Source organism: Flavobacterium geliluteum (assembly GCF_017948595.1).
GTDB classification, from domain to species: domain Bacteria; phylum Bacteroidota; class Bacteroidia; order Flavobacteriales; family Flavobacteriaceae; genus Flavobacterium; species Flavobacterium flavipigmentatum.
In genome coordinates, this window is the sequence record NZ_JAGFBV010000009.1 from 1 (window position 1) to 57671 (window position 57671).

Consider the following 57671-nt stretch of genomic DNA (forward strand, 5'->3'; position numbering starts at 1 on the left):
TATTAAAAAATTATTCCCCAGAACAATACATGCTGTTACATTGGAAGGATTTCTAATAAAGCTTACATTGTTTGTATTCGGATTACAATTAAATAAAACAATTAACTAGCAACTTGAATTAATTATTCAAATGTATGTATTTAGTCGTAATTTTTTTCTTTAAAATTGAAAAGAGATGTATAAAAAAATGCGCTAGAATCTACTAGCGCATTTTGAATATTATAATTTAAGATATGACTCTCAATTATTTTTGGATTTTGATATCCGCAACAATTCTAGGATTAGAACCTACTCTAGTTAAAGATTTAACGTAGATAACTCCTTTTTTACCAGCAGCGTTTTTAAACAAAACGACAAGCGGTAATTTGCTGTCTGGAAATGACTCTTTATCATTAGCAATAGTTAGACTATTTAAGTCTTCTCCTTTTTCTAATTTATTGAATTTTCAATACAAATTAAGTATAATATAATTCATGTATTAGTTAATTCCACTAGTAATAACCCTCTTCTGAGTCATTTAAATAAAATATTAAAAAAATAATACATTTCTGATTTTAATTAATTATTAATAAAAATCAGAATTAAACTTTAGCACAAAATTTATATATATATTTGCGAAATAACTTAACAAATTTATACAAAATTTATGAAAAAATTACTGTTAATTACATTAGTAATTAGTTTAGTTGCTTGCTCAAGCGAAAATGATCTGGATTCTACAATTTCAAATTCTACAATTAAAGTAAAATCTTTTAAATCAAATCCGACTCCTGAAGACTACCTAAATATGCAATATCCCAAATATATGGAATCTGTTGCATTTTTTAAAGCAGAAAAAAGCTCATCAACTAAAAAAATTGATGCTGTATGGGTAAATACATACGTACCAGACTTGAACTTTCGAACAAAGTTAATTAGCATTGGAGCAGGTAGAGAAGATGCAGTTATTGGTGATCAATACATTGATATTGATAGAAATCTCCAAATTTTAGATGTTAGTAATTCTGGAATAAGTGATGTAACTGGATTAACTGGTTTTAAATCTTTAGCACAATTAAAAATTAACAATAATAATTTGACAAAATTAGCAGTTTCTCGCATGCAAACATTAAGATTGCTGGAATGCCAAAATAATAAAATAGAATTTTTAAATCTTGGTAGTTTATATCTTTTAGAGCAGTTATGGTGTCAAAACAATATGATAGATTCAATTTTTTTTCCAGAAAATTCAACAAATTTATGGGGTGTTTGGTGTTATAATAATAGGTTAACTTCTTTAGAGTTACATACTAATACTGGTGTAACAGATCTTTTTATTCAAGAAAACAAATTGACTTCATTAAATACTACTCAAGTTATAAACCTTAAACAAATAAATGTTTCAAACAATAATTGGGTTACATTAAACTTTAATTCTAATAATACATTAATTTCTTTATGGTGTACAAATAATGTATTATTATCAGACTTATACATAAAAAGTCCTAACGCAAATAACATTATAAATCAAGATTTCACACAAAATAAATATGGTCTAAAAGTTCATGTTCATGAAAATTTTTTAGCAAATGCAATTAGTATTTGGCCAAATTATGGTAATTCAATTTATGTTTTATAATAAACCTAATTTATAAAAACAAACCGCTTAAATTAATTTTTAGGCGGTTTGTTTATTTTATAGCTTTCGAAAATAAAATATTATTTTCGAAAGCTAATTTTGCGCAATCGATTACACTAATGAAATTTAATTTAAAAATGAAAAAAACTTTTCTTCTACTATTTCTATTATTTAGCTTAACTAATCTTTCTGCCCAAAACTATTACATGGAATCGCCTGAAGGATTTGGTGCTAAAGCTACTGGAGGCGGCACTTCAAATCCTGTTACAGTTGCATCTTACGAAGATTTAGTCGCAAAAATAAAATCGAATTCTCCCGAGATCATTTTAGTGTCCGGAACAATTACAATTCCGAGCGGAAAGCCTATACAGGAAATCGTTACGAATAAATCGATAATAGGATTACCAGGTGCGAAACTTGTAAATGAAAACCAATCGAATCCCGGAGCGGGGATTTTGTATTTAAAATCGGGTTCGAATAATGTAATCATCAGAAATCTAGTTTTTATTGGTCCCGGATCTTATGATATTGATGGTCAAGACAATTTAACAGCCGACTGCACGAATCTTTGGGTGGATCACTGCGAATTTCAGGATGGTCAGGACGGTAACTTTGACAATAAAGGAAAAACAGATAATGTCACTATTTCATGGTGTAAATTTACCTATCTAAAAGGTGCCAAATCAGGAGGTTTTGGAGGAGCAGATGATCATAGCTTCAGCAACTTAATTGGTTCTAACAAGAACGATTTTCCTGCTGACGGACACTACAGTATCACTTTTAAAAACTGTTATTGGGCTAAAGGCTGTAAACAAAGAATGCCCCGTGCCAGAAATGCCGAAATTCATATTCTAAATTGTTATTACAATACTCTTGAATCCGGTTCTTTGGCGATTGGTTTAGGTGGTGGAGTAAAAAATTCAACTTGTTATGTTGAAAGTACAGATTTTGCAAAAGTGGATAAGGTTTTTAGAGAATATACCAGCACAGACGGCGGAACCGTTGGAATCGCTTTTTCAAATTGTCGTAAAGGCCCTATGGATTTTGGCACCACAGTAAATAAGCCTTCTTATAATTATACAACAATTCCTTTAGGAAAAGTCGAAGAATATGTGGCTAATGCCTATTGTGGCGCCGGAGCAACACTTCAGGTTAGTTCTACTGGTGTGATAAGTACAAGTTGTAAACAATAAAAACGAATCACTATTTTTATTTGCATAAAAAAAACCGATTTGTTTCTGTTACAAATCGGTTTTTTTATGAATTGAAATACTTTTAAAAAGCTGCTTTCATTTTATCTTTTATAGCGTCCAGACACAAATTATTAATGCTTCCTTCATGCGTATGTTGGGTCTCTTTTGGAGATTGATACGTTCCCGCTTCCAATTGCTCTGCAACGGCTTTGTAAGCATCTCTAAAAGGCATTCCGCTTACAACCATTTCGTTTAAAGTATCTACCGTAAAAAGATAATCGTATTTTTTGTCTTTTAGAATATTGTCTTTTACCGTGATGTCTTTTACAGAGAAAATCGCAATATCCAAACACGCTTTTAGGTTTTGAAGCGCAGGAAACAAACCTTCTTTTAAAAGTTGTAAATCTCTGTGATAGCCACTTGGTAAATTATTGGTAATTAAAGTGATTTCGTATGGGAGTGCCTGAATTTTATTGCATTTTCCTCGAATTAGTTCGAATACATCAGGGTTCTTTTTGTGTGGCATGATGCTTGAACCTGTTGTAAGATGTGCCGGCAAACTGATGAAATCAAAGTTTTGGCTCATATACAAACAAACATCCATAGCAAATTTTGATAAAGTGGCAGCAACGCTACTCATGGCAAAAGCTACTGTTTTCTCTGCTTTTCCGCGGCTCATTTGTGCGGCAACGGCATTAAATTTTAACGTTTCAAAACCTAACTCCTGCGTGGTAAAAGTTCTGTTGATAGGAAAGGAACTTCCGTAACCAGCAGCAGATCCCAACGGATTTTGATCTACAATTTTTAATGCTGCGTTTAGCATCGTTACATCATCTATTAAACTTTCGGCGTAAGCAGAAAACCACATTCCGAATGACGACGGCATCGCGATTTGCAAATGCGTATAACCTGGTAATAAAACATTTTGGTGCTTTTCTGCAGATTCCATAAGCAAATCAAACAATGTTTTTACTTGTTCTTTTAAGGCTTTTAGTTCGTCTTTTAAATACAAATGCACATCTACTAAAACCTGATCGTTACGAGAGCGTGCCGTATGGATTTTCTTTCCGGCATCACCCAATTTTACAGTTAATAAATATTCTATTTTAGAATGTACATCCTCAAAACTGTCTTCGATTTCGAAATTTCCTTTTGCAATATCAGCGATAATTTCGTTTAAAGCCTCAACTAGAGAAGTTGTTTCTTCTGAAGTCAACAACCCAATTTGGCCTAACATTTTTGCATGTGCAATCGAACCTAAAGCATCGTATTTTGCGAGAACCAAATCGAGTTCACGATCATTACCAACTGTAAAATGTTCGATTTGTTTGTCTGTTGCAATTCCTTTTTCCCAAAGTTTCATAAGCTGTATGTTTTTTTGCTACACAGAGTTTCTCAAAGAAAAACTCAAAGATTCACAAAGTTTTATTTTAATTTATTGTGTTTCTTATTCACCGAATGTCCTAGCCCCGATAGTAGTGGAAATCCTTTTGTGCCGGGGTTCGGCACAAAAGATTGCAACGGATAGCGGGATTAGCTACTAAATAATATTATAATTTAAAGAAATCTGTTAGTATTTTGATGTACAAGTCGACACCTTCTTCGATTTCGTTGATAAAAATAAATTCGTCTGCTGAATGTGAACGCAGCGTTTCACCAGGTCCTAATTTTAGAGATTGGCAACTCAAAACCGATTGATCTGAAAGGGTTGGCGAGCCATAAGTTGTTCTTCCTAAAGCGATTCCAGCTTGGACCAAACCGTGCTCAATTGGAATAGAAGAAGCGTTTAAATGCATAGATCTTGGCGTAACCTCTGCTTTTACGTTGGCTTTTACGACTTCGAGAATTTCACTGTTCGAATAGCAATCGTTTACACGAATATCAATCACCAAATCACATTCTGATGGCACGACATTGTGCTGTTTCCCAGCATTAATCTGCGTTACAGTCATTTTTACGGGGCCCAAAACCTCTGAAATTTTATCGAATTGATAGTTTTTGAACCATTCCATTACTGGAATTGCTTTGTACAATGAATTGTCGTCGTTTTGATGTGCGGCGTGACTTGCCGTACCTTTTACTTTTACGTCAAGAACTAACAAACCTTTCTCAGCCACAGCCAATTGCATTAAAGTTGGCTCGCCTACTATGGCGCAATCTAAGGTTGGTAAATGTTGCAAAACACTGTTTAAGCCGTTTTTTCCGCTGCTTTCTTCTTCGGCGGAAGCCACAATCACAACATTATGAGACAAGTTTTGATTCTCATAAAAATGTACAAAAGTTGCTAATAATGATACCAAGCAGCCTCCTGCATCGTTGCTTCCTAGCCCGAATAGTTTGCCGTCTTTTTCTATGGCTTTAAACGGATCATTTGTATAGGCTTGATTGGGTCTTACGGTATCATGATGTGAATTCAGTAAAAGTGTCGGTTTGCTTGGGTCGAAATATTTATTGAACGCCCAAACATTATTATTTTCTCTCTTGAAAGGAATTTGATTTTGATTGAACCAGTTTTCTATTAAAAGTGCTGTTTGATCCTCTTCACTTGAAAAGGAAGGAGTTTCAATCAAATTTTTTAATAGACTAATTGCTTCCTGAGTAAGCGTTGCAATATTTTTCATAGTTATGGTTTCTTTGCCGAAAAGGCACGAAGTCACAAAGTTTTAATTAAATCTGTGACATTTTTAATTTGTGTAAATTTCTTAAATTAATATTTAAAATTAATAGCGCAATTCTATTTTTTTGCCACAGATTAAAAGAATTTTCACAGATTTTTAATCCTTTTTAATCCATTAATCTGTGGCATTACCTTTTATAAAGTAATGGTTGTATGCAGAACATCGGGATTTTGAAGCATTTTATGATGCCCTATTTTGATTTTCTGAACGCCTCTTGACAAACTATTAAAACAATTATCCAATTTTGGAATCATTCCGGAATGGATTACTTTTTCGGCTTTTAGTTGTTTATATAAATCTTCGTTTATGGTCGTAATTACCGAAGAATCATCTTCTGAATCTTGTAAAACACCTTGTTTTTCGAAACAATAGGTTAGCGTAACCTCAAAAACTTCCGATAAAGCAATGGATAGTTCACTTGCAATGGTATCGGCATTTGTGTTTAATAATTGTCCGTTTTTATCATGTGTAATGGCACAAAAAACGGGCACAATATTGTTTTCAAGTAATATTTTGAGTAAATTAGTATTGACTTGCTGTACATCGCCTACAAATCCGTAATCTATCGTGGGATGATTTCGTTTTGTCGACTGAATTAAATTCCCGTCTGCGCCTGAAAAACCAATAGCATTATTATCTTTTGCCTGCAATTGCGCCACAATATGTTTGTTGATTTGACCTGCGTAAATCATTACCACGACATCTAGCATTGGGGAATCTGTAATTCGGCGTCCCTCAATCATTTGAGGCACTAAACCAATACTTTCCGCCATTTTTGTGGCCGATTTTCCGCCACCGTGTACCAGCACTTTATAGCCTTGGATCTTAGAAAAATCAGTCAGGAATTGCTCTAATTCTGTTGGGTTGTCAATTATGTTACCGCCAATTTTTATTACTTTAACTTCCATTTTTTAAGATTCTGAGTTGCTAAGTTGGTAAGTTGCTAAGTTTTTTTCTAATTTGATAGAGACTTAGCAACTCAGAACTTTAGCAACTTTATTTATAACTTCTTTAAAATTTTCTGTAAAACCAATTGTGCCGAATAGGTTCTGTTATTCGCCTGCTGAATTACGATTGAATTTTCGCTATCGATCACTTCGTCACTTACTATCACATTACGACGAACTGGGAGGCAATGCATGAACTTTCCATTATTGGTAAGAGCCATTTTCTCTGCTGTAACAGTCCAACTTGGGTCGATATTGGTTACTTTTCCGTAGTCGTTAAAATTGCTCCAGTTTTTTACATACACAAAATCGGCGTTTTCAAATGCTTTATTTTGGTCGTATTCTATTTTGCAATCTTTGATAATTTCCGGACTTAATTCGTAACCCTCAGGATGCGTGATTACAAAATCCATGTCTTTTTGCATCTGCATCATTTCTACAAAAGAATTGGCAACCGCCTGTGGCAAAGCCTTTGGATGAGGTGCCCACGAAAGCACTACTTTTGGTTTGTGTTTTGTTTTGTATTCCTCCATTGTGATGGCGTCTGCCAAAGATTGCATCGGATGACGGACAGCACTTTCCATGTTAACAATGGGCACAGTAGCATGCTTTAAAAATCCTGAAATTACCGTTTCGGCATAATCTTTTTCTTTGTCCATTAAACCTGCAAAGGCACGAATGGCAATAATATCACAATATTGCGACACTACTTCGGCGGCTTCTTTGATGTGTTCTGAAGCACCAGAATCCATGATGGCGCCGTCTTCAAATTCTAACGTCCAGCCTTCATTGGTAAAATTCATTACCATAACATTCATTCCTAAATTTAAAGCCGCTTTTTGCGTACTCAAACGCGTTCTCAGACTCGGATTAAAAAATAACATTCCCAATGTTTTATTTTTTCCTAACTTCTGATTTTTAAGTGGGTTCTTTTTGATTTTTAACGCACTTTTTACCCATTTTGATAATGAGTCGATATCTTGAATTGAAATGTAATTCATTGTTTTTTGTTTAATCGGTTAATGGTTAAATTGTTTATTTGATTAAAAAATTAACTTTATATTTTTCTGTTCTTTGTAGCGCTATCGATTAACCGAATTAACGATTAAACAAATAAACATTGCTACACAATTTTCGTAAACGGAATTTCGTCTTTTAATGCTTTTAAAATAAAATTATCATCCAATCCGTTGACGATCCAGGTTTCTATATTGGCCGCTTTTGCAATTCCGGCCGCTTCAATTTTCGATTGCATTCCGCCTGTTCCGTGTGATGATTTTGATTCTCCAATTTCTTTTTCTAAAGTTTCTAAATCCTTTACTAATTGTATAGTTTCGGGAATTTTATCATAAATGGAATTTTTCGTGTAAATGCCATTTGTATTGGTCGCAATGATAAGAATATCAACATTTAAAAGAACCGCCGTTAAAGCAGCTAGTTTGTCATTATCGCCAAACCGAATCTCATCTGTCGCAACAGTATCGTTTTCATTAATAATTGGAATATAATTATTTTCTACCAAAACATTGATGGTATTGACAATATTTACTTTTGATTGCTCTTTTTCGAAATCTGAATAAGACAATAAACATTGCGATGTCAACAATCCTAAATCACTGAAATTTTCATGAAAAATCCGCATTAAATGAGGCTGACCAATCGAAGCCAAAGCTTGTTTCAATGCAATTTCTTTGCCTTTACTTTCGAGTTTTACAAATTGCTTTGCGGCGGCTATAGCTCCAGAACTCACGATTACAAATTCGTAATCTTTGTTTAAAGCGGCGATTTGCATACCAATATCTTCGATTTTTCCCCGCGAAATATGATTGGTTTCCTTAGTTAAAGTATTGCTTCCTATTTTTAATAAAATCCGCTTTTTTCCCATTTTTATTATTTTAACTGCAGTTTTTTAACCGCAAGTGCGCAAGGTTTTTTTATAATGTTGTGTTTACAAACGCTAAAGTTCACAAAGCTATATCATTAAATAAATTCCAAATTTTTAAATTCCAATAATCAAAAATCAGAAATCGTTAATCATCAATCTAAAATCTAAAATTACCTAATCTGTCCCTCTCCGTAAACATACCATTTATTGGTAACCAAATGTTGCAAACCAATGGGGCCTCTTTGGTGCAATTTATCGGTGCTTATCGCTAATTCTCCGCCCAAACCAAACTGTCCGCCGTCTGTAAAACGAGTCGAAGCATTTTGATAAACCGCCGCCGCATCAACAGCTTCCATAAATTCTTGTGCTACTTTATTCTCTTTTGTGATAATAACAGCCGAATGTCCGCCACAATATTTATTGATTTTTTCGATTGCATGTTCTTCAGAATCAATTGCTCCAATTACAATTTTATAATCTAAAAATTCTTCATACCAAATATCTTCGTTTTGGAATGTTGTTGTATTTTCAAAGCTTTTTAAAGACTCATCCACAATCACTTCTACCTTCGTCTCAATTAAAGCTTCGATCAAAATAGCGGCAAAACCTTCAAAATTGGGTAATCTGGAATCAATTAGCACTTTATCAACCGCATTACACGCCGAAATTTTAGACGTTTTGGCATTTACAATTACTTTCAAAGCCAAATCAGTATCTGCATTTGCATGAACGTAGATAAAATTATTGCCTCGGCCGCTAACAATTACAGGGCAAGTAGCATGTTGTTTGACAAATTCGATTAATTTTTCTCCGCCTCTTGGCACAATCAAATCTACTTTTTGAGTCGGTTTTTCTAAAAAAGCCTGGGTTTCGGCACGATCAAAATTCAAATATTCTACCCAATCTTTAGCAACGCCATTCTCTTCCAAGGCTTGGTGCCACAAACTCACAATCTTTAAATTGGACTGCAACGCTTCTTTTCCTCCTTTTAATAGTATTTTATTTCCGGATTTAAAGGCTATTCCACCAGCTTCGATCGTTACATCTGGTCGAGATTCGTAAATAATCAAAATTGTACCAAAAGCAGCCGTTTTATTAATGACTTTGATGCCATTGTCATGAATAAAATGAAAACGCTCTACTCCAACCGGATCTTCCTGAGAAGCCAATTGATTGAGTGACAAAATCATTTCATCAACCTTTTTATCATCTACTTTTAAGCGTTCTTCCATAGCCAAATCTGAGCCATCGTAAGCCAGTAAATCTTCCTGATTGGTGAGAATTATTTGACTCCGCTCCTGCTCGACCAGCTTTGCCATGGTATGCAAAACTAAGTTTCGTTTTTCGATTGATAATGGATTCATTTTTTTTGTTTAAATGGTTAATCGTTAATTCGTTTAATCGATTAACCAGTTAAACGATTAAATAAATTAACATTATAGCTCTTCCAAACTTTCTTTTAAAGCTACAATAAAGGTATCAATATCTGCTTTTTTTACTGTTAATGGTGGTAAAATTCTCAAGAGATTTTTATTGCTGGCACTTCCTGTAAAAATATGTTTCTCCATAATTAGTTTTTTTCTCAAGGCGCTTACATCAAAATCAAATTCAACTCCGAGCATCAAACCTTTACCTTTTACTTGTTTGATTCCAGGCACTTGTTTGATTTGTTCTGAAAAATAAGCCGAAACTTCGTTTACATTGTCTTGTAGTTTCAATTTTTCCATGACATCCAGAACCGCAATTCCAGCTGCACAAGACAAATGGCTTCCGCCGAAGGTTGTTCCTAATAAACCGAAACTTGCCTCGAATTTTGGAGAAATCAAAATTCCTCCCACCGGAAAACCATTCCCCATTCCTTTCGCAACCGAGATAATATCAGCATTGATTCCGTGATGCTGGAAAGCGAAAAACTTTCCGCTTCTTCCGTAGCCTGATTGTACTTCATCCAAAATCAAAACAACATCGTGTTTTTTACATGCTTTTTCCAAAGCTTGAAAAAATTCTGTTGTTCCCTGATCTAAACCTCCAACGCCCTGAATTCCTTCGATAATTACAGCAGAAACATCCCCTTTTGCAAGTTCTGCTTCGACTAATTCGATTTGGTTAAGAGGTAAAAAAGTCACAACTTGCTGTGCATTAATTGGGGCTACAATTTTTTTATTGTCTGTAACCGCAACGGCGGCAGAAGTTCTTCCGTGGAAAGAATTATCAAAAGCGATAATTCTCGATTTCCCGTTATGGAAAGAGGCTAATTTCAAGGCATTTTCATTCGCTTCAGCACCAGAACTGCACAAAAACAACTCATAATCTTCTAAACCCGAAAGCTTGCCTAATTTCTGCGCCAATTCAACCTGCAAAGGATTCTGAATCGCATTCGAATAAAATCCTAAATGATCTAATTGATTTTTTAATTTTTCTACATAATCAGGTTGCGTATGGCCAATCGAAATCACACCATGTCCGCTATATAAGTCTAAATATTCCACTCCGTTAATGTCTGTAATCGTGCAATCTATTGCTTTTACAGGCGTTATATCATATAATGGGTAAACGTTGAATAAATTCATCTTGTTTTTTGTTTATTTTGTTTCAGGTTTCATGTTTCAAGTTATACACAACGTAAAACTTGGAACTTTAAACTTGAAACTATTGTTAAGCTTCCTGTTTCTTGTTTCATGTTACCTACAGAAAGTGGAACCTGAAACTTTAAACCTGAAACAAATTTTTCCTAAAATCCGCTTGGTTTCAAATGTAAACCTGTGGTTTCTTCTAGTCCGAACATTAAATTCATGTTTTGAATCGCTTGTCCCGAAGCACCTTTGGTTAAGTTATCAATGATTGAAGTGATTAAAATCCGGTTCCCTTTTTTTAATAAACTGATGATACATTTGTTGGTTTGAACGACTTGTTTCATGTTGATGTTTGTCGTTGTAACGGTTACAAAAGGCTCACTTTTATAGTAATCTTCGTATTTGGCAACCAAATCTTCTAAACTTTCATCAGAAGTCGTATACAAAGTCGCGAAAATTCCTCGAGTAAAATCTCCTCTATTCGGAACAAAAATCAGTTCGTCTGAAAAATCTGCTTGCAATTGATTCACACTTTGGTAGATTTCTCCCAAATGTTGGTGTTCAAAAGCTTTGTAATGCGACATGTTATTGTTTCTCCAGCTAAAATGCGAGGTTTCGGCAAGACTTACACCAGCACCCGTACTTCCAGTAGTCGCATTAATATGAACGTCATTTTTTAGCAAGTTATTTTTAGCCAAAGGCAATAAAGCCAACTGAATCGCCGTAGCAAAACAACCCGGATTTGCAATGCAATTTGCTTTTTTTATAGCCTTTTTATTCAATTCAGGTAAGCCGTAAACGAATTCTTTTCCTTCGAAATGAGCATCTTTGGTCAATCTGAAGTCATTTCCTAAATCGATGATTTTAGTGTGACTCGCAAATTGATTTTCTTTCAAAAAAGAAATCGATTTTCCGTGACCCAAACATAAAAAAACCACATTTACATTGGGATTAATAGTATCTGTAAAATTCATTTCGATATCCCCCATCAAATCGTGATGCGCCACAGAAAGTGGTTTCCCCGAATTGGTCGTACTGTAAACAAAATCGATGTTTACATGGGGATGATACATTAATATTCTGATGAGTTCTCCGGCTGTGTAGCCAGACCCACCAATTATTCCGATATTAATCATGGTTTAAATGATTTACAGATGAAAATATATTTTGTGCATTTCCTAAAATCTTAATAAATCCTTTGGCATCATTAGACGTCCAAGCATTGTTCATCTCACCGTATTGTCCAAAACCTGTATTCATCAAATCATTATCAGATTCAATTCCGTCAAGCGAAAAATGATATGGTTTTAGTGAAACGGTTACAACTCCATTTACAGTTGCCTGCGTGTCTTGCAAAAATGTTTCGATGTTACGCATTACAGGATCTAAAAACTGACCTTCGTGAAATAACATTCCGTACCAGTTTCCTAATTGCTCTTTCCAGTATTGCTGCCATTTACCCAATGTATGTTTCTCTAATAAATGGTGTGCTTTGATAATAATTAAAGGAGCAGCAGCCTCAAAACCAACTCTTCCTTTAATTCCGATAATGGTATCACCTACGTGAATGTCACGCCCGATTGCGTAAGCGTTTGCCAGTTTTTCAAGCGCAACAATATTGTTTGAAGGTTTGTCGATGGTACCATTTATACCTACCAATTCTCCTTTTTCAAAATGCAAAGTCACTTTTTCTTCGCCTTCTTTTTGCAATTGCGAAGGATATGCTTCACTTGGCAACGGTTTACCCGACGTCAAAGTCTCTTTTCCTCCAACACTGGTTCCCCAAAGTCCTTTATTGATAGAATATTGTGCTTTCTCCCAAGAATAATGTACTCCGTTTTGAGCCAAATAATCTACTTCTTCCTGTCTCGAGAGTTTCAAATCTCTAATTGGGGTGATAATTTCAATTTCGGGAGCAATAGTTTGGAAAATCAAGTCAAAACGAATTTGATCATTTCCTGCGCCTGTGCTTCCGTGCGCGATAGCGCTTGCACCCACTTTTTTGGCATATTTTATAGCTTCAATAGCCTGAAAAACACGCTCAGCACTAACTGATAAAGGATACGTATTGTTTTTTAATACGTTTCCGAAAATCAAATATTTTATCGCTTTGTCATAATATTTATCTACAATGGTTAAGTTAGCGTGTTGCGCGCTTCCTAATTCGTAGGCTCTTTTTTCAATTGCTGATAATTCTTCAGCATCAAATCCTCCTGTATCTACTAGTACGGTATGCACTTCGTATCCTTTTTCGTTTTTTAAATATTTCAAACAATACGAGGTATCCAATCCTCCACTATAAGCTAATACAACTTTTTTCATTTTTTATAATTTAGGCCAATACTTTCGTATTCAGCAAGTTTGAGATTTCGTTTTAATTAATATTCTTAGGATAAAAAACCGAAAGACAGCATTTTATTCAAAAATAAAGATTGCTTAATTTTTTTCAATCTTTTCAAAACAGCTTCATTAAAAGGATGTCTTGGCGGATCTTTTTGTTTTTCTTTAGGATCGTACAACATTCCAGTACATAGACACATTTTATTCTCTTTGCTTTTTAGAATTTCATAATTCGTACAGGTTTTACAGCCTGACCAAAAACTCGGATCTGTGGTAAGCTCTGAGAATGGCACAGGTTTATAACCTAAATCAGAGTTGATTTTCATGACAGCCAAACCGGTTGTAATACCAAATATCTTGGCATCTGGATATCTTTTTAGTGAATAATCAAACACTTTTGACTTGATTTTTTTGGCTAAACCTAAGCTTCGGTAATCCGGATGCACAATTAAGCCGGAATGTGCCACGAATTTTCCGTGTTGCCAACTTTCGATATAACAAAAACCTGCAAATTTTCCGTCTGCCAAAGCAATCATCGCATCACCGCTCGACATTTTTTTCTGAATGTATTCAGGAGTCCTTTTAGCAATCCCCGTACCTCTTAATAAGGCCGATGATTCTATCGTGTCGCAAATTTCTTGCGCAAATTTGAAGTGTTCTTCCTGAGTAACAACAATAGAGATTTTCATTTCAATAGTTGAAGTTAGAGTTATAAATTAAAGCATTTTGTTGAGTTTGAAATCTGAAAACCAATACAATAAAAATAGACAAGACAGAAGTAACTTTCTTAAAATCAAATAGTTGATTTAAAAAATTAAGAACACAATATGTACTTTTAGGATAGGTTTGCCCAATGGACAAATGATGTGATTTCAAAATGAAAAATGAATATAAATAAATACGCGGCGAAAAACTCTGTGAATACTATAGAGATAGCATCCGTACTTCGGGAGAAGTAGCAGGTGAGTTTGTCCGTGACAAAGAAGTTGTATGTAAACTTATTTTATTCATCGGTGCAAAAATACACTATTTTTTTATTCGTAAAACAAATTTTTAAAATTCTAACATATTTTTATCATATTGTGATTTTTGATCACAAAAAAACCCGATAGTAATCATTAACTATCGGGTTTTCAGAATTTTATTATTTTAAAAAATTACTTTTTAGTAAACGGAATCACCTGCCCATTATCTAAAATAATCATATCAAAACCTGTTTTAGCTTCATTAAATTTAAATTTTAGCCCCGCACGTTTCGATTCAAAACTATCTTTTTCGCCTGCTATTGGCTCTAAAGTAAACTTTGGATAATTGGTAATTTCGGCATTCAAAGTGCTATTTTTCTCTGTAAGCTCGATTGTTAAAGGTGCTGTTGGTGTAGAAAAAAGACCTAAATATCCGTCTAAAACAATGTCTTTTTCTACTTTCCCTGTTCCTGTTGTCCAAACATTATTACTTTCGTTATAATCCGGAAAAACGTGATCTGGATCTAATGTTATGCTCTCTATTTCTTCTGTAGAATTATGCTTGAAAGACCAGTCTTTGTTACGTTGCCATATTTCGACCGGCAATTTAACTCTTTGTACTTTTCCGCTTTTTGTTTTCACATCCAAAACAATTGGCATAGGCATTTTATCAAAATTTTCAACTGTAATGATAACGCCTTTGGCAGGATCATTTTTTACATATTTGACAGAATTGATGCCTTGGTCAAAACGCCAGTTATTTACGAACCAGCTTCTCCAGAACCAACTTAAATCTTCTCCAGCAACATTTTCGATAGTTCTAAAAAAATCATCAGGAGTTGGATGCTTGTACGCCCAACGCTCTATATAAGTACGCAATGCTTTATCAAAACGTTCCTCTCCCAAAACTTGCTCTCTCAAAATTACCAATCCTGCGCCAGGCTTTGCATAACATAAAACGCCAATATTGGCTTCTTTCATATTATCTGGCGAACTCATAATTGTTTCTAATTTTGGACTCGTAAAATATTCTGCCTCTTGATGTAAATTAGCCGCTGGCTGTTTGTACTCACCATTATTAAAGTCATAAGAGCTTACAGAATTGATAAAAGTGTTAAAACCTTCATCCATCCAAGCAAATAAACGCTCGTTTGACCCCACAATCATCGGGAACCAAATATGTCCAAACTCGTGATCGGTTACTCCCCATAAATCATCTCCTTTAGCCTTCCATCCGCAGAAAACAATTCCAGGATATTCCATACCACCTTCGTTTCCTGCCACGTTTGTAGCTGCTGGATAAGGATATTCAAACCATCTTTTAGAATAATTTTCGATAGATGCTTTGGTGTATTCTGTAGAACGACCCCAAGCCTCATTACCGGAACTTTCTACAGGATAAGCAGACAATGCCAACGCTTTTTTGCCACTTGGCAAGTTAATTTTTGCTCCGTCTAAAATGAAAGCCGGAGAAGATGCCCAAGAAAAATCACGAGCATTTTTTATCTGATAATGCCACGTTTTTTCAGCGGTTGCATTTGTATTTGCTGTTGCGGCCACTTCATCAGCAGAGCGAATAACAATCGTTTTGTCACTTTGCTTTGCATCATTGTATTTTTTTAGCTGTTCTGCCGAAAAAACCTGAGAACCGTTGATCAACTCACCAGAACCTACCACATAATGATTGGCCGGCGCTGTAATTTTTACATCAAAATCACCGTATTCTAAGTAAAACTCAGAAGCTCCCAAATACGGATTTGTGTTCCAGCCTCGTACATCATCGTACACACACATACGCGGGTACCATTGTGCGATTGTAAAAATCTTTCCGTTTTTGGTTTCTAAAACTCCCATTCTATCCGATCCTTCAAACGGAGCGATAAAAGAGAATTCTATTTTAATTTTTACAGAACCTCCTTTAGAAGCCAATTCTCCTGGAAGAAAAATTTGCATTCTGGTGTCGGTCACAATATATTTTGCCTCTACCTCTGTCTTTGTTTTTCCACCAGAAATAACTTTAACCGATTTGATTTTATTTCCGCCATCAAAAACCTGACCCTGAGCACCATTACGACTTCCTGTCAAGGGCAAAATTGCATTTCCCCTTGAATCTGATTTGAATAAATTTTGGTCCAAATTCAACCAAACAAACGATAATTTATCAGGACTATTATTAGTATAAGTAATTTCATCGGTACCAATAATTTCATTGGTAGCATTGTTCAACTTTACCGTTATCGCATAATCGGCTCTGTTTTGCCAATACTCAACACCTGGCTGACCACTTGCAGAACGAGTTGGTGTGCCATTTTTTGTGTAAAAATGAGGTGCAAACGCATCATGATAATCATAGTTATTAACCGGAGTCGCGGCTCCTGTAGATGGGGTTTGTTGCGCCCAAACAGAAGACATTCCAGCAAACAAAGCCATCGTTAAAAAGGCTTTTAAGGTTTGTTTTTTCATACTTTTTAGCTATTTATCTAGCAAATTAATGAAAAAAAAAGGTATTTATATAGAAAAATTAAAGCGTAAATTTATTTTCGAATAAAATTTATGAAATTAATAATTTGAAAGTTTTTTTTAGAAAAGATAAAATTTATCAAATATATTTACAATGTAAAAAACTAATCCTTTTCAATCGTAAAATTTTGATCACAACCCTATCCAATGCAACACTGAGTGCTTCTATAAAACATAAAGGAGCCGAATTATATTCTTTAAAAAACCATGAAAACCAACAGTACATCTGGGAAGGTGATCCCGCATTTTGGGGCAAACATTCCCCTATTCTTTTCCCAATTGTAGGCACTTTAAAAAATAATACTTTTACCATTGATGGAAAAAAATATCAATTACCAAGACACGGTTTTGCTCGTGATATGGAATTTCAATTGATTGAAAAAACCGAAAATAGTGCCACTTTTTCATTACTCGCAACTGCAGAAACACTTTTGAATTATCCTTTTGAATTTGAATTGCAAATTATTTACACCCTGGAAGAAAATGACTTGGTTATTGCTTATAAAGTAGTTAATAAAAATAATTCGAAATTGCCTTTTTCTATTGGTGCACATCCTGCCATTGCTCTGCCGGGTGATTTTGAAAGTTATGCTTTTGAATTTGAAAAAGAGGAGAAACTAACATTTTTTCTGCTTGAAAATGATTTAATTTCGAATACCACCAAAACTTTAGAGACCACAAAAAATGTAGTACCCTTGACGTTTGAGCTGTTTAAAAATGACGCTTTGATTTTTAAAAATCTAAAATCTAAATCCTTGAGTATTCTTAAAAATTCAAAACCGTATGTAAAAGTTGATTTTGAAGATTTTCCGAGTTTAGGGCTCTGGACAAAAGATCAAGCTCCGTTTGTCTGTATCGAACCTTGGTTAGGTTACTCGGACACGACTGATAATTCTGGTGATTTATTCGAAAAAGAAGGAATTTTTATTTTGGATGCTCATCAGACTTTCGATGCAAAATTTAGTATCACAATATTATAACGCAAAAAAATGCTAATATTCAATTTTAATCCATTTCCAGTAATTACAACTGAGCGTTTGCTTTTAAAACGCATAACAAATGAGGATGTTGCAGAAATTTTTGAACTACGTTCGAATCCTGAAACGATGAAATATATCCCGAGACCTTTGGTAAAAACAACCGAAGATGCTCTGGAACATATCACTATGATCGAAGATAAAATTGAAACAAATACCGGTATAAATTGGGGAATAACACTCAAAGGAAACCCGAAGTTACTCGGAATTATAGGGTATTACAGATTGCAGCCCGAAAATTATCGTGCCGAAATTGGTTATATGTTATTACCTAATTATCACGGAAAAGGAATCATTCCGGAAGCGATAAATAAATTGATTGATTATGGTTTTGATGAGTTACATCTGCACTCAATAGAAGCTGTTATTGATCCGGAGAATCTTGCCTCAGAAAAGGTCTTGCAAAAATGTGGTTTTGTAAAAGAGGCACATTTTAAAGAATCTGACTTTTATGAAGGTCGTTTTTTAGATAAAGTAATTTACTCATTATTAAAGAGTAAGTAATTTTAACACTTTAAGAAAAAAACAATTCTCGTTAAATTATACTATTTTGACAATAGTAAATAGGCAGTTTACGTTATATTTGCACGCGAAATAATAAATTCTGCATTATACCTGCACTTATAAAATCTCTTCCATGAAAAAATTATTGATTTTAATTTTTGTTTTTGTTACTGTAACATCCCAAAGCCAGACTTATTTAAAATTTAATGCCGTTTCTGCATTAATTTTAGTTCCTAATGTTGGAATTGAAACCAGTATTGGCAAAAAAACTACTTTTAGCGTTGATGTTATGGCTTCTTTTTGGGAATCTTTTAATGGACATAGTCCGATGAAACTTTACACGCTGACTCCTGAAGTTCGTTACCATTTTAAAGAAAAATACAACGGATTTTATGTAGGAGGCCATGCAGGTCCAGACGTTTACGAATTACAGAAATGGAATTATTTTGACACTAATAAATACGAGCATGGTTTTGGTTATCGATTAGGAGTTACCGTGGGTTATAATGTAAAAGTAAGTGATAAATTGTTACTGGATATTTTTGCAGGAGGCGGATGGCATCAAGGTTTTTACCACGGATATTACAACGACGGAACGCCTGGAAGGTACGAAAAAGCAAAAAACTGGAATAAAAGCGGCGAATGGCTTCCGTACCGCGGAGGTGTAATGCTTTCGTACAAACTTAACTAGTTTTCAGGAAACTTCGGAATTGATTTTATATACAATTCTTCTACCTTCTTGCGCGCCCAATCTGTTTTTCTTAAAAAAGTTAAACTCGATTTTACACTTGGATTTGATGTAAAACACTTTATCGGAATCAATTCTGCTAAAGTATCAAAACCATAAAAAGTAACTAGGGTTTCGACTATTTTTTGAAGTGTAAGGCCGTGTAAAGGATCTTTTGACTGGTTTTGCATCTTAGAAATTTAGAATAACAATAAAAAGACCGTTCTCTAAAAAAGTACGGTCTTCTTTTTTTTACAAAATTAGTAAATTGTAATCTAAATCAATCTACAACTTCTTAGAATATAAATTTAAATCCAACTGAAAGTGGAGAAGTCAAATTGGGGTTGCTTCCGCCCAAAGCACTATTGTAAAATGAGTCTACATTTGCTACATGCGCAAGTCCGAAATTAGTAACTGTCGTTTTTTCACCTGTTTTAGGATCTAATGTTGTAGAAGTAAAATTGGCCAAATCATAAGAAAACTCTACAGAGAAATTTTTGGTTACAAAATAATCAAAACCGCCAGATACGGCCAGACCAAACTGAGTTACTTTTAACTCACTTTCTTTCTCTTTTCCTGTTATAACCGGCAGTGCCAATTGTCCGAAAAAGTATAAAGAACCGGCAACATTCCAATATTTTCTTGCCAAAGGCTCAATAACAATTAAATCGGTTTTTGCAGCAGTTCCTGCATCCGAATCAGATTTTATATTGATATAACCAACACCAGCACCCACAGCAACAGATGGTGTAATAAATGTACCTACAATTGGCAATACAGACATACTCGTATTCTTAGCATCGGCCGTTTTAGTTTGCTGATAACCAAATTGCGATGTAGCAAACCATGTACCTTTTAAACCCTGATTAGTATCTTGCGCTTTTGCTATTAAACCAATTAAAACAATACTTACGAATGTTAAAAAATTTTTCATTTTAAATTTATTTTTGAAATTATTTAACAAAATTACCAGGAAGGTTGTCGGGTAGAAATGATTAAAATCATAGATTAAAAAAAATCTTTCATTATATTTGATGACGTAAAAGTTTTCAATTTTGCATACCTTTGCTACTATGTTAAAAACAGTCAATATACTTAATAAAAGAGCCCGTTTTGATTTTGAAATAATCGATACCTACACTGCTGGGATCGTTTTATCCGGTACCGAAATCAAATCGATACGACTAGGAAAAGCCAATATCACCGAAAGTTTTTGTGAGTTTAGCAATCTCGAATTGTTTGCGATCAATACTTATATCGAAGAATATACCTTTGGAAACCAATTCAATCATAAATCAAGAAGCGAAAGAAAATTGCTTTTGAATAAAAAAGAGCTAAAAACTCTTCAAAAAAGTGTTCAGGCAAAAGGATTAACAATTGTTCCGCTTAAATTGTTTACCAACGAAAAAGGTTTGGCCAAGCTTCAAATTGGTCTTTGTAAAGGAAAGAAAAACTACGATAAACGCGAATCGCTGAAAGAACAGGATACGAAACGTGATTTGGACCGTATAAAAAAAGCATACAATTAAAAAAAGTCCAAATTTGAAAAGTCTTAAAATCAAAAGACTAGAGCACTTTTATTCCTTAATTCAATAAGAAAACAATATTTACAGTATTGTTTTTTTTATCAAAAGAAAATGACTCAATTTGTCAAGACTTTTTTAAACACGTTTTTTAAATGAAAACACTTCTTAAAAATGCTCGTGAGCAAAAAGGATTTAAAACTCGTGAAGTAGCGCAAATTCTGGGTATTGATCAGGCTTTGATTAGTAAATTTGAAACGGGAACTCGAAAACCAACCAAAGAACAAGTAACAAAATTGGCGCAGCTTTTAGAAATAGATTATGAGACGATCATGATCGCATGGCTAAAGGAAAAAATTCTTTACGAAATTGGCAACGAAGAATTTGCCTTGAAAGCTTTACTGCTCGCAGAAAAAGAACTTCAGAAAAATAAAAAAACAATCCATTCTACATTTTTAACCACGATACAAAGCGTTCTGGACGAAATTGAAACTTTAAAACAACAAATTCAGTCCTTTCACCATTTTGATTTACACCGTATTTCTAAAATCCTCGAATTAGAATTTATCTCTGAAAGTAATCGTTTGAATGGAAACTCGCTAACATTAGAAGAAACTAAATCTGTTATAAATGAAGGACAAACCATTGCCGGAAAAAGCATGAATGAACATCTTGAAGCCATTAATCTTCACGAATCAGTTGCTTACATTAAAGATTTAAATCAGAAAAAAATACCCATCACCGAAAAAGATTTTCTAAACATTCATAATCTTGCTTTGAGAGGTATAAAACCAGAAAAATCAGGGAAATATAAAAACGATCCAGAAATCATTCGTGAAATGAATTTGTTTTTTAATTGGTACGAAACCAACAAAAATAACCTGCATCCAATACTTTTGTCATCAGAAGCACATCTAAAAATCCTGACAGTCCTTCCTTTTGAAAAAGGCAATCTACAAATAGCAAATTTATTGATGAACTGGATTTTACTTCAAAATGGGTATGTTTTTGCTACCATACAAGGAGATGAAAAACATAAAAATGAATATTTACAGGTTGTGGAACAATTTCAGAACACGAATGATAAATCTTTTTTTGTAAATTATATTCTTCAAATCGAAAAAGAAAATCTAATTCGCGCCATTGACTTAGTCTCCAAATAAAAATTAAAAAAAACTTTCTTTGCTTAATTTTTATCTTCTAATAAGGGAACAAATCGAAATTCTCCAAACTCATGTTTTTCAAATTGTGTCTCGTTTTTACGGATCAATAATGTCATAATCTGCACTTGTTCTCCCAACGGAATAACCAACCTGCCTCCTATTTTAAGCTGCGCCATCAAAGGCTGCGGAATAAAGGGCGCACCCGCTGTCACTATAATTCCATCAAATGGCGCATGATGTGGCAAACCTTTATAGCCATCACCAAAAGAAAGATGTTTTGGTCGAATATTGAGCTTAGGAAACAAAATAGAGGTTTGTTTGAACAACTCGTTTTGTCTTTCTACACTATATACTTTTGCTCCCAACATGCATAAAACTGCTGTCTGATAACCAGAACCAGTGCCAATTTCGAGAATTTTGTGCTCTTTTTTCACTTCCAGAAGTTGAGATTGAAAGGCTACTGTGTAAGGTTGCGAAATAGTCTGCCCTGCTCCTATCGGAAAAGCCTTGTCCTGATAAGCATAATCTTCAAAACTTGAATTCAGAAAAAGGTGTCTTGGGATCTTTTTTATCACATCCAAAATAGCTTTATCGGTAATTCCTTTTTGTTCTAAAGTGCTTACTAATTGATTGCGAAGTCCTTGATGTTTGGCTGTATCTTTCAAAATTGATGTAATTATTTTTGGTAAAAATAAGAAAGTAAATCAATTTTAAATGCTTTCGTAAAGAATGTTTTCAACTCAGAAACTTCTTTCAAATTGCCAAAATTGCAAATCATTTACCACTCAAATGCTTGTATTAACCGTTCGTCATTTTTTTTAAATTTTCATTACATGTGTTCCTACTTTTGAATCATCAAACAAGAAATAATAACTTAAAAAAAAACAATCAAATCATCAATCAAATAAATCAAATCAATTAATTAATCACTAAAATCAAAAACCATGGAAACTAAAAAAGAAGTAAACGTTTACAAAATTGCAAAATCATTTGTAGTAGGATTTGCAGTAGGATTTTCACTTTATAAATTCTTTACACTCATCGTATTCAAATAATCATTAATTAAATCATCAATCAAAAAACATCATTTATGAAAACAAATACATTAAAAAAAAAAATAGCTTTTATATCTGTTGGGCTAATTTTTTCGAGCAACTCTTTTGCACAGAGCAAACAAGAAAAAGCACCTTCTGTTCCAGTTACAGATACTTATTTCGGAATTAAAGTTGAAGATAAATATCGAAATCTGGAAGACTTAAAAAATGAACAAACTCTTACCTGGCTGAAAAGTCAAGCTGATTATACTAACAACATTTTAAATTCAATTCCGGGAAAACAAACCCTTATTGATGAGTTGACTTCTATAAACGACAGAGTTACTGAAGCGATTAGCGGGGTGCAAATTATGGAAGATGGAACTTATTTTTATCAAAAAACAACACCAAAAGATCAAGTAGCAAAATTGTATAAACGAAATGGTTTAAAAGGAAAAGAAATTTTAATTTTTGATCCTGAAAGCCTAAAAGGTGAAGAAAAAGACACTTTTAAGATTAGTTCTTTTTCTCCAAATAAAAGTGGAAAACTTATTGGAGTAAACATTTCAAAAAACGGTGGTGAGATGAGTGAAATGCTACTAATAAATGTAGCTGATAATAAAATTCTATCTGATAAAATTGATAAATTGAGATTTGGCTATGCCAATTGGCTGAAAGATGATAAGTCTTTTATATACATTCAATCTCCGACAACAGAGATTCATGATGTAAAAGCGCAAATGAATATTGTGACCAAATTGCATGTCGTTGGTACCGATATTGCTCAGGATAAAGTGATTTTTTCTAAAGCAATGTATCCCGAATTGAATGTTACAGACGAAGAAATTCCTGTTCTAAGTTATGATCCAGATAGTGATATGCTTTTCTTTTCTCCATCTTCGGTAAACTTTAATATAAAATTATTTATAGCAAAAGGTTCTGATTTATATAAAAATAAAATAACATGGAAATTATTGACGGACAGAAAAGATGAAATTAAAGCTTTTGCATTTAGCCATAAGGACATTTATTTTTATACAACTCTAAATTCTCCTAAATTTAAAGTTACGAAAACAAGTATTAATAATCCAAATTTAGCAACGGCAACACTTGTAATTCCAGAAGATAAAGAAGCGAATTTAAATCCGATTACGATTACCAAAGATGGAATTTTTTATACCAAAACAAAAAACGGAATTGAAAGCAAATTATACTTTACTGATTTTGATGGTAAAAAACATAAGGAAATTAAAACACCAAAAAAATCTGCTACAATAGTTCTAACTTCCAGAGGAAGTAAATTTTCAGATTTATGGGTTAGAACAACTGGCTGGACAACAAAAGGAGAACGTTACAAATATGATATAAAAACAAATACGTTTATCAGAGAAGAACTTTCTACCATTACTGAATATCCAGAATTTGAAAATTTTGAAATTGAAGAACTAATGGTAAAATCGTATGATGGTATTGAAGTTCCGCTTTCGATTATTTATAAAAAAGGAATTAAAAAAGACAAAAATAATCCTGTTTTATTCTACGGTTACGGCGCTTATGGAATGTCAATGTCTCCAAGTTTCAATCCAAGTTTGCTTTTATGGGTAGAAAGAGGCGGAATACTTGCTATTGCCCACGTAAGAGGTGGCGGAGAATTGGGCGAAAAGTGGCATTTGGATGGGCAGAAAAGTACCAAACAAAACACATGGAAAGACGTTATTGCTTGTACTGAATATATGATTAAAGAAGGATACACAAACACAACAAAAACAGTTATTTACAGTCGAAGTGCAGGAGGAATATTTGTTGGAAGAGCCATCACAGAAAGACCTGATTTGTATGCTGTAGCAATTCCTGGAGTAGGTAGCATGAATACTGTAAGAGGAGAAAATACACCAAACGGACCAGCAAATATACCAGAATTCGGAACTATGAAAGATGAAAATGATGCTAAAGCGCTAATCGAAATGGATTCTTATTTGCAATTGAAAGAAGGTGTAAAATACCCAGCAACCTTGACTACAGCAGGTTTTAATGATCCAAGAATCATTGTTTGGTCGCCAGCTAAATTTGCAGCCAGACTGCTAGAAGTAAATACTTCTAAGAAACCCACTTTGTTAAAAGTAGATTATGAAGCAGGACATTTTGGAGGAGCTTCAAAACTAAAATCTTACGAGGAAGTTGCAGATATTTTAAGCTTTGCACTATGGCAAGTTGGGCATCCTGATTTTCAACCAAAAAATAATTAGATAATAATGTAACTTTGGCAATAGCAATTATTGCCAAAGTTTTTAAACTTAAAATAATGGTTAAATTCGTAATCGCTTTTGCTATAGTACTTGTAAAATGGTTTTCACAAATTTAAATTTATATTTGAATAAAAATAATAGCAAAAACACTAGTAATCCTAGTAGTTGCAGTTTGTCTGATTTTTGTATCTGTAATTTATGCTGGATATAAAATGCCTTTTGAATGTTAAATAAACAGTAAAATGCTTAAAAAAAAGAAATATATTTTTGTCTTAGTTCAAATCATCATCTGGACTATCTATTCGGGTATAATTCTTATTCCTCAAATTATTTTTCCGAAATTAAATGTTTTAGGATATAAAAATTGGCAGCTTCTTCTTGATTTTTTTTTCAATATTTGCTTCCTTACTGCTGTTTCAATGGTTTTAAAACTTGTTTATGACCGCTATATAAAATTAGACGATTTTAAGTTTTGGGAAATCATCAAAATGATTTTTTTGATTTTTGCATCTGCAATGCTTTATTATGGTACGCTGATGGCTTACAATTACTTTATGCTCAATTATATTTATCAAAGGCCCGAAGTTTTTGACCATCCTACGCAATCCGCAAAACAACAAGTCATTTTTATTTTTGCAATGGGATTCCTTTTCTTTCTTTGGATAATTGTGTACACTATTTACAAAACAACTTCGCAGATCAAAAACAATAAAATGGATCGAATGGAAATTGAAAACAATTTGAAAGATTCGCAATTAAACGCTTTGAAAGGCCAGATCAATCCCCATTTTATGTTTAATAGCCTGAATAATATTCGGGGATTAATTTTAGAAAATCCTGAAAAATCAAGAGAGATGATAACCCGATTATCTGAAATGCTTCGCTATTCTCTAACAAAAAATGATATAACTAAAATTGCTTTGGAAGAAGAAATCGAAATGGTAGAAAATTTTATTGAAATTTCGAAAATACAGCTAGAAGAGCGTTTAAATTTTACTTCTGAAATAGAAAAAAACACTCTGAAATTAGAAATACCGCCTATGATTATTCAAATGTTAATAGAGAATGCTGTAAAACACGGAATTTCAAAACTAAAAGATGGAGGCCAGATTTCATTACAAACAAAACTAGAAAATAACAGCTTGCTCATATTCGTTTCAAATACAGGAATGCTTACTATTGAAAAAGATTCTACTCAATTAGGAATCAAAAATATTGAAAAAAGACTGCAATTAATTTATGGCGAAAATGCTAGTTTTAAATTGCAGGAAATAAAAAATGAAGTAATTGCAAAAATAATTATTCCAATACTTTAAGTATGAAAAAAATAAAAGCTGTTATAGTTGAAGATTCTCGATTGGCACGAAATGAATTGAAAGAATTACTAAAAAATCATCCTGAAATCGAAATTATCGGGGAAGCTGAAAATGTCGATTCCGGTTTTACGCTGATACAGGAAACTCAGCCCGATTTGCTATTTTTAGATATAAATATGCCCGAAAAAGATGGTTTTGAACTATTGGAAATGCTGGACAAAGTACCCATCACGATTTTTACGACTGCTTTTGACGAATATGCCATTAAATCATTCGAATACAATGCCTTAGATTATTTACTAAAACCAATAAATCCAAAAAGATTTGCTCAGGCAATCGAAAAAGTAGAACAAAATCTTATTGAAAAAGTAGAACAAAATAGCAAGAAACTCACTTTAAACAATCAGATTTTTATACGAGATGGCGAAAAATGCTGGCTAGTAAAAATTGCTGATATTTTTTTATTTGAAGTAGATGGCAATTATACCAAAATATTTTTTCAGGACGAAAAAGCAATAATAAATAAGTCCTTAAATAACATTGAAGAAAAACTCCCAGATGATTTTTTCTTCCGAGCCAATCGAAACCAAATTATAAATGTCGAATATATCCTAAAAATAGACCCTTGGTTTAGTGGTAATCTGCTTGTGCATCTTCCAAAAGAATTAAAAGTAGAGATATCCAGAAGACAAACCAATAACTTCAAAGAAAAATTAAGCCTATAAATACATTTAAAATTGTTTAAATAATTTAGACTTTGTAGTAACTAAACTTTTACTTTCAACAAATAAATTATATTTTTGTTTAAAATACATTATCATGTTAAAAGTGGGAGTTTTAGGTGCTGGTCATCTTGGTAAAATACATTTACGCTTATTACAACAGTCTGACAAATACGAATTAGTCGGATTTTATGATGAAAATCAGGAAAACGCCGAAAGAATCTCAAAAGAATTTGGCTATAAAAACTTCAGTACAATTGCAAAATTAATTCATGCTGTTGATGTCATCGATATTGTAACACCAACACTTTCACATTATAAATGTGCAAAAGTAGCGATCAAATCAGGAAAACACATCTTTATAGAAAAACCAATTGCCAATACTGTTGACGAAGCTGAAGAAATTATTGCTCTGGCAAAAGAGTACAATGTAAAAGGCCAGGTAGGTCACGTTGAGCGTTTTAATCCCGCTTTTATTGCTACCAAAAACATGATCGAAAACCCAATGTTTATCGAAACGCATCGATTGGCCGAATTTAATCCTCGTGGTACAGATGTTCCTGTTGTTTTGGATTTAATGATTCATGATATCGATGCTATTTTGAGTGTTGTAAAATCAAAAGTAAAAAATATCAGCGCAAGTGGTGTTTCAGTAATTAGCGATACACCCGATATTGCCAACGCCCGAATTGAATTTGAAAGTGGCTGTGTGGCAAATCTTACTGCTAGCAGAATTTCTATGAAAAACATGCGTAAAACACGTTTTTTTCAGAAAGATGCGTACATTTCTGTTGATTTTCTAGAAAAAAAATGCGAAGTCGTTCGCATGAAAGACGCTCCTGAAACTCCGGGAGATTTTGATATGATTTTGCAAAATGCCGAAGGGGTAAAAAAACAAATCTATTTTACAAATCCTGACGTAGAACAAAACAATGCCATTCTGGACGAATTAGAATCATTTGCAAATGCCATTGTTACCGATACTACTCCAGTTGTTACGCTGGAACAGGCTACAGACGCTTTGCGAGTGGCGTATCAAATTATTGATTGTTTCCAAAAATAATATAAATTATACTCATTAATATTAAGGTTTAAAGCTTGCTGAAAAGTAACTTTAGACCTTAAATTTTAAAAACAAAATACAAAAAAATGAAGACTATAGCAGTAATTGGTGCAGGAACAATGGGTAACGGAATTGCACATACTTTTGCACAAAGTGGTTTTACCGTAAAATTGATTGATGTTTCAGAAAAATCATTAGACAAAGGCATGGCTACTATTGCCGCAAATTTAGACAGAATGTTGTCTAAAGGAACCATTACTCAAGAAGATGTGGCCAAAACCATTACCAATATTATTACCTATACAGACCTAAAAGATGGTGTTGTGGGTGTCGATTTGGTGGTAGAAGCAGCAACTGAAAACGTTGAATTAAAATTGAATATCTTCAAACAATTAAACGAGGCTTGTTCTCATAATACTATTTTTGCAACCAACACTTCTTCGATATCAATTACGCAAATAGGAGCTGTTGTTGCTCATCCTGAAAGAGTTATCGGAATGCATTTTATGAATCCGGTGCCGATAATGAAATTAGTCGAAATCATTCGTGGGTACAATACGAGTGACGAGGTGACCAAAACTATTATGGACTTATCTGTAAAATTAGGTAAAACTCCGGTTGAAGTAAATGATTATCCGGGTTTTGTGGCCAACAGAATTTTGATGCCTATGCTAAATGAAGCAATTGAAACGTTATATAATAAAGTTGCCGGAGTTTACGAAATTGATACGGTAATGAAATTAGGAATGGGACACCCAATGGGACCGCTTCAACTAGCTGATTTTATTGGCCTTGATGTGTGTTTGGCAATCTTAAACGTAATGTACGAAGGTTTCAAAAACCCAAAATATGCTCCTTGCCCTTTATTGGTCAATATGGTAAGAGCCGGAAAACTAGGTGTAAAATCTGGTGAAGGTTTTTATGATTATAGTGAAAGTAAAAAGGCAGAGAAAATCTCTAAGCAGTTTATCCTTTCATAAAAAAAGAAATACTATGTCGATTCAGTCGAATTTAAATACAATCAAAACCAGTTTACCCGAAAAGGTAACATTAGTTGCCGTTTCTAAAACCAAACCTGTTTCTGATTTAATGCAAGCTTATGAAGCCGGACAGCGTATTTTTGGAGAAAATAAAATCCAGGAAATGGCCGAGAAATGGGAACAAATGCCAAAGGACATTCAATGGCACATGATTGGTCATGTGCAAACGAATAAAGTCAAATTTATGGCGCCTTTTGTAAGTTTGATTCATGGCGTTGACAGCTTAAAATTAATGCAGGAAATCAATAAACAAGCTTTAAAAAATAATCGAATTATAGATTGTCTGCTTCAAATATACATTGCCGAAGAGGAATCTAAATTTGGTTTGGATGAAAATGAACTGAACGAATTATTATCTTCATCTGAATTTAAAGAAATGAAAAATATTCGTATCTTGGGGTTGATGGGAATGGCAACTTTCACAGAAGATCAAAACCAAATTAAAAAAGAATTTTTGCAATTAAAATCTATTTTTGATTCGACAAAAAACAAATTAGAATCCGTATCTACTCTATCTATGGGCATGTCCGGAGATTATCTACTTGCAATTGAATGTGGCAGCACCATGGTGAGAATTGGCAGCAGCATATTTGGAGGCCGATAATGTTTTATTGTAGCTGCTAACTGAATACTAAAAACTGAATACCGAACACTGAATTTGTACGCAATATTAGACATAGAAACAACTGGAGGCCAGTTTAATGAAGAAGGAATTACCGAAATCGCCATTTATAAATTTGACGGTCATGAAGTAGTCGATCAGTTTATTAGCCTTGTGAATCCTGAAATTCCGATTCAGCCTTTTGTAGTAAAATTAACGGGGATAAATAATGCTATGTTACGTTCTGCTCCAAAATTTTTTGAAGTTGCAAAACGCATTATCGAAATTACCTCAGATTGCATTATCGTAGCACATAATGCCTCATTTGACTACCGAATTTTACGTACCGAATTCAGACGCTTAGGGTATGATTTTGAAGCCAAAACACTTTGTACGGTTGAACTTGCCAAAAAACTAATTCCAGAACAACCTTCTTATAGCTTAGGAAAACTGGTTCGTGCCCTCGGAATTCCAATGGCAGACAGACATCGCGCCAGCGGAGACGCTATGGCAACGACCAAATTGTTTAAAATGCTTTTAGAAAAAGATCTTGAAAAAACAATCGTAAAAGATTTTATAAAACTGGAAGTCGAAAAAGGCATTGCGCCAAAACTTTTAGACATAATGAGGCAACTGCCTTCAAAAACAGGTGTTTATTATATTCATAACGAAAGCGGTGATTTAATCTACATTGGAAAAAGTCTCAACATAAAAAAGAGAGTCAACCAGCACTTTACGGGAATCACTACAAAGAGCAAAAAAATTCAAGCAGAAGTTTTTACTATTACTTATGATGAAACCGGAAGCGAACTGATTGCACTTTTGAAAGAAAGTGAAGAAATAAAAATAAACCGTCCGAGGTACAATCGTTCGCAAAGAAAAACAATCTTTTTATACGCACTTTACGCCGAAAAAGACGCTAACGGTTATCTGAATTTGAAATTGGAAAAAGCAGATGGCCGTAAAAAAGAAATTACCTCGTTTGCAACTTTACAAGAAGGAAAAAATGCACTTTTCAAATTTACTGCCTCCTACCAATTGTGCCAAAAATTAACCGGATTGTATAGTACCAAAAAAGATTGTTTTCAATACAAAATTAAAGAATGTGATGGTGCCTGTGTGGGTAAAATAAGTCCTGAAATTTACAATGCGAGGGTACAACAATTTATTTCGCAAAGCAGTTTTGAGAATAAAAGCATGATTTTATTAGACAAAGGCCGAAATATTAATGAAAGAAGTGCCGTACTTGTTGAAAACGGAATTTACAAAGGTTATGCTTATTATGACCTTAATTATCAGGTTACGAATATCGATATTTTGAAAAATATTTTAATTCCGATGCAAAACAATCGAGATGTAAAGAACATTATTCAGAGTTACATCAGAAAAAGCAAATCTCTCAAAATACTTAATTTTTAAGGCAAAAAAACTCTTTTGAAATACTTAATCACCATAGTAGGACCAACAGCTATAGGCAAAACGGCCCTAAGCATTGCTTTGGCAAATCATTTTCAATGCGAAATTGTTTCCTGCGACAGCCGTCAGTTTTTTAAAGAAATGACCATTGGTACAGCGGTTCCAAATAAGGAAGAATTGCAATCCGCTCCACATCATTTTATTCAAAATAAATCGATTTTTGAGAATTATACAGTTGGTGATTACGAAAAAGAGGCTTTAAATGTGTTAGAAGAATTATTTAAAAACAATGATTTTGCTGTTCTAATTGGAGGATCTGGACTTTACGTAGATGCTATTCTTAAAGGTTTTGACGAATTTCCAGAAATTGATGCTTCGGTAAGAACGACGGTAAATTCTAATTATGAAAAACTCGGAATAGGTTATTTACAAGAACAATTACAACTTTTGGATGCAAACTATTTTCAACAAATAACAAAAGAAAATCCGCAAACATTGCAAAATCCTCAACGAATGATGCGCTTTGTAGAAGTCTGTCTGGGAACAGGAAAACCGTACTCTTCTTTCTTAAATCAAAAGAAAAACAATCGCAATTTTACGCCTATTTTAATTGGCTTAGAAGCCGACAGAGCGATTATTTACGAAAGAATCAATCAACGCGTAGACACAATGCTTCAGGCTGGTTTGCTTGAAGAAGCAAAAGAATTATATCCTAATAAAGCTCTTAATGCATTGCAAACTGTGGGCTACAGAGAATTATTTAGTTATTTTGATGGTGAATTTTCATTGCCTTTTGCTATCGAAGAAATCAAGAAAAATACCAGACGTTTTTCTAAAAGACAATTAACATGGTTCAAACGAAATGAAGCTACCAAATGGTTTGATTATGCGACAGATAGAAAAGAAATTATAGATCATATCAAAACTTTATTAAGATGAAATTTTTAAAACTAATAGGGAATATTTTATTTCTTTTTTTTACAATCGTTTTGACTATTGCATTTTTTATAGCATTAAAAGAAAAAACCCAACATCCTCATTTTAAAAATTTAAATTCGAAAGAATTTATAATTTTTGGAATAATATTATTTGGTCTTATTTTTATTAGTTTTAAAATATTATTCTCGCATTTCAAAAAAATCTAAAGTCTAAAATCTAGAATCTAAAATATTAAATCTACCCTACCAATGCCAATATCACCCAATTTTACTTCAGTTTTAAGCAAAGACTGGGAAATCAATTTTACACAATGCACACCAAATGGGTATTTAAAATATACAGATTTATGTAATATTTTGCAACTTACTGCCGCTGCACATTCAGAAATAGGCGGTATTAGTTTTTATGACATGCAAGAGTTTCACCAAGCGTGGGTTTTAAGCCGAATGCGGGTTGAAATTACAGCTTTACCAAAATGGCAAGATGTCGTAACGGTAAAAACATGGATTAATAGTTTAGAAAATTCACGTTCTGTTCGTGCACTCGAAATGTACATAAAGGGTAAAAAAATAGTAGGTTGCGAGACGTATTGGGCAGTTTTTAATACACAAGCTCGTCGTCCTGAAGCTTTGGCTTTGCCGTATGAACATTTTGAATTGTATCCTGAAAACAAAGCGACAGTAGAAGGATTTTCTAAAATAAATATCAATCATGAAAAAGAAGCTATCTTTGAAAAAACGGTTTATTTATCAGATTTAGACATTGTCAATCATGTTAATAATGTAAAATATTTAGAGTGGTGTTTGGATCATGTTAATGCAAATAGAATTCTAAAGCAAGAAGTAAAAAGCTTCGAAATGAACTTTATGAAAGAGTTGTCATTAAAAGACCAGGTAGTCATTCACGAAAGTGAAAATAACGATAATTCAGCGGCTACTTTTAGCATTACAAAAGATGAAAAAACTTGCTTTGCTTTACACTTGCACTGGAAATAATATAAAAACGATGCCTTTTCTTCCTTGAAAAAGCATCGTTTTTGTTTTGGTCAAAAATTATTTAGACTTCTTTTTTGAAGTCTTTTTTGACTTTTTAGACTTCTTTTTATTTTCGGATAAATCAATTTTAGACTTGATTCTTTTCTCCATTTCGACACAATCTGCTTCTATAAAATAATGAATTGAATGCAATTTGGCATTTTTAATTTCTTTTAAAGCTTTTTTAAACTGCATTTGTACTTCAAAAAGAAGGGCTTTTTTAAGCAATATTTCTGCCTTATTGATGCCTTTTACAGTTAGTGCAAAATCGATAAGTTTTTCTGCTTCTTGATAATCTTCATTCAAAATTAAAGTATGAATATAATGCGGATAAACCTCAAGAGCTTGAATATTAATAACCAAAGCCTCCTGAAAATAGTTTTTAGCTTCCTCATAATTCCATAATTGTTCTGCCTGAATTCTCCCGTACAAACACAAAACCATAGTGTTTTTAGAATCATACGAAAAAGCATAGTCTAAGGATTCTATCGTCTCTTCCAGTGAATATGGGTAATTATCCATCGCCTGAAAAAGATATTTATCAATTGTTTTCATTTCGTAAATCGTTTTTTAATTTCTGACGAGCTCCTTTATAACTTTTGGTTATTTTATTCTTCTTAAAATCAGTTCCGGTAAAAGTTCTCACAGGATTGCCACGCTGAATATTCAGTTGATTTTCCCATTGTTTTACAACATGATTTTTAAGTTGCTGTAGCGCTTCGTCTTCTATTTTTTTTAATAATCTTTCTGTTGCCAGTTTTTTGTTTTGATACTGGGAACGACTATCCATAGCTACTACAGCAATCCCGGTAGGAAGATGTGTTGCCCGAATAGCAGAACTCACTTTATTAACATGTTGCCCTCCTGCTCCCGAACTACGCATTGCCTGATATTGGATATCCATGTCTAAAATTGATGCATTTTTCTGCGGTTCAATCTCAAAAATTCCTATAAACCAATTTTTACGCTTGTGCATTTTTCGAAACTGACTTTGACCAATCCACAGAATCGTTCCTATCCACGAATTAGCAAATGTTATAGCATTTTTCCCTTTGACAGAAATTGTTGCTGTATTAATCGTGCCATTTTCCTGACCCACTTCTCGCTGAAGCAGGGTAATTTCTAATTGTTGCTCTTGTGCTTCTTCCAGCACCTTTTTTAGTACTTGTGCCACCACCCAAGTACATTCTGATGGTCCGCGACCCGCCGTTATCTGAATTATTTTCTCCATTTTTAATTTTTTTATCGGTCCATTCTAACGATTTTAGGCGTGAAAGTCCCTAGTACTTCCACCAAGTCAGTTTGATTGGCCATCACTTTCTCTATGTCTTTATAAGCCATTGGCGCTTCATCAATATTGCCTCCAATTAAGGTTACATCATTTGCTTTCAGGACTTTTTTGATTTCGCTTTGTGTAAAAGTACTTTTGCACTTGGCTCTTGAAAATAATCTTCCAGCACCATGTGAAGCAGAGTTTAAACTACTCTCATTTCCTTTTCCTTTTACGATATATCCCGGAGCTGTCATAGAACCAGGAATTATCCCTAGTTGTCCTTCTGCTGCAGGCGTTGCGCCTTTTCTGTGCACGATACATTCTTTACCGTTTACCAACTCCTTCCATGCAAAATTGTGATGATTCTCTATCGTTACCACTACTCGCTTTCCAATTGCTTTGGCAATTCTTCTATGAATATCATCATGACACGCTTTTGCATACTCTCCGGCCAAATTCATTGCCAACCAGTATTCCTGACCGTCATGCGTATTCAAATCTAACCATGCTAAATGTTGTACATTTTTGGGCAAAGGACATTGTTTGGTAGCCAAATAGGTATAATGTTTAGCAATATTAGCTCCCAAACCTCGAGAACCACTATGCGACAATACAGCAAAATATTCTCCTGCACCAAGTTTCCATTCATTCTCAGGATTGTCAATTTTGGCGATACCAAACTCTACAAAATGATTTCCTCCACCAGAACTGCCAAGCTGCTTGTACGCTTTTGGCAAAAGATTTTTTAGCAAAGGAATATCCTGAAACTCACTTTTGTAAAAAACATCGTGATCGGCTTTTGTTGCATGTGTCTCATTCATTCCAAATTTGGTATTATCTTTTAAAATTGCCTGTAATTGATGTTCTTTTCCTTTAAAAAATGAAGCTGGCAAATCATAAATAGACAAGCTCATTCTGCAGCCAATGTCAACTCCTACACCATACGGAATCACAGCATTGTCTGTGGCTAAAACCCCGCCAATTGGCAAACCATAGCCCGAATGGGCGTCTGGCATTAAGGCTCCAGCAACCGAAATTGGTAGTTTCAATGAATCATACAATTGAAACTTTGCCTGCTGATCGATTTCGTTTTCGCCAAAAATGGTAAAAGGAGCTCTCGTTGTTTTCAATTGGTGCATTCTTACCTGAACAGGATTTATAAGCCCTTCGGCAACTTTTCCCCAGGTTCCGTGTCCTTCGAAATTCTCCGGATGCAACAAAACTTCTTTGGCTTCTGTTAGAATAGACTCTTTTTTTTCTCTTTTTCTGTATCTATTTATTTGCCCGAGGGCTATGTTTATTGAATTGTTTTTTGGAAAGCCTAATTTGATCAGGTCTTTTCCAGATAATTTATTTCCCATAAATTTTTTAATTATTCTTACTTTTTTGCATGCGAATTTTAGCCCGAAATGTTTCGGAATAAAATGTAAGCGTGCGGGATCTTTTATCTTTTTGAGATAAATAATGGAACTGTTATTCGGGAAAATTTGAAGTGTCTAGAATAAAAAAGCCCGAAACTAATTGTCTTCGGGCTTTTTTATATATCTAAAAATAAATTTCTAAGATTGAAATAAGCCACGAAGAAGTGCTGCACCAAATATGTTTGGTGTGAAGCCTTGAGATGATAATGTAAATTCAAACATTTTTCTTCGTTATTAAAGGATTATTACTTTTTCGTGTGCAAATATTCAGAATTGTTTTTTGAATTTCCAAATTATTTTAGAAAAAAAATTAAAGAATGATTTTTAAAGTGTTTATTTCTAATTAAAAAAAAAATGTATCTATCTGAAAAATAAACCCCTAGCCCTGATAGAAGCGGTATCCTTTTTCTTGCTTCTTTAGCAAGGAAAAGATACAAGCGAATAGCAGGAATAGCTTCTGAAAATTGAATTTGAAATTTTTAAAATATAAAATACAAAGGATTGAGGTGTTTTGAGATCATCCTCAAATAGCGAGATTATGTGGCGATTGCAGTTAAAATTGAACATAAAAAAAGCCCTGATTTCTCAGAGCTTTGTTTTTTGTAAGTAAAAGTTATTCTGATACTTTGCTTTTTACAACCAATCTGAAACCTTCACCGTGAATGTTTAAGATTTCAACATCTTCGTCAGATTTTAGGTATTTTCTAAGTTTGGCAATGTAAACATCCATACTTCTTGAAGTAAAATAGTTGTCATCTCTCCAGATTTTTGTCAATGCTAATTCTCTTGGCATCAAATCATTTTCATGAAGAATTAACATTTTAAGCAATTCGTTCTCTTTTGGAGATAATTTTATTGCTTCATCATTTTCAAAAGTTAAGAATCTTAGTTTTGAATTAAGGTGAAACTTACCAATATTAAATTCAAACTGAACTTGTTCTGCTTTTGTATCGGCTGATTTTCTTTGAATAATTGCCTTGATTTTCATCAAAAGCACTTCTGAATCAAATGGCTTATTTAAGTAATCGTCTGCACCGGCTTTGTATCCTTTTAACACATCCTCTTTCATCGATTTTGCAGTTAAGAAGATAATTGGCACTTCGCTATTTTTTTCTCTAATTTCTTTAGCCAGTGTATAACCATCTTTATATGGCATCATGACATCCAGAATACATAAGTCATAAACATCCTTCTTGAATTTCTCGAAACCTTCCATACCGTTTTTAGCTAAAGTAACTTCAAAGTCATTTAACATTAGATAGTCTTTAAGAACTGCCCCAAAATTAAGGTCATCTTCTACTAAAAGTATTCTTTTGTTATTATTTTCCATATTTTAATTTATTAATGGTATTTTTATTATAAAGGTGCTACCTTTCCCTTTTTCGCTTTCAACATATACTTGACCATTGTGGTCTTCAACTATTCTTTTTACGTAAGCAAGGCCTAAACCGTGACCTTTTACGTTATGCAAATCTCCTGTATGCTCTCTGTAGAATTTCTCAAAAACTCTTTTTTGAGCTATCTTACTCATTCCCAATCCATTATCTTTTACTTTTATCAGAATCATGTCTTTTACATTTTCTGTAAAAATTTCGATTTCAGGAATATCAGGTGAATATTTTATAGCGTTTTCTAAAATATTAACCAACACGTTTGTAAAATGTACTTCATTTATCAGACAGGTTGTTCTTGCAGCATTTAGATGTTTTACTACGGTACCATTTCTGTCTTCTAAAATTAAATTTACGTGCTCTATTGCATCTTCTATAATATCATGAATTGCCGTTGGCTCTTTGGTGATATCAAGCTCTTTCTTTTCTAGCTTAGAAATACGTAACACGTTTTCAACCTGAGCATGCATGCGCTTATTTTCATCACGAATCATTTGGAGATAGCGAAAAACCTTTTCTTTATCTTCGATAATTTTAGGGTTTTTTATCGCATCGAGTGCCAAATTTATAGTTGCGATCGGAGTCTTGAACTCATGCGTCATATTGTTGATAAAATCTGTTTTTATCTCTGATATATGCTTCTGACGTAATAACTGATTTAATGCACTAGTATATGCAACAATAATAATAAGCGTAAAAATGATTGATAATATTGTGATACTTACTAAATCTGATAACAAAAATTTCTTTTTGTTAGGAAACGTAACTAATAACTCATATTTACTATTGCCTTCATTATCGGCAAAAACTGGCGTATTGTAGGTAGCGTCTTTATCAAAATGAAATCCATCCGATTTGATTTTTGTTGCAATCCCGCTACTGTAAATTCCAAATTCAAATTTGGTTTTTACACCATGCTCTTCTAATTCTTTTTTCAGGAGATTCTTTACTTTCTCTTTTGTAATTCTTTCATTTATAGGTAATGCCGAAGCATAATCTTTATATGAAATTTGCATTTGGGCTTTGTTCAGGATGTCTAAATTTCCGTCTTTTTCGATCTTTATATCAGGTATAATGCTTTGATTTAAAGTATTATTATCGATACTATTATTATTGTTATAAATTTCGGTTAACCTTTTTGAACTAAAATTTTTAAATCGATCAGAACTGAATTTTTTATCAAATAACGAACCGCTTAAATCATAATTTTCAGAGATAATGCTGTTTTTATAAACAATCGTTTTATTTGTTTTTGTATTTCTTTGAACAAATAATATCTCTAATAAATCTTCTTTTTGAGGAATTTTACCTGTACTGTCTTTAATACGGTTAATCTTCTCATAAAAACCATATTCTTCTTGTTTTTCTAACTTATCAGAAACATCACTAATTACTTGAGTAACGTGGTATTTAAACTGTTCGTCATTGTTTTTGAACGAAGAATTGAACCAATATACTTGTACCAGAATGATCCCGATAAGAGATAAACTCATCAATAAAACAAGTATTCTAAAAAATAATTTATTCATCGAAACAAAATTAATATTTTAACAATATACTGAACAATACATTAACCAAATATTAACATTTAAGACTGTTTTTGTTTTATATTCAAAATTTTAAGAATTTCCACCACTTCTTCTCGGGCTTTTTTAAGATTAGTGTTATTAATTACAAAATCGCTTCCAGAAATTCGTTTTTCATCATCCCATTGCATTTTCATTCGGCTTAAAACCTGCTCTCTGGTGGTATTATCTCGTTTTATCACTCTGTCAATTCTTATTTCTTCCGGAGCTGTAACCGTTATTATTGTATCACAATGCTTATAACGTCCACTCTCAAACAAAATTGCGGCTTCATAAACCACAAAATTATATTCTTTTTTTTCTGCTAACCATGCATTAAAATCTTTCTTTACTGCGGGATGCACAATGGCGTTTAACTGCGCCAATTTATCAGGATCGTTAAATACAATTTCGGCCAATTTGGTTCTGTTCAGAATAGTATTTTCAAAGATACCTTCGCCAAAAGCAGTTTTTATTGCCGAAACAATTTCTTTACTTTGCATCACTTTTTTAGCTTCATCATCAGCGATATAAACCGGAACTCCAAACTCTTCAAAAAAATTTGCAATTGTAGATTTACCACTTCCAATACCACCTGTAAGACCAATAACTTTTGTCATATTATATTTTAAAAAACATTCCTAAAAAAGCTTCCTGAGGCTTCCTTTTCAGAAGAATAATTTTTATGTAGGATTCTAAAAATCCTGTTCCATATCCATAAAATTGTTTCCAAACAGCAATAACCGCTAAATATCCTATCTTAATACTTCTATTTTGAATTGTTGCTGTAAGAAAAATTATAACGAAATATACGAAATATAATTGTAACAACAGATCAAAATTAAAAATTAATAGTATAAAAGCTAATAATAATCCTAATATGAATGCTGTTGGAAAGAAAAAAGTCAATTTATTGTGCTCTGGATACCAACTATTTAATATAGGTCTTGCCTTTCCAAATTTATTCACCTGAACCGAAAATTTTTCCCAATCAATTCTTCTTTTATGATATACATACGCATTTTGAAACAATCTGGTTTCAAAACCTAAGTTCCATAATCGGATAGATAAATCAGGATCTTCCCCAGGATGAATGTTTCCAAATCCTTTTGAGGCTTCAAAGGCTTTTTTTGAAATTCCCATATTGAAACTTCTGGGTTGAAATTTTCCGATTTTCTCAGATCCACCACGAATTCCACCTGTAGTCAGGAATGAAGTCATTGCAAAATTGATTGCTTTCTGGATGTCCGAAAAACTATCCAGCGCTTTATCCGGCCCTCCAAAACAATCGACATATTCGTTGTTGAGTGCTTTTCGGACTTCTGATAAATAATTAGGCGGAATGATACAGTCTGAGTCGAAAATAATAAAATAATCTCCAACTGCTTTTTGCATTCCGAAATTTCTTGAATCACCAGGTCCTGAGTTGGCCTTAAAATAATACGAAATATTTAGTTTTCCCTGATAGGTCATCACTACATCTTTGCAAGGAATCGAAGATCCATCCTCTACAAGAACAATTTCAAAAGCTTCATTATAATCAGATTTTGATAAACTTTCCAAAAGTTCATCAACTTCATCCGGTCGATTATACACGGGTATAATTAGAGAAAAAATCATAGCAGAATATGCGTATTAAGTGGCAATTATTGTCAAATTGAAAATTGGAACAAAGATATGTTATATTAACAAAAAAACCATCAACTTTTGATTGATGGTTTTAGGATTATAATGGATGTGATTACTTGATACTTTCTATACCAACTAACTCACTTGTATCTGCTTCGTAATCTACTCCTTCAAACGCAAATCCGAACAGGTTTAAGAAATCATTTTTGTAACCTGCCAAATCGCCAATTGCAGGCAAAGTTTCTGTAGTTGCTTCCAGCCAAAGCTGTGCCACTTTTGCCTGAACATCGTCACGCATTTCCCAATCGTCAATTCTAATTCTTCCTTTCTCATCTGTAGCAACATCAGATCCACTGTACAATCTGTCTTTAAACAAACGCTGAATTTGCTCAATACAACCTTCGTGGATTCCTTCTGCTTTCATGATTTTATACAAAAGCGAAATATAAAGCGGAATAACCGGAATTGCAGAACTTGCTTGTGTTACTAACGCTTTATTTACCGAAACATACGCTTTACCTCCTAAATCTTTAAGACTGTCGGTAATTGTAAAAGCTGTAGCCTCCAAATCATCTTTGGCACGACCAATTGTACCTTTGCGATACACTGCCTCTGTCAATGATGGCCCTATGTACGAATAAGCAACTGTTGTAGCTCCTTCTGCCAATAAGTTTTCGGCTTTAAGAGCATCCATCCACATTTTCCAATCTTCTCCACCCATTACAGCAACAGTATTTGCTATATCTTCCTCATTTGCAGGAGCAATAGAAACTTCCGAAACATTTCCTGTATGAAAATCAACGGTTTTATTAGTAAATGTTTGTCCAATTGGTTTCAAGACAGAACGGTGCAAAATCCCTGTATTCGGATTGGTACGTACTGGCGAAGCCAAGCTATAAATCACTAAATCCACCTGACCTAAATCAGCTTTGATTAAATCTAATGTTTCTCTTTTTATTTCATTTGAAAATGCATCACCATTAATACTTTTTGCATACAAACCCGCTTTGTGCGCTTCTTTTTCAAAAGCCGCTGAGTTGTACCAACCTGGCGAAGCTGTTTTGCCTTCTACTGGAGGTTTTTCAAAGAAAACACCAATAGTAGCTGCATCAGAACCAAAAGCACTTGTGATTCTTGATGCCAGTCCAAAACCTGTTGAGGCACCGATTACTAATACTTTTTTTGCGCCCGAAATGGCTCCTTTTGATTGTATATATGCTATTTGATTTTTTACGTTTTGCTCACATCCTTCTGGATGAGCAGTCAAACAAATAAATCCTCTCATTCTAGGTTCTATAATCATCTTATATTGTTTATGATATTAATTTAGCTTTTAATTTTGTACTACTCTAAGTAGCTATTTTATTATTTTATCAACATTTTCACGAACAGATGTTATATCTATTTTTTTTTCGGTACAGTCAATAATATTTCCCTTATATTCTTCAATAAGAAGATTTAAATCTTTACAATCTCTTATAAAATTGAATTCTTTTTTCTTTACATCAAAAACAACACCTTTTAAACTATTTAGGTTGGCACCAATTGCTCCTCCAACCGCACCGCCAGTACCATAGGCAAATGCTTTTGACCATGCATTTGCAAATGGTCCTTCTAAATAGAAAAATTTACCATCATTTATAACTCTGTGATACGAATTAGAATTGTCTCCATCCTGATTTTTATCTGCTTTTACAGAATATTCATGGAAATATTTTTGTTGGATGTAAAGATTGCCGTTATAAGAAATAGCAAAAAAATCTGTGACCTTTATTTTATTTTTTGTCCATGAAAAAAATGCATGATCTACAAGAACATCTTTAGGTATAGATTTGTAACCGAAAATAGTTTTCCTTTCAATCGCATTAACCATATTAATGGCTTTTTTTTGAAGAAAATCTTCATAAGTGTGGTAAACACCTTCTGGAAAATCTTTTATCAAATATAAAGAGTCATTTTTAACTTCTTTAGAATCCAACACGGCGTTTTGAGGCAAATCTTGTGCTTTAATTTGAGTCACAAAAAAGCATAAAAAACATAAAACCTTAAAAATCTTCAACATACGGATTTAATTCTAAAATTGACTAAACAAATATAATTCAAAAATTTAATTTAATAATTCTTTTGCGTGGTTTAATGCCGAATCAGAGATGTTTGCACCAGAAAGCATTTGCGCGATTTCTACGACACGCTCATCTTTTGATAAAAGTTTCAATTCTGATTGCGTGTCGTCATCAATGGTAGATTTGAAGACTTTAAAATGCGACTCGCCTTTGGCAGCAATTTGTGGTAAATGTGTAATAGCAAAAATTTGCATGGTAGCACTCATTTCTTTCATAATTTCTCCCATTCTAATGGCAATTTCACCGGAAACTCCAGTATCAATTTCGTCAAAAATCAAGGTTGGCAACTTAGAATATTGTGCCAAAATTGCTTTTACAGCCAACATAATTCGCGACATTTCACCTCCCGAAGCCACTTTTTTCAGCAATCCGAAATCGGTCCCTTTATTCGCTGAAAATAAAAATTGCAATTCGTCTTTTCCGTTTTGGAAATACGTTTCAGATGGCAAGAGCTCAATATTAAAACGTACATTGGGCATGCCTAAAGTTTCTAAAATAGCGATTAACCTCGCTGATAAAACCGGAATGGCTATATTTCTATTTTGATGAATTGTTGCTGCAAAAGCATCCAATTCTTGCGTTTTTATATCGATAGAATTGGTTAATGAAGCAATTTCTTCTTCAATATTTCCTAATTCTAAAACTGAATTTTCTAAATCAGCCTGAATTTGCAATAATTCGTCAACAGTAGTAACCTGATGCTTTTTTTGCAAATTATAAATCAATTGCAATTTTTGACTGATAAATTCTAACTGAGTTGGATCATTTAATAATTTCTCTGAACAATTTTGAAGCTCTCTGGAAACATCATCAAATTCGATTGTCAGGCTGGTAATTCTTTCAAATAAAACTTGATACTCCGAAGAAAAAGGAGCGATTTTTTGCAACGAAGCCTTAATTTCGTTCAGATTATGAAAAACACCAAATTGCTCTTCGTTGGCAATTATCAAAGATTTATCAATAGATTCTTTAATAATTTCTACATTATTCAGCTTTTCAAAATCGGCTTCGAGTTCTTCCTGCTCACCCGATTTTAGCTTTGCTACAACCAATTCATTCAATAAAAAAGTATTGTATTCCTGCTCTTTTCCAGCATCACTTTGCTTTTTCAACAAAGCATTGAGTTTTGACTTCTCTGATTTGTACGTTTTTAAAAGCTTTTGATAGGATGAAATAACTTCTGTGTTATTTGCAATGGCGTCAATAATTTTAAACTGAACACCTTCATCAGAAAGTTCTTGTGTTTGCTGTTGCGAATGAATATCGATCAAAAAAACGCTCAATTCCTGCAATTCCTGAAGATTTACAGGGCTGTCATTTATAAAAGCACGCGATTTTCCCGAAGGCAAAATTTCACGTCTAATAATCGTTTCATCTTCATAATCAAGATCATTCGCTTCGAAAAAAGATTTTAAATTGTATTTAGATATTTCGAATTGTGCTTCGATAACACATTTTTCTTCTTTGTTTTTTAAAGAAGTTAAATCTGCTCTTTTTCCCAGCACCAATCCTAAAGCGCCCAATATAATAGATTTACCAGCACCTGTTTCACCCGTAATTATCGAAAACCCTTTTGAAAAATCAATAGAAAGTTTTTCAATTAGTGCATAGTTTTTAATCGAGAGCGAAGTAATCATATAGCGTAAAAGTAAAAAATTATTGAAGTAGGTAACGGCTTAAAATCAACTAATATTTGATTTGGCTCCATTTGACAGCGTTAAGAGGCGAAACTTTGCCTAATGTTTCTTTCAAATCTGTAATGGCAATACTTGGACCACCTGAAAAAACAGAAACAATCTCATCTGACTTAGCATCAAAAAAGACTCTGGTAAGAAAGGCATTCGGTTTAACCGAATTTAGCTTTGCTATCAATAAAAGCGATGATTTCATTTTTTCCTTGGCACTTTTTAAATCCTGACTCATGGTATCTAATCCTGAATGATAGCCAAAAGCAGTTTGACGCAAATCTGAATAAGTAGGTGACAATATATCATTTATTAGAAAATAACGATTTTGAAGACCATCAGACTGGTTCCAGCCTTTTGAGCCGCCTTGTTGAGCAACATTACAGATATTTTGAGCAATCTCGAAATAGCGATTTCCAGAACCCAACTGAAAAGTATCGGCATCCAGGCCTAAAATCATATAACTGTAAAAAGAAATTACAGAGACCAAATTAGACTCAAAAGTAGCCGGATTGAACAATAAAGGCTCGTATTCTGTATATCTAAAGTTTAAATCTTTATCACTAAAATTAAAAATCGGAGACGAATAAGAGGAATTGTAAATCAATCTGGACGATTGTACCTGTATCGTTCCCGCAAATTGATCTGAATTTGCAGAAGAAAGTGTGATGTACATCGAACAATTGATTCGCTCGTTTGGGTTTAGCACAGCTCCTGTCCAATCTGTTTTGTTTATAAATTCAGCCAAAGCCGTTTGCAACGTTTTGTACACTTGCTGATTGGGATTTGGTAATCTTTCAGAATTTATAGTAACCGTACAGTTTAGCTGTTGCGCCTGAGTAAAGCCAAAGATTAAAAATACTAAGAAAGTAACTAATTTATTTTTCATAGAAATGCGAAATCACTTTGTTTAAAATATCAACTGCAACTGACTCTTTTGATTTTAATTCCATTGGCTCAATCTGAAATGACTTGTCAATAAAAGTAACTTTATTAGTAGGTTTTTGAAAACCTGCTCCTTCATCCTGCAATGAATTTAAAACAATCAAATCTAAGTTTTTTTTCTGAATTTTCAACTTAGCATTCTCAATTTCATTTTCAGTTTCTAAAGCAAACCCAATTAAAAACTGATTTTTTTTAATGGCTCCTAATGAAAGCAAAATATCTTTTGTCTTTTCAAGTTCTATCGAAAAAGTCTCCGGAGCTTTTTTTATTTTTTGAGCAGCAACGACTTTTGGCTTATAATCGGCTACGGCCGCGGCTGCAATCGCTACATCTACTGCATCAAAATGCAAATGGCATGCAGCATACATTTCTTCTGCCGAAACTACGTTTATAACCTCAATCGAGCTGTTTTTTGCTTTAAAATGTGTTGGTCCGGCTACCAAAACGACACTTGCGCCCAAATTTGCAGCTTCATTTGCAATATCAAACCCCATTTTTCCTGACGAATGATTACCTATAAAACGCACAGGATCTATTGCTTCGTATGTTGGACCGGCAGTAATTAGTATTTTTTTTCCTTTTAAAGGCAATTTGCTCTCTAAATCAGCTTCCAGAAAAGCAATAATATTCTCTGGTTCTGCCATTCTGCCTTCGCCAGATAAACCACTAGCCAACTCACCGTTCTCAGCAGGAATCATTGCATTACCGTACTGATGCAAAGCGGTAAAACTAGCAATGGTGGAAGGGTGTTTGTACATGTCTAAATCCATTGCAGGCGCAAAATAAACAGGACATTTTGCCGATAAATAAGTGGCTATTAAAAGATTATCGCAGTTGCCAGTTGTCATTTTAGACAATGTGTTGGCTGTTGCAGGTGCAATAAGCATCAAATCTGCCCAAAGAGCCAATTCGACGTGATTGTTCCATTCAGCATTCTCGTCATCTTCATTAAAAAAACTGGAATGGACAGGATTTTTTGACAAAGTTGATAACGTAAGTGGTGTTACAAAATCCTTAGAAGCAGGTGTCATTATCACTTGGACATGTGCACCTGCTTTTATAAAAAGTCGTACTAAAGATGCTGTTTTATACGCTGCAATTCCACCAGAAACTCCCAGTAAAATTTTCTTCCCGTTTAAAACTGACATTGTACTATTATTTGTTTGAACCTCTGTGGTACGTTTTACCATCTAACCACTCTTGTACCGCTAAAGCGTGTGGTTTTGGTAATTTTTCGTAAAATTTAGAAACCTCAATTTGTTCTTTATTTTCAAAAACTTCTTCAAGACTGTCATTATATGTCGCAAATTCTTCTAATTTCTCTGTCAATTCTTTTTTAATTTCAGAGTTAATTTGGTTTGCTCTTTTAGCCATAATGGTAATTGCCTCATACACATTTCCTGTTGGCTCTTCAATAACTGTTTTATTGTAAGTTATTGTGTTTACAGGAGCATTCGTCTTTTTTAAATCCATGACTTTATTTTATTTAGTAAATTTTTGTAAATCTGTTTCCACTCTGGCATTCATCTCGTCTGCCTGTTTTTTGTATTTGCTGTTGCTGTTAAACTTTACTAAATTGCCGTAAGCAACTTTAGCAACATTTAAACGATCCTGCATTTTTGACTGAACACTATTAATAGCCAATTGGTATGCCGAATCGAATTTGTAAAAAAGCGCATCCTCTTTGAAAATTGTTCCAGGAAAATCAGCAATAAAATTATCAAAAGCAATCAATGCCGACTTGTAATCTGAAATCGTGTTGTATCCTTTTGCATTTTCGTATGCTTTTTTCTCCAACTTCTCGCTTAACATTTTTACCGCCTCATTGGCTTTTGGAATGTATTCTGAGTTTGGATAATTATCAATAAAAGCTTGTAATTTCTCTAATGCTTTATTGGTATCTGTTTGATCTAAACTGTAAACCGGAGACAATTTTGAATAGCTGTAAGCCCCTAAATAAGCCGCTTCCTGCACTTTTTCGCTTCTTGGATAACCCGAAACAAAACTTTCAAACTGATAACCTGCCAAGTAATATTGCTCTGTTTTGTAATACGCCTGCGAAAACATGTAAAACAACTTTTCGGCTTGTGGTTTTCCTCTATAACTAGGCGCTAATTGCTCAAAAAGCCTAATTGCTTTGTTGTATTTTCCTGCATCATACATTTTTGTTGCTATTTCAAATTTTGCTGCAACATCTTCGTTTTTTAACGCTTTCTGATAGTCACTACAAGAATATAAAAGGACAACAACAACCAATAGAGATACTATTTTTTTCATTTTATTACTTTTATTATGATTTCTTAGTCAATTGTGACTAAGCAAAATCACACCGAAGTTTCGGTGGCAAATTTAGTTATTAATTTAGCTACTACAAAATATTTTTTTCTTTAATAAAATACAGCAAATTATGATTTTATCGAATACTCTTTTTTACAAATTCATTTAATCTACCTGCCAGCGAATCGTCCACTGGTACCAAGGGCAAACGTACAGTATTATCAGCAATACCAAGGGCTTGAAAGACTTGTTTGATTCCTGCAGGATTTCCCTGTTCGAAAATCATATCGATGCAATCTGACAAAAAGTACTGCGTTTTGAATGCTTCATTTACTTTTCTGTTCAGTCCTAAACGAATCATTTCTGAAAATTCTTTAGGAAAACCTTGCCCAATGACCGAAATTACCCCTGCACCACCAGCCAAAACAATTGGCAAAGCGATCATATCATCGCCAGAAATAACAAGAAAATCTTTTGGCGCATTTTTTATCAATTGCAACGCTTGCGCCATATCACCCGCTGCTTCTTTTATCGCCACAACATTACTAAAATCATTGGCCAGACGAATTACCGTAGAAGGCAACATATTACTCGCTGTTCTTCCCGGAACATTGTACAAAATTACCGGTACCGGAGACGCCTCTGCTATGGCTTTAAAATGCTGATAAATACCTTCCTGAGTAGGTTTGTTATAATAGGGAGAAACCGAAAGAATAGCCTCGAAAGCACTAAAATCTCTGGTTTTTAATTCTTCTACAATTTGCATAGTATTATTTCCTCCAACTCCAAGAACCAAAGGCAATCTTCCTTTATTTGTATCGATTACTGTATGGATCACCAACTCTTTTTCAGCTGAAGTAAGTGTGGCATTTTCGGCTGTGGTACCCATAACAACCAGATATTCAACCCCTCCGTCTATCGAAAAATTGATGATTCGGCGTAAAGCTTCTATATCTATTGAGAAATCTTTTTTAAATGGCGTCACAAGTGCAACACCAGTCCCTATTAATGATTGCATATTCTAATTTATAATTTATTTTATATTTCTTAAATACTTAAACAATTCTGAAACGAAAAGTTTATAATTTTCTAAAGGAATGTCTATCATCCAGCGGTTAAAACGCAAATCAATTGAAGCAAATCCTACTTTAAATTTTGCTTTCGATTTTTGTGTTACCATCATCAAAGCGGTCTTTTCGACATCATAATAACTAATCAAAAGATCAAATTCTGTAGCGATAAATTCATTCAAAAAAGTGGGTTCAAACTCCCCTTTCCAATTCATTTGCTTTTTTCCAAAAGTAGCTAAAACGTATTCTTTTTTCTTTTTAAATTTATCTCTGTACACCACTATCTTTATATTTTCTGGAAGAATTCCATTCAGAATAAGCTCTTTCTGCAAAGCTTTAGTATGCCTAAAATTGCTTTCATCAACCAGTAAACCAATAGTTTGTATATTACTAGTAAAGACTTCGTTTTTTACAATATGCAAGTTTTTATTTAATGTTTTTTTCACAAAAAATTCCTTTATATAATTTAAAAACATAGTACTTTTACCAAATTACAAAATTAATTATTTAAGTCTCATTTAAGATGGTAAATCTAGAAAAGTATAACGGGTTTTTAAAACTTTTTGTTATATTCTTAACACTTTTTTTTACTTTTTCCTGCAGTCACAAGAGTTACAACCTCACAAAAATTGAAGGAAAGCAGCTTCCGGTAACGGAAAAAGAAGCACAAACTACTGAAATAGAAAATTTTATAAAACCATATCGCGAACATATCAATAAAGATTTAGATAATATTTTAGCTTACTGTCCCGAAACATTAGAAAAAAGTTCTGGCAAATGGCAAACCAGCATTGGGAATCTTATGGCTGATGTTTGTTTACAAAGAGGAAATATTGTTTTTAAAGCAAGAGAGAAAAAAGAGATCGATCTTTGTCTTTTAAACCATGGTGGTATTCGTGCCATTCTTCCAAAAGGAAATGTAACCACCAGAACTGCTTTTGAAATCATGCCTTTTGAAAATAATTTGGTCGTTTTAGCCCTAAAAGGGACTCAAATTACAGAAATGGCTGCTTATATCATTAAAGAAAAAAAACCACATCCTTTGGCGGGTGCTACTTTTACGATCTCAAAAAACAATATTCCTACCAATATAATGATTCAGGGAAAACCGCTTGATTCTGATAAAATATATTATGTTGCCACTAATGATTATCTGGCAAACGGTGGAGACAACATGAATTTCTTTAAAACCAATGTCGCCAAATTTGATTTGAATTATAAACTTCGAAATGTATTGATTGATTATTTTAAGGAAGTAGATACGATTCCGATTTCGAAAGACATTCGAATTACAGAAGAGTAATTTTTCTATTTTTAATACCATACCGATAAAAATTCAGACGTATTTGTCTAAAAATATAGCCATGAAAAGAAGAGAATTCATTGAAAAAACAGCTGCTAGTACCGCATTATTAAGTTTAGGATTGTCCTTGAGCAGTTTTGAAACCAGCGATATAAAACACCTGACTATTTTGCACACCAACGATGTGCACAGCCATATTGATCCTTTTCCTGCCGATGATCCCCGTAATGCTAACAAAGGCGGTGTTGCACGTCGTGCAGCACTTATTGAAACAATTCGAAAAGAGAATCCAAATGTACTTTTGCTTGATGCGGGTGATATTTTTCAGGGAACTCCGTACTTTAATTATTATGGAGGTGAATTGGAGTTTAAATTGATGAGCATGATGAAATACGATGCTTCGACTATAGGAAATCATGATTTTGATAATGGCTTGGATGGTTTGTATGCTCAAATGCCGCATGCTACTTTTGAATTCATTAATTCGAATTATGATTTTAAAAACACCGTAATGAATGGCCTCGTAAAGCCTTATAAAATCTTTAATAAAAACGGAATAAAAGTAGGCGTTTTTGGTCTCGGAATTGAACTTGCAGGATTGGTTGACAAGCAAATGTACAAAGAAACTGTTTACAATAATCCTGTAGAAATTGCCCAGGATATGACTCAATTATTAAAAAAAGAAGAGAAATGCGATTTGGTTATTTGTCTTTCGCACTTGGGATACAACTATCGCGATGATGGTTCAAAAATTTGCGATTTGAAATTGGCCGAACTGACTCAGGATATCGATTTAATAATTGGCGGGCATACGCACACTTTTCTGGACAAACCTACTGTTGCAAAAAACAAAATGGGCCAGGATGTACTGATCAACCAAGTGGGCTGTTACGGAATTAATTTAGGCCGAATTGATTTTTATTTTGATAACAATAAAGCACATACCAACCAAGGAAAATCAATTATTGTGTAACCTTTTTTGTTTTTTTACTTAATAAATAGCGCGTCATAAAATAATACGACAAAATCTGGCAAAAATCTTTTATCACGACCAAAACCGCTGAAAAGGGAAAATATTGGCTAAAAATATAAAACACATCTGAAGCTATAAAACACAGCGACATCATACTCAATACCAAAGTAACAGGCGTGCCTTTTGTCATGTAATTAAGGAAAGAGGTAATGCTTAAAGTGCTTAAAACAACTCCGTAAATACCGTATTGCAGCTGAAATTGACTCATTTTTTCATACTGTAAATTTAAAATTGAAATCAGTAGATAAGCAATGAGCATTACTATGATAAAAGCGGGTAAAACATCTATTTTTTTGATTTTTATTTTGATAGTATCATCAATAAGAATCATTTTTAAAAGTATACAATAGACTACACTAAACGACAAAAGTGAGCCCATTTCTGAAATTTCTATGTTCATCAGATCAAAAACTTCACCTAGAAAACAGAATAGAAAAATTAAGCTTTCCTGTTTGCCTGTTTTATAACCATTTGTAACCAAAAAATAAAAAAAAATAGAGGGTACAACTGTCGCTTTGGCACACATAGCCAAAAATTCTACATCAAAAAAATCAAAAAGAATCGTAACAACCAATGCTACAAAGTAAAGAATAAGTGCAGGCTTATTCGCTTTCATTTAACTTTTTTATAAAATCATCCTCCGAAAGAATTGGAATATTGAGTTTGGTTGCTTTTTCAAGTTTTGCTGGCCCCATATTGTCTCCGGCCACAACAAAATCAGTTTTTGCAGAAATAGAACTTCCTACTTTACCCCCATTATCTTCGATAGTATTTTTTAATTCATCTCTTGAAAACTGAGAGAAAACACCTGAAACCACAAAGGTTTTACCGACAAATTTTTCGGTTGCGTTAGGATTTATTTTTTCAACAATTTCAAACTGTATACCATGATTTCTTAATCTTTCAATTATACGTTGATTCTCATCGTTTTCAAAAAATTCGATCACACTTTTGGCAATTCTTTCACCAATTTCATCTACCAGCACCAAATCCATTAAAGAAGCTTGACGTAAAGCATCAATATTTTTGTAATGTTTGGCTAATTTTTTGGCAACCGTTTCTCCGACAAAACGAATTCCGAGTGCAAAAAGCACGCTCTCAAACGGAATTTCTTTTGAATTTTGAACGCCTTTCACCAAATTTTCCGCTGATTTTTGCGCCATTCTTTCTAAAGGTAAAATCTGTTCTACCGTTAGTTCATACAAATCGGCATAATTATGAACCAATCCATTATTAAAAAGTAACGCTACTGTTTCACCTCCAAGTCCCTCGATATCCATTGCTTTTCTCGAAATATAATGCTGAATACGACCAATAATCTGCGGAGGACATCCGTAAAAATTAGGGCAATAATGATTGGCTTCGCCTTCGTTCCTCACCAGCTCTGTTTCGCATTCCGGGCAATGTGTAATGTATTTTGTAACCTCTGAATTTTCAGGTCGTTTTTCTAAATCTACTGCAATAATTTTTGGAATAATTTCGCCTCCTTTTTCAACAAAAACAGTATCATGAATTCTAATATCCAGTTTTTCTATTTGATCGGCGTTGTGCAAAGATGCTCTTTTTACGATCGTTCCAGCCAATTGTACAGGTGCAAGATTGGCAACCGGAGTTATCGCTCCTGTGCGCCCAACCTGATAATTTATAGAGTTTAGTTTGGTCGAAACCTGTTCAGATTTAAACTTATACGCCATTGCCCAACGAGGCGATTTTGCAGTATAACCCAGTTCTTCCTGATGCCTGATACTATCCACTTTTACCACTACGCCGTCTGTTTCGTACGGTAATTGATGACGATGTGTGTCCCAATAATCGATAAAATCAAAGACTTCCTGAAGATTGTTTGCCAATTTTGCCTCCTGAGGTACTTTGAAACCCCATTTTCTGGCAGAATCTAATCCTTCAAACTGAGAAGAAAAAGGCAAATTATTTCCAGTAACAAAATACAATAAACATTCTAATGGACGCTTGGCAACCTCAGCACTATCCTGCAATTTTAGACTTCCAGAAGCTGTATTTCTAGGGTTAGAATAAGGCGTTTCTCCAATTTCAATCAGATCTTGATTCATTTTTTCGAAACCGGCAAAAGGTAAAATTATTTCTCCCCTGATATCAAATTTTTCGGGGAAGTTTCCTTTTAGCTTTAGCGGAACCGATTTTATAGTTTTAATATTATTAGTCACCTCATCACCCTGAAAACCGTCGCCTCGGGTTAAGGCCTGAACCAATTTTCCGTTTTCATATTTGATGCTTATCGAAGCGCCATCATACTTTAATTCGCAGGTATATTGTAGCGCCACATTCCCTAAAACTCGCTGAATACGGGCTTCCCAGTCGACCAAATCTTCTTTAGAATAGGAGTTATCAAGAGAATACATTCGATACTCATGCGCAATCGTTTTGAAATTTTTGGTAATCGCGCCACCTACTCGTTGCGTTGGCGAATTTTCATCAAAAAATTCTGGGTGCTTATCTTCTAAATCTTGAAGTTCTTTTAATTTTTTATCGAAATCATAATCAGAAATACTGGCATTATCAAGCACATAATAATTGTAATTGTGCTGATTGAGTTCTTCTCTTAAATTTTGAATGGTATCTTGAATGTTCATAAAGTATTGTAATGAAGCGAATTATAATTTGATGATCTGTACCTCAAAATTAGAACTATTTTATACATATTTATCAAAAAAAGTAAAGTTTTAAAAAAGTAAAAATCAAGTTGCAAAAAGATGCAACTTGATTTTCTCCATTTTCGTTTATTTAAAAAAATTAAACAAAAAACCAACTTCCAAATGGTCTTGTAAAACTCTAAATTTCACTTGACTTTAAACAAGTTACAAGATCAATCTAGATTATTTATGTATAATGATAAAATCTGAACGACGGTTTACAACATGCTCCCCGTCGGTACATTTTACACCATTTTTGCAATTATTTATTAATCGTGTTTCGCCATAACCTATAGCACTCTCGATTCTTGAAGCTTCAATTCCTTGCGAAACAATATAATCGCGTGTAGATTTTGCTCTGTTGTCTGAAAGTTTTAAGTTATAAGCGTCCTTTCCGCGAGCGTCGGTATGTGACTCAATTTTGATGCGGATATTAGGAAATTTTTGCATTAAAAAAACCACTTTAGACAGTTCCTCTACTGCCAAAGCTGTGATATCGAACTTATCAAAATCAAAATAAATAGGTTTTACGTCTACTTTTTCTACCCCTTTACTTTTAACAACCAGATCATCATAATTGGTGAGTTGAAAATCTACATCTTCAATTTCTCCTCCATTTTTACTGGCAGTCTGCACGGTTTTTTCATCATCACTATAATTCATCTTTGTTGCCACCAATCGTACTTTTTTGTCGCAAGGAGCCGAAATTACATATTTCCCCTCTGCATTGGTTTGTGTCGTACCAAGCGTTTCATTAAATACGTCATAAGCCGTAATCATTACATCAGACAAAGGCAATTTTGATTTTGTATTTGTAGCAATTCCGGTAATTAATTGGTTGCAAACTTGTTTTCCTTTGATAAAAGAATAAATATCATCGTCACCTTTTCCTTCGGCACGATTTGAAGAAAAATAACCAAATCTACCTGCTGCATCAATAGTAAAAGCAAAATCATCCTTATTACTATTGATGGGTGTGCCCAAATTTTTAGGTTCGGCAAAAGTTTCATTTTCTAAAAAAGCACTTTGATAAATATCCAAATCTCCCAAACCGTAATGTCCGTCTGAGGAAAAATAGAGCACTCTATTTCTAAAATAAGGAAACAAATCGTTGCCAATCGTGTTAATTTTTGGTCCCAAATTTTTTGGAGAACTCATGGTACCATCTGCTTCAATTTTTACAACGTATAAATCGGTTTCTCCGTAACCGCCAGGCATATCTGAGGCAAAAAACAACCATCTTCCGTCTTCACTAAGCGCAGGATGTCCCACCGAATAATCAGTACTATTGAAAGGAACTTTTTCAGAATTTACAAGCTTTCCATCAACAATAGTGCCTTTGACGATCTGAAAATTATTGGTTTTAGATTCATCAATAACCAATTTATTTTTTTTGACAATATTGGTCGAATAATAGATTGTATTCCCGCTGCTATCAAAAGTTGCCGTTGCCTCATGATATTTGGTCATAACGTTGGGTAGGAACAAATTTTCGTTAAACAGGCTATTATCTGGGGTGTTTCGGTCAGCTACATATAAATTCAGGAATGGCTGATTGTTCCAGCTGTAGAGTTTTTCTCCAAACTTGGTGGTATCTCTCGCAGATGTGTATACAATTTTATCTCCATAAAAAGTGGCTCCAAAATCTGACTTACTCGTGTTTATTTCGAGATTTTTGATGTCGTAAAGCGATATTGTTTTGGCCAAACTATCGAGTTGCCTTTTTTGAGTTACATATCGGTTTATTTCTTTCTGATCTCCCTTTCTATTGAGATATTCTTTTGTAATTCTATCAGCGTTATCATAATCCATAACCCCTTTCATAGACTGAATGTAACGCAGATAGTAAATATCTGTTAAATTATTTCCTTGCACTTCGTACAGTTTTTTGTACCATTTGAGCGCATTTTGAGTATCAGAAATAAAATAATACGAATCGGCTGCATTTTTTAATGTTTGGGCAGAAGGATTTTTGATATTCTGCAAACATTCTTCGTAAGCCTTTGACGCATCTAGATAAGAATAATTCTTAAAAAGTGCATCAGCTTTCTTTAAATTAGTCTGAGCAAAACAAATCGTAAAACTCAACACTAAACTTAGGTTATATAATTTTTTCATAAGTTGTCTTTTTAGAAGAATCGAGGAGATTTAATTTTGCTTTGATCTTTGTTAAACTGATAACGAAGGATGATTTCGTGCGAACCATCATTGTATTTGTTTAATTGGCTTATCGTATAATCGAAGGAATATCCAAGATAGAAATTTCTCGAAAATTGAAAGCCTGCAAGCGCGCTCACAGATTCATCTGTTCTGTAAGAAGCTCCTATTACAAATTTTTCGGCAATCATAAAATTTGCAGAAACATCAGCAATGACTGGAGCACCAGTCACTGCTTTTACTAAAAAGGCGGGTTTGAATTTTAAATTAGAATTCAAATCAAAAACATAACCTCCCATAAAATAATAATGAAGTCTGTCGTAATTAACCGACTCTTGTACATCATCATAATAAGAGTTTCGAATAAAGCTAGGTATCGAAAGTCCTAAATACCATTTTTCGGTATAATAATAAACTCCGGCACCGATAGCCAAATTGATCTGATTGTTAATATTCTGATTCAGCAGAACATCATTAGGATCGTAAAACTTTCCTTTTGACCAATCTACATCGAGCATTCTAAAACCTGCTTTAAGACCAAACGCTAATCTTTTTTCGTATCCTAAAGGCAATGAATATGAAAAGTTTCCGTCAAGATACACTTCATTTGAAGGTCCTATTTTATCATTTACGATACTCAATCCTAATCCGATTTTTTCGTTTTGGAGTGGCGATTGAATAGAAAAGGATTGCGTTTGCGGCGCACCCGAAATACCCACCCATTGAGAGCGGTGTAAAAGTGTTGCCTCTAAACCTCCTGTAGATCCCGCATAAGCAGGATTTACAGACATTGTATTGTACATATACTGAGTATACTGAGGGTCTTGCTGTGCATGAGCACCAACCGTGATAAAAGAACATATTGATACAAAATATGTTGCTAATGATTTTATATATAGTTTCATAACGATACTTATTTAGTTAAATTAATTCAATGATCGCAAGGTTATTATCTCATAATAGATAACCATCCTTTTTTAATCGTCCCGTTTCCAATATCTATCACATAAAAATAAGTACCTGTTGGCAACAGATCTCCTCTACTGATAGTTCCAGATACATTTGCAGTACCGTTCCAATCATTTTCATAATTTACTTTACTATATACTAAAGCTCCCCATCTGTTAAAAACTTTCAGTTCGTTGTTTGGATATGATTCGATACAATCAATTCTAAACAGATCATTTGCTCCGTCATTATTGGGTGTAAACTCATTATAAACGGTTAGACAAATTGGCTGTACAGATGCTGAAGCTGAATTATTTGTAGGGTCAACATCTAACGGAGTTGAAATTTCTATGGTAGCTACATTTAAGTAATTACCTGTTGGCAATACAATAACTCTCACTTGTAACGTTTGGCTTTCTCCTCCATTTAAAGTTGGGATTGTCCAAACCTGCGTTCCGGTATCGTATACCCCTGCAGAAGTGGTAGCCGATACAAAACTATATCCGCTTGGTATTAATTCGCTTACAAGCGTATTAAGAATAGTACCCTGACCCACGTTATTTACTGTTATTGTAAAGACTACTTCCTCACCAAAATTGGGTGTAGGATTGCTAACGGTATTGGTTATAGTAAGATCTGAACAAGTTGCTACTGTTACATCTAATGATTTTGTTGTTGTCTCATCACAGGTGTTTGTGTAAGTTACCTCAACTTTTCCCGGACCAACAAATGGCCATGAAATCGTTACATTTCCATCATTGCTTCCTCCTCCTGAAGTAATAGTTCCGTTTGTAACAGACCATACATAATTTGATTTTCCGTTTGCAATAGAATAAGTTACCCCTTGGAAAACACATGGTGTATCATCACTTGCAGTAATGGGTACCGAAGCATCATTTACAAAACCAACTACTATTGCCAGACGTGTAGCGCTTTCGCAACCATTAGTTGCATTGATAGCAGCCGATGCATAATAGGTAGTAGCAATAAGTGGTGTATTAGTAGCTAATGGAGTTCCTCCTATTGGTGTACTGTACCAAACCACATTTGTTTCGTTTACCACTAAACTGGCTATTGTTGGTACTGCAGATAAACAAA

The 57671-nt window shown here is 33.7% G+C and carries 53 protein-coding genes and 1 pseudogene (1 of these 54 running past the window's edge); 19 read left to right on the forward strand and 35 right to left on the reverse strand.

Annotated elements, in window-relative coordinates:
- From J3495_RS19435 to J3495_RS07195, 3 genes and pseudogenes are all read left to right on the forward strand, one after another.
- Positions 1 to 109: pseudogene (locus J3495_RS19435) on the forward strand (IS982 family transposase); the annotation flags it as partial.
- 537 nt (positions 110 to 646) lie between these two features.
- The gene (locus J3495_RS07190) at positions 647 to 1618 is read left to right on the forward strand and encodes a leucine-rich repeat domain-containing protein (RefSeq protein ID WP_210665878.1); all 972 of its coding nucleotides are present in this window, start codon (positions 647 to 649) and stop codon (positions 1616 to 1618) included.
- Between the two features lie 137 nt (positions 1619 to 1755).
- Positions 1756 to 2811 (forward strand): pectate lyase family protein, encoded by a 1056-nt coding sequence (locus J3495_RS07195; protein ID WP_210665879.1) that lies wholly within the window; start codon positions 1756 to 1758, stop codon positions 2809 to 2811.
- An 82-nt stretch (positions 2812 to 2893) separates the two neighbouring features.
- Here the strand turns inward: J3495_RS07195 and argH are convergent, their stop codons facing one another.
- The 11 genes from argH to J3495_RS07250 all read right to left on the reverse strand — a co-directional run bounded on the left by argH (position 2894) and on the right by J3495_RS07250 (position 16662).
- Positions 2894 to 4174, reverse strand: a complete 1281-nt coding sequence (gene argH / locus J3495_RS07200; protein ID WP_210665880.1) for an argininosuccinate lyase — start codon at positions 4172 to 4174, stop codon at positions 2894 to 2896.
- Positions 4175 to 4361: 187 nt separating this feature from the next.
- Positions 4362 to 5432, reverse strand: coding sequence for a M20 family metallo-hydrolase (locus tag J3495_RS07205; RefSeq protein WP_210665881.1), 1071 nt, complete (start codon positions 5430 to 5432; stop codon positions 4362 to 4364).
- Between the two features lie 191 nt (positions 5433 to 5623).
- Positions 5624 to 6397, reverse strand: a complete 774-nt coding sequence (gene argB, locus J3495_RS07210) for an acetylglutamate kinase (RefSeq protein WP_210665882.1) — start codon at positions 6395 to 6397, stop codon at positions 5624 to 5626.
- A gap of 92 nt (positions 6398 to 6489) precedes the next feature.
- Complete coding sequence (locus J3495_RS07215) at positions 6490 to 7437, reverse strand: N-acetylornithine carbamoyltransferase (protein WP_210665883.1); 948 nt, start codon at positions 7435 to 7437, stop codon at positions 6490 to 6492.
- A gap of 122 nt (positions 7438 to 7559) precedes the next feature.
- Positions 7560 to 8321 (reverse strand): glutamate 5-kinase, encoded by a 762-nt coding sequence (gene proB / locus J3495_RS07220; protein WP_210665884.1) that lies wholly within the window; start codon positions 8319 to 8321, stop codon positions 7560 to 7562.
- A 170-nt stretch (positions 8322 to 8491) separates the two neighbouring features.
- Positions 8492 to 9685: a glutamate-5-semialdehyde dehydrogenase gene (locus J3495_RS07225; protein ID WP_210665885.1), complete on the reverse strand. Its 1194-nt coding sequence runs from the start codon at positions 9683 to 9685 to the stop codon at positions 8492 to 8494.
- A 72-nt stretch (positions 9686 to 9757) separates the two neighbouring features.
- Entirely contained in the window at positions 9758 to 10891 is a 1134-nt protein-coding gene (locus tag J3495_RS07230; protein ID WP_210665886.1) for an aspartate aminotransferase family protein, read from the reverse strand.
- Positions 10892 to 11052: 161 nt separating this feature from the next.
- Positions 11053 to 12030, reverse strand: a complete 978-nt coding sequence (gene argC / locus J3495_RS07235) for an N-acetyl-gamma-glutamyl-phosphate reductase (RefSeq protein ID WP_210665887.1) — start codon at positions 12028 to 12030, stop codon at positions 11053 to 11055.
- Complete coding sequence (locus tag J3495_RS07240; RefSeq protein WP_210665888.1) at positions 12023 to 13216, reverse strand: argininosuccinate synthase; 1194 nt, start codon at positions 13214 to 13216, stop codon at positions 12023 to 12025. The genes argC and J3495_RS07240 overlap by 8 nt, the downstream gene beginning before the upstream one ends.
- A gap of 65 nt (positions 13217 to 13281) precedes the next feature.
- Positions 13282 to 13923 carry a GNAT family N-acetyltransferase gene (locus J3495_RS07245; RefSeq protein WP_210665889.1) on the reverse strand — a complete coding sequence of 214 codons (642 nt, stop codon included), beginning with the start codon at positions 13921 to 13923 and terminating at the stop codon, positions 13282 to 13284.
- A 468-nt stretch (positions 13924 to 14391) separates the two neighbouring features.
- Positions 14392 to 16662 carry a M1 family metallopeptidase gene (locus J3495_RS07250; protein ID WP_210665890.1) on the reverse strand — a complete coding sequence of 757 codons (2271 nt, stop codon included), beginning with the start codon at positions 16660 to 16662 and terminating at the stop codon, positions 14392 to 14394.
- Positions 16663 to 16847: 185 nt separating this feature from the next.
- On the opposite strand from J3495_RS07250, the gene J3495_RS07255 reads away from it, so the two are divergent.
- The 3 genes from J3495_RS07255 (at position 16848) to J3495_RS07265 (ending at position 18951) form a co-directional block, all read left to right on the forward strand.
- A complete protein-coding gene (locus J3495_RS07255) occupies positions 16848 to 17699 on the forward strand; it encodes an aldose 1-epimerase family protein (protein ID WP_210665891.1) in 852 nt (283 codons plus the stop codon).
- A gap of 9 nt (positions 17700 to 17708) precedes the next feature.
- Positions 17709 to 18260 (forward strand): GNAT family N-acetyltransferase, encoded by a 552-nt coding sequence (locus J3495_RS07260; RefSeq protein WP_210665892.1) that lies wholly within the window; start codon positions 17709 to 17711, stop codon positions 18258 to 18260.
- Between the two features lie 133 nt (positions 18261 to 18393).
- Positions 18394 to 18951 carry a DUF3575 domain-containing protein gene (locus J3495_RS07265; protein ID WP_210665893.1) on the forward strand — a complete coding sequence of 186 codons (558 nt, stop codon included), beginning with the start codon at positions 18394 to 18396 and terminating at the stop codon, positions 18949 to 18951.
- On the opposite strand, the gene J3495_RS07270 is transcribed toward J3495_RS07265, so the two are convergent.
- A complete protein-coding gene (locus tag J3495_RS07270) occupies positions 18948 to 19178 on the reverse strand; it encodes a VF530 family protein (RefSeq protein ID WP_210665894.1) in 231 nt (76 codons plus the stop codon). The two genes, J3495_RS07265 and J3495_RS07270, sit on opposite strands and share 4 nt — an antisense overlap.
- A gap of 104 nt (positions 19179 to 19282) precedes the next feature.
- Positions 19283 to 19921, reverse strand: coding sequence for a porin family protein (locus tag J3495_RS07275; protein ID WP_210665895.1), 639 nt, complete (start codon positions 19919 to 19921; stop codon positions 19283 to 19285).
- Between the two features lie 139 nt (positions 19922 to 20060).
- On the opposite strand from J3495_RS07275, the gene smpB reads away from it, so the two are divergent.
- Together smpB and J3495_RS07285 are read left to right on the forward strand one after the other, a co-directional pair.
- On the forward strand, positions 20061 to 20516 hold the full coding sequence (gene smpB / locus J3495_RS07280; protein WP_210665896.1) for an SsrA-binding protein SmpB: 456 nt from the start codon (positions 20061 to 20063) through the stop codon (positions 20514 to 20516).
- A 149-nt stretch (positions 20517 to 20665) separates the two neighbouring features.
- Complete coding sequence (locus tag J3495_RS07285) at positions 20666 to 21673, forward strand: helix-turn-helix domain-containing protein (protein WP_210665897.1); 1008 nt, start codon at positions 20666 to 20668, stop codon at positions 21671 to 21673.
- 23 nt (positions 21674 to 21696) lie between these two features.
- Here the strand turns inward: J3495_RS07285 and J3495_RS07290 are convergent, their stop codons facing one another.
- Entirely contained in the window at positions 21697 to 22338 is a 642-nt protein-coding gene (locus J3495_RS07290; RefSeq protein WP_210665898.1) for a protein-L-isoaspartate(D-aspartate) O-methyltransferase, read from the reverse strand.
- Between the two features lie 425 nt (positions 22339 to 22763).
- On the opposite strand from J3495_RS07290, the gene J3495_RS07295 reads away from it, so the two are divergent.
- From J3495_RS07295 to J3495_RS07335, 9 genes are all read left to right on the forward strand, one after another.
- On the forward strand, positions 22764 to 24953 hold the full coding sequence (locus J3495_RS07295; RefSeq protein WP_210665899.1) for a prolyl oligopeptidase family serine peptidase: 2190 nt from the start codon (positions 22764 to 22766) through the stop codon (positions 24951 to 24953).
- 242 nt (positions 24954 to 25195) lie between these two features.
- Positions 25196 to 26269 carry a sensor histidine kinase gene (locus tag J3495_RS07300; RefSeq protein WP_210665900.1) on the forward strand — a complete coding sequence of 358 codons (1074 nt, stop codon included), beginning with the start codon at positions 25196 to 25198 and terminating at the stop codon, positions 26267 to 26269.
- Between the two features lie 2 nt (positions 26270 to 26271).
- Positions 26272 to 26994 (forward strand): LytR/AlgR family response regulator transcription factor, encoded by a 723-nt coding sequence (locus J3495_RS07305; protein WP_210665901.1) that lies wholly within the window; start codon positions 26272 to 26274, stop codon positions 26992 to 26994.
- 94 nt (positions 26995 to 27088) lie between these two features.
- Complete coding sequence (locus tag J3495_RS07310; RefSeq protein ID WP_210665902.1) at positions 27089 to 28054, forward strand: Gfo/Idh/MocA family protein; 966 nt, start codon at positions 27089 to 27091, stop codon at positions 28052 to 28054.
- Between the two features lie 86 nt (positions 28055 to 28140).
- A complete protein-coding gene (locus tag J3495_RS07315; RefSeq protein WP_210665903.1) occupies positions 28141 to 29034 on the forward strand; it encodes a 3-hydroxyacyl-CoA dehydrogenase family protein in 894 nt (297 codons plus the stop codon).
- A 13-nt stretch (positions 29035 to 29047) separates the two neighbouring features.
- Entirely contained in the window at positions 29048 to 29698 is a 651-nt protein-coding gene (locus J3495_RS07320) for a YggS family pyridoxal phosphate-dependent enzyme (protein ID WP_210665904.1), read from the forward strand.
- 54 nt (positions 29699 to 29752) lie between these two features.
- A complete protein-coding gene (locus J3495_RS07325; protein WP_210665905.1) occupies positions 29753 to 31114 on the forward strand; it encodes an exonuclease domain-containing protein in 1362 nt (453 codons plus the stop codon).
- A gap of 15 nt (positions 31115 to 31129) precedes the next feature.
- Positions 31130 to 32050: a tRNA (adenosine(37)-N6)-dimethylallyltransferase MiaA gene (gene miaA / locus J3495_RS07330; protein ID WP_210665906.1), complete on the forward strand. Its 921-nt coding sequence runs from the start codon at positions 31130 to 31132 to the stop codon at positions 32048 to 32050.
- 248 nt (positions 32051 to 32298) lie between these two features.
- Positions 32299 to 33045 (forward strand): acyl-[acyl-carrier-protein] thioesterase, encoded by a 747-nt coding sequence (locus J3495_RS07335; RefSeq protein ID WP_210665907.1) that lies wholly within the window; start codon positions 32299 to 32301, stop codon positions 33043 to 33045.
- 57 nt (positions 33046 to 33102) lie between these two features.
- Here J3495_RS07335 and J3495_RS07340 read toward each other — a convergent pair whose 3' ends face one another.
- From J3495_RS07340 to J3495_RS07415, 16 genes are all read right to left on the reverse strand, one after another.
- Complete coding sequence (locus tag J3495_RS07340; protein ID WP_210665908.1) at positions 33103 to 33639, reverse strand: hypothetical protein; 537 nt, start codon at positions 33637 to 33639, stop codon at positions 33103 to 33105.
- Entirely contained in the window at positions 33626 to 34315 is a 690-nt protein-coding gene (gene prfH / locus J3495_RS07345) for a peptide chain release factor H (protein ID WP_210665909.1), read from the reverse strand. The genes J3495_RS07340 and prfH overlap by 14 nt, the downstream gene beginning before the upstream one ends.
- Positions 34316 to 34326: 11 nt before the next feature.
- Positions 34327 to 35718 (reverse strand): RtcB family protein, encoded by a 1392-nt coding sequence (locus J3495_RS07350; protein WP_210665910.1) that lies wholly within the window; start codon positions 35716 to 35718, stop codon positions 34327 to 34329.
- Positions 35719 to 36391: 673 nt separating this feature from the next.
- Positions 36392 to 37108: a response regulator transcription factor gene (locus J3495_RS07355; protein ID WP_210665911.1), complete on the reverse strand. Its 717-nt coding sequence runs from the start codon at positions 37106 to 37108 to the stop codon at positions 36392 to 36394.
- A 3-nt stretch (positions 37109 to 37111) separates the two neighbouring features.
- Entirely contained in the window at positions 37112 to 38698 is a 1587-nt protein-coding gene (locus J3495_RS07360; protein WP_210665912.1) for a sensor histidine kinase, read from the reverse strand.
- 59 nt (positions 38699 to 38757) lie between these two features.
- A complete protein-coding gene (gene coaE, locus J3495_RS07365; RefSeq protein WP_210665913.1) occupies positions 38758 to 39354 on the reverse strand; it encodes a dephospho-CoA kinase in 597 nt (198 codons plus the stop codon).
- 1 nt (position 39355) lies between these two features.
- Positions 39356 to 40354: a glycosyltransferase gene (locus J3495_RS07370; RefSeq protein WP_210665914.1), complete on the reverse strand. Its 999-nt coding sequence runs from the start codon at positions 40352 to 40354 to the stop codon at positions 39356 to 39358.
- A 121-nt stretch (positions 40355 to 40475) separates the two neighbouring features.
- Positions 40476 to 41666: an enoyl-ACP reductase FabV gene (gene fabV / locus J3495_RS07375; protein WP_210665915.1), complete on the reverse strand. Its 1191-nt coding sequence runs from the start codon at positions 41664 to 41666 to the stop codon at positions 40476 to 40478.
- A 54-nt stretch (positions 41667 to 41720) separates the two neighbouring features.
- Entirely contained in the window at positions 41721 to 42425 is a 705-nt protein-coding gene (locus tag J3495_RS07380; RefSeq protein ID WP_210665916.1) for a hypothetical protein, read from the reverse strand.
- A gap of 45 nt (positions 42426 to 42470) precedes the next feature.
- Positions 42471 to 44123, reverse strand: coding sequence for a DNA repair protein RecN (gene recN, locus J3495_RS07385; protein WP_210665917.1), 1653 nt, complete (start codon positions 44121 to 44123; stop codon positions 42471 to 42473).
- A gap of 49 nt (positions 44124 to 44172) precedes the next feature.
- Complete coding sequence (gene porD / locus J3495_RS07390; RefSeq protein WP_210665918.1) at positions 44173 to 45060, reverse strand: type IX secretion system protein PorD; 888 nt, start codon at positions 45058 to 45060, stop codon at positions 44173 to 44175.
- The gene (gene coaBC / locus J3495_RS07395) at positions 45050 to 46264 is read right to left on the reverse strand and encodes a bifunctional phosphopantothenoylcysteine decarboxylase/phosphopantothenate--cysteine ligase CoaBC (RefSeq protein WP_210665919.1); all 1215 of its coding nucleotides are present in this window, start codon (positions 46262 to 46264) and stop codon (positions 45050 to 45052) included. The genes porD and coaBC overlap by 11 nt, the downstream gene beginning before the upstream one ends.
- Before the next feature lie 7 nt (positions 46265 to 46271).
- Complete coding sequence (locus J3495_RS07400; protein ID WP_007807938.1) at positions 46272 to 46589, reverse strand: DNA-directed RNA polymerase subunit omega; 318 nt, start codon at positions 46587 to 46589, stop codon at positions 46272 to 46274.
- Positions 46590 to 46598: 9 nt separating this feature from the next.
- Positions 46599 to 47393, reverse strand: a complete 795-nt coding sequence (locus J3495_RS07405) for an outer membrane protein assembly factor BamD (RefSeq protein WP_210665920.1) — start codon at positions 47391 to 47393, stop codon at positions 46599 to 46601.
- A gap of 136 nt (positions 47394 to 47529) precedes the next feature.
- Positions 47530 to 48411 (reverse strand): 4-hydroxy-tetrahydrodipicolinate synthase, encoded by an 882-nt coding sequence (gene dapA / locus J3495_RS07410; RefSeq protein ID WP_210665921.1) that lies wholly within the window; start codon positions 48409 to 48411, stop codon positions 47530 to 47532.
- 15 nt (positions 48412 to 48426) lie between these two features.
- Positions 48427 to 48909: a DUF6913 domain-containing protein gene (locus tag J3495_RS07415; RefSeq protein ID WP_317192630.1), complete on the reverse strand. Its 483-nt coding sequence runs from the start codon at positions 48907 to 48909 to the stop codon at positions 48427 to 48429.
- Between the two features lie 77 nt (positions 48910 to 48986).
- Here J3495_RS07415 and J3495_RS07420 point away from each other — a divergent pair, with 77 nt between their 5' ends.
- Entirely contained in the window at positions 48987 to 49766 is a 780-nt protein-coding gene (locus J3495_RS07420; RefSeq protein ID WP_210665923.1) for a 5'-nucleotidase C-terminal domain-containing protein, read from the forward strand.
- Between the two features lie 61 nt (positions 49767 to 49827).
- On the forward strand, positions 49828 to 50739 hold the full coding sequence (locus J3495_RS07425) for a bifunctional metallophosphatase/5'-nucleotidase (protein ID WP_210665924.1): 912 nt from the start codon (positions 49828 to 49830) through the stop codon (positions 50737 to 50739).
- On the opposite strand, the gene J3495_RS07430 is transcribed toward J3495_RS07425, so the two are convergent.
- From J3495_RS07430 to J3495_RS07450, 5 genes are all read right to left on the reverse strand, one after another.
- Positions 50729 to 51415: a lysoplasmalogenase family protein gene (locus tag J3495_RS07430; RefSeq protein ID WP_210665925.1), complete on the reverse strand. Its 687-nt coding sequence runs from the start codon at positions 51413 to 51415 to the stop codon at positions 50729 to 50731. The two genes, J3495_RS07425 and J3495_RS07430, sit on opposite strands and share 11 nt — an antisense overlap.
- Positions 51402 to 53408, reverse strand: coding sequence for an NAD-dependent DNA ligase LigA (ligA, locus tag J3495_RS07435; protein ID WP_210665926.1), 2007 nt, complete (start codon positions 53406 to 53408; stop codon positions 51402 to 51404). Before ligA ends, J3495_RS07430 begins: the two co-directional genes overlap by 14 nt.
- Positions 53409 to 53651: 243 nt before the next feature.
- On the reverse strand, positions 53652 to 55586 hold the full coding sequence (locus J3495_RS07440; RefSeq protein ID WP_210665927.1) for an OmpA family protein: 1935 nt from the start codon (positions 55584 to 55586) through the stop codon (positions 53652 to 53654).
- Positions 55587 to 55597: 11 nt separating this feature from the next.
- Positions 55598 to 56530, reverse strand: coding sequence for a PorP/SprF family type IX secretion system membrane protein (locus J3495_RS07445; protein ID WP_210665928.1), 933 nt, complete (start codon positions 56528 to 56530; stop codon positions 55598 to 55600).
- A gap of 44 nt (positions 56531 to 56574) precedes the next feature.
- Positions 56575 to 57671, reverse strand: the 3' portion of a protein-coding gene (locus tag J3495_RS07450; protein ID WP_210665929.1) for an Ig-like domain-containing protein. It continues 7108 nt past the right edge of the window; the window shows 1097 of its 8205 coding nt (coding positions 7109-8205); its start codon lies beyond the right edge, outside the window; the stop codon is at positions 56575 to 56577.

Coding starts and splice junctions, on each gene's coding strand:
- proB (WP_210665884.1), bottom strand. CDS start 8,321: ATGGGAAAAAAGCGGATTTTATTAAAAATAGGAAGCAATACTTTAACT.
- J3495_RS07320 (WP_210665904.1), top strand. CDS start 29,048: ATGTCGATTCAGTCGAATTTAAATACAATCAAAACCAGTTTACCCGAA.
- fabV (WP_210665915.1), bottom strand. CDS start 41,666: ATGATTATAGAACCTAGAATGAGAGGATTTATTTGTTTGACTGCTCAT.
- J3495_RS07370 (WP_210665914.1), bottom strand. CDS start 40,354: ATGATTTTTTCTCTAATTATACCCGTGTATAATCGACCGGATGAAGTT.
- J3495_RS07440 (WP_210665927.1), bottom strand. CDS start 55,586: ATGAAAAAATTATATAACCTAAGTTTAGTGTTGAGTTTTACGATTTGT.
- J3495_RS07335 (WP_210665907.1), top strand. CDS start 32,299: ATGCCAATATCACCCAATTTTACTTCAGTTTTAAGCAAAGACTGGGAA.
- J3495_RS07225 (WP_210665885.1), bottom strand. CDS start 9,685: ATGAATCCATTATCAATCGAAAAACGAAACTTAGTTTTGCATACCATG.
- argH (WP_210665880.1), bottom strand. CDS start 4,174: ATGAAACTTTGGGAAAAAGGAATTGCAACAGACAAACAAATCGAACAT.
- J3495_RS07315 (WP_210665903.1), top strand. CDS start 28,141: ATGAAGACTATAGCAGTAATTGGTGCAGGAACAATGGGTAACGGAATT.
- J3495_RS07250 (WP_210665890.1), bottom strand. CDS start 16,662: ATGAAAAAACAAACCTTAAAAGCCTTTTTAACGATGGCTTTGTTTGCT.
- J3495_RS07300 (WP_210665900.1), top strand. CDS start 25,196: ATGCTTAAAAAAAAGAAATATATTTTTGTCTTAGTTCAAATCATCATC.
- prfH (WP_210665909.1), bottom strand. CDS start 34,315: ATGGAGAAAATAATTCAGATAACGGCGGGTCGCGGACCATCAGAATGT.
- ligA (WP_210665926.1), bottom strand. CDS start 53,408: ATGAACATTCAAGATACCATTCAAAATTTAAGAGAAGAACTCAATCAG.
- J3495_RS07270 (WP_210665894.1), bottom strand. CDS start 19,178: ATGCAAAACCAGTCAAAAGATCCTTTACACGGCCTTACACTTCAAAAA.
- J3495_RS07205 (WP_210665881.1), bottom strand. CDS start 5,432: ATGAAAAATATTGCAACGCTTACTCAGGAAGCAATTAGTCTATTAAAA.
- J3495_RS07420 (WP_210665923.1), top strand. CDS start 48,987: ATGGTAAATCTAGAAAAGTATAACGGGTTTTTAAAACTTTTTGTTATA.
- J3495_RS07355 (WP_210665911.1), bottom strand. CDS start 37,108: ATGGAAAATAATAACAAAAGAATACTTTTAGTAGAAGATGACCTTAAT.
- J3495_RS07190 (WP_210665878.1), top strand. CDS start 647: ATGAAAAAATTACTGTTAATTACATTAGTAATTAGTTTAGTTGCTTGC.
- J3495_RS07245 (WP_210665889.1), bottom strand. CDS start 13,923: ATGAAAATCTCTATTGTTGTTACTCAGGAAGAACACTTCAAATTTGCG.
- J3495_RS07310 (WP_210665902.1), top strand. CDS start 27,089: ATGTTAAAAGTGGGAGTTTTAGGTGCTGGTCATCTTGGTAAAATACAT.
- J3495_RS07380 (WP_210665916.1), bottom strand. CDS start 42,425: ATGTTGAAGATTTTTAAGGTTTTATGTTTTTTATGCTTTTTTGTGACT.
- recN (WP_210665917.1), bottom strand. CDS start 44,123: ATGATTACTTCGCTCTCGATTAAAAACTATGCACTAATTGAAAAACTT.
- argB (WP_210665882.1), bottom strand. CDS start 6,397: ATGGAAGTTAAAGTAATAAAAATTGGCGGTAACATAATTGACAACCCA.
- J3495_RS07240 (WP_210665888.1), bottom strand. CDS start 13,216: ATGAAAAAAGTTGTATTAGCTTATAGTGGAGGATTGGATACCTCGTAT.
- porD (WP_210665918.1), bottom strand. CDS start 45,060: ATGAAAAATAAATTAGTTACTTTCTTAGTATTTTTAATCTTTGGCTTT.
- smpB (WP_210665896.1), top strand. CDS start 20,061: ATGTTAAAAACAGTCAATATACTTAATAAAAGAGCCCGTTTTGATTTT.
- J3495_RS07295 (WP_210665899.1), top strand. CDS start 22,764: ATGAAAACAAATACATTAAAAAAAAAAATAGCTTTTATATCTGTTGGG.
- J3495_RS07425 (WP_210665924.1), top strand. CDS start 49,828: ATGAAAAGAAGAGAATTCATTGAAAAAACAGCTGCTAGTACCGCATTA.
- J3495_RS07405 (WP_210665920.1), bottom strand. CDS start 47,393: ATGAAAAAAATAGTATCTCTATTGGTTGTTGTTGTCCTTTTATATTCT.
- J3495_RS07215 (WP_210665883.1), bottom strand. CDS start 7,437: ATGAATTACATTTCAATTCAAGATATCGACTCATTATCAAAATGGGTA.
- coaE (WP_210665913.1), bottom strand. CDS start 39,354: ATGACAAAAGTTATTGGTCTTACAGGTGGTATTGGAAGTGGTAAATCT.
- J3495_RS07305 (WP_210665901.1), top strand. CDS start 26,272: ATGAAAAAAATAAAAGCTGTTATAGTTGAAGATTCTCGATTGGCACGA.
- J3495_RS07275 (WP_210665895.1), bottom strand. CDS start 19,921: ATGAAAAATTTTTTAACATTCGTAAGTATTGTTTTAATTGGTTTAATA.
- J3495_RS07230 (WP_210665886.1), bottom strand. CDS start 10,891: ATGAATTTATTCAACGTTTACCCATTATATGATATAACGCCTGTAAAA.
- J3495_RS07360 (WP_210665912.1), bottom strand. CDS start 38,698: ATGAATAAATTATTTTTTAGAATACTTGTTTTATTGATGAGTTTATCT.
- coaBC (WP_210665919.1), bottom strand. CDS start 46,264: ATGTCAGTTTTAAACGGGAAGAAAATTTTACTGGGAGTTTCTGGTGGA.
- J3495_RS07340 (WP_210665908.1), bottom strand. CDS start 33,639: ATGAAAACAATTGATAAATATCTTTTTCAGGCGATGGATAATTACCCA.
- J3495_RS07265 (WP_210665893.1), top strand. CDS start 18,394: ATGAAAAAATTATTGATTTTAATTTTTGTTTTTGTTACTGTAACATCC.
- J3495_RS07260 (WP_210665892.1), top strand. CDS start 17,709: ATGCTAATATTCAATTTTAATCCATTTCCAGTAATTACAACTGAGCGT.
- dapA (WP_210665921.1), bottom strand. CDS start 48,411: ATGCAATCATTAATAGGGACTGGTGTTGCACTTGTGACGCCATTTAAA.
- J3495_RS07400 (WP_007807938.1), bottom strand. CDS start 46,589: ATGGATTTAAAAAAGACGAATGCTCCTGTAAACACAATAACTTACAAT.
- J3495_RS07445 (WP_210665928.1), bottom strand. CDS start 56,530: ATGAAACTATATATAAAATCATTAGCAACATATTTTGTATCAATATGT.
- J3495_RS07350 (WP_210665910.1), bottom strand. CDS start 35,718: ATGGGAAATAAATTATCTGGAAAAGACCTGATCAAATTAGGCTTTCCA.
- J3495_RS07195 (WP_210665879.1), top strand. CDS start 1,756: ATGAAAAAAACTTTTCTTCTACTATTTCTATTATTTAGCTTAACTAAT.
- argC (WP_210665887.1), bottom strand. CDS start 12,030: ATGATTAATATCGGAATAATTGGTGGGTCTGGCTACACAGCCGGAGAA.
- J3495_RS07285 (WP_210665897.1), top strand. CDS start 20,666: ATGAAAACACTTCTTAAAAATGCTCGTGAGCAAAAAGGATTTAAAACT.
- J3495_RS07430 (WP_210665925.1), bottom strand. CDS start 51,415: ATGAAAGCGAATAAGCCTGCACTTATTCTTTACTTTGTAGCATTGGTT.